Genomic DNA, 57,671 nt, shown 5'->3' with positions numbered 1-57,671 from the left:
AAGTTCTTTTTTTAACCGCAAAATTCCTTCAATATCAGAATTGAAGGAATTATTGCTTATTGAAATTTTTGGATTTCGTATTCAATCTTCATTGAGTCTAGTTCATCTACCGAAATCCGAGGAATGGATGAATTTTTTATTTTTTGTGCCACAAGACTGGCGGTTTTCTTAGCTTGTAAGCTGTCTTTGAAAACCTGTTCGCCAGGTATTGCAGGTATATAAGGCTGATCTATAAAGGTTTTCTTGTTTTTAATGATTTGATAACCATAACCTGCCTTTTGTTGAGTGATTTTGATGTCAATTGGATTATTTTTTTTCTGACACGCGATCAAACAAATCCCTGAAAAAAGCATCGATTTCCACAAAGATCTAGTCATCATCGTTTTGTGTTTCGTTTGGATGTAAAACCCAGATATCATCAAAATAGGAAGAGCCGCTGTTTCCTGTCAAAACATAACCGTAAGTTCCGAATGAGAATGCACACGCACTTTCTCTGGAAGAACCTTCGAAGGCTGACCTTTCTGTCCAGTCATCTGTAGAAGGGTTATATTCCCAAGTGGAGTTGGTAACACCACTTACAGATCCTGTAGAAACATATCCTAATCCGTTGGCTGAAAAAGCTGCAGTAGAAGATCTGTTTTGAGTATCATCATCATTGCTCGTATCTGCTTTTCTGGTCCAAGTTTCTGCCGATGGATCGAATGCCCAGAAATCTGAAACAAGACTGCTGTTGTTGGTTCCGAAGCCTACATAAGCAATCCCGTTGATTACGAACGCTGCTCCGTCTCTTCTTTTAGAATCTCCTAAGCTTACGATGCTGCTCCAGCTGGATGTTGCCTCGTCATATTTGTAGAAATCCTTCAACTCGCTTCCGTCATATCCTGTTCCTACAAAACCTTTGCTTCCTACTCCAAAAGCTAAAGCTGCGTATCGACCTGTTCCAGGGAAATCTGCAATCTGCGCCCAAGAGTTGGATGAAGGATCATATTTGTAAAAGTCACTTAACTTGTTGAGTCCATCATATCCCGTTCCTACATAACCGTAAGAGTTCGTAGCAAAAGCGACCGCAGAACTTCTTTTTGCGCCTGGGAAATCTGCTTTTTGCGTCCAGGAGTTGGCATTAGGATCGTAACTCCAAAGATCATTGTAATAATCTTCTCCATCGTAACCACCGGTTAGATATCCTATCCCATTCACCACAAAAGCAGAAGCATTGGAACGTGGTTTTCCATCCAAATCGGAAACCCTCACCCAATTTCCCACCAGTTCATCATCGTCATCATTTCGACAGCTTGATACCAAAAATAGTCCTGCCATAGCAAGAACCAAGACCGAAAGTTTCTTGTCCATTATTTTTTTGATGCAAATGAATTCCATTTTCATCTATTCTGAAAATTTTTTAGACCAACGTGGCTTTTTTGTCGGTAAACGGACTTGTTATTTCGACAAATTTGTATTGCTCCTTAAAAGCCGAAGCTATCTACAAAAGCTGTTAGAGTGTCGAAAACTAATAAAGAAAGGAAGAAAACATTTTACCTCTATATTATACTCAGTGTATGTTTACAGAAAAAAATGTACAAATATGTTTTGTTGTGTGTTTCTATTCTCTTCATATGCTCCTGCGAAAGAGAAAGCAACACTTATGAAGTAGGAAACTCCTTGGTTTCGGCACAAACCAAAGTAGCACTGATTGATACGCTGACAATCAAAATGTCAACAATAATGAAAGATTCTGTTGTGACATCCGGGAAAAGTGCAATGCTGGTTGGGAATATAAAAGACAATACATTCGGAAAAGTAACATCAGCTTCTCTTTTTGAACTGACACCTTCCAGCTATTCTCTGGCGACTACGACCAATGTGGTTTTTGATTCCATTGTTATGTATCTGACAAATAATGATTTCTATTATGGTGATACACTTAAAACTTTTAAACTGGATGTTCATCCGATGGAAAGTAGAATCAAGCTGAATAATGGTTATCTCTATAATAAAAGCAATTTTAAGTATTCTTCTACCTCAATCGGAAGTGCAGAATTTCTTCCCAGACCTAATACAGATAGTAGTTTTGTGAAAATTAAATTAGATCAGGCTTATGGTCAGAACCTCTTTAATCTATTGAAAAGCAAAGATGCCAACAGTCAGGAATATTTTCTTAATTTTTATAAAGGTCTGGCACTTGTTCCATCATCTGATAATAATGCAATGCTCCGCTTCGGAATCAATTCTTCTTATCAGGTTCAGATTAGTAAAACTACAAAAGAAAAAGTATCAAATATAGTCAGGTTATATTATCATACAGCTTCTGTAAACGGAACAGAAGAAGTAAAATATACGTTAGATATCAATCCGAGTACATCTTATTCTTACAACAAAATCCAAAGTGATTTTTCAGGCTCCGAATTAGCCAATCTGAGTCCAACTAATCCAATAGAATCTAAAAATCTCGGTAACAAAACTTATCTGATGGCAGGAATTGGTGTTTATACTAAAGTTGAGATTCCTTATCTAAAAAGTCTGAAAAGCCTCTATACCAATTATAAAATCATTAGTGCCAATCTTTCATTGAGTCCTGTTGCAGGCTATTATTCTAAAGATTTTTATAACCCGAGCCCGCTTTATTACTATCTCGGAGATAAGAAAAATAATATTTCTTCAACATTTTTACAAACTGATGGAACTACAGAAATACAAGTCAGCTTATCCGACGAAAGCGAGTTTCAAAGTGACTATGGTTATAGTTTCGATATGCTGAGTTACGTCAATACTATTTTGTCAGAAACTTCAGATTCCAATTATAATGTTCTAATTTATCCATCTTCATATCAAGATGTTCTTTCAGGGAAAGTGGTGTTTGGAAGCCAAAAGAACAGTACCAATCCGGCAAAACTTAAACTTTATATGTTAGGCTATTAATTCAGAATTTATGAATCATAATATTAAAATATTGATGTTTTTTGCTGTTATTGTTATGCAGAAAACATGGGCGCAGGAATCTTCTCCTTATTCTTATTTCGGGATTGGAACGATGAATAATGTTGATAATGCGAGAAATATTGCTTTAGGAAATACCGGCATAGCTCTAGAATCACCAGATTATATTAATTCGAAAAACCCAGCATCTATCACAACAATTGGGATGCAGAATGTGATTTTTGATGTCAGCGGTTTACTGAAGAGTAATACAATTTCCAGCAATCAAGGGACAGACAGAAGAATCAACGGAAATTTTACCAATCTTGGTCTAGCTATGAGAATTAGCAATAGATTTTCTTTAGGAGCAAGTGTTCAGCCATCTACTTCTACAGATTATAAGTTTGTTTCTACAGTCCCGGTAGAGGGAACCTCTGATACTTATCCCATTACTTACGAAGGAAGTGGCGGAATTACCAACCTTGGTGTTACTTTAGGCTATAAGATTGATAAAAATTGGAGCATTGGAGGAAAGGTAAAAAATAACTTTGGGACTATTATCCGTAAAGAAATCATTACCACAAATTCTGAACTCGAAATTAGTCGGAATATAAGATATACAGGGTTTAGCTATGGTTTGGGAACTCAATTCAATAAGTATTTTCAACAAGAAAGACTTCAGTTGACATTGGGAGCTATTGTTAATTTCAAAAGTAATTTAAATGCTAATGGAGAAACAGTTTATACCGAAAACAGAGAATATAATAGTAGTACTACAACAAAATTAAGATCAAAAGATTCTGCACTTCCTTTGGAAATGGGTGTTGGTGTAAGTATTTTGAAAAACGATAGATACAGGTTTAGTTTTGATTTTACACAGAGCAATTGGAATGAAGTTAAAAATACAGTTACAAATGAGAAATACTACAGGCAGCAAGTCTATGGTTTAGGCTTTGAACTCCTTCCACAAAGAAGAAACAGCCAGTTTCTTTCTGAGAATTTAATTTATAGTGTTGGACTCAATTATGATACAGGATATTTTAAAGTGAATAATCGTGAAATCAATAAAATGGAAGCCACAGTTGGATTAGGAATTCCGATGAACAAAATCATTTTGAATGTAGGTTATGGCTATGGGAAACGAGGTGTTTTTACCAATGCTGCAATAAAAGACAATTATCACATGCTGAATATTAGTGTAGACTTTTTGGACAAGTGGTTCACAAAAAGATATATAAATTAAAAAAAAGAGACTCGTACGAGTCTCTTTTTTTTGGTGGAGTTGGAGGTTTTCGAACCTTATATATTTTAACATAACTTAAAATATGTAAGTTCTCTATTTATCAGCATTTTAACTATATTTGTATAAACTAATATACTTAGTTTTTATGTCTAAATATAGAAGAAGTAGCACCTAAACTGGCACCTGATGAATTACACTTTTAAACTCAAGCAACCCAATGGTACAAAGGAAACTCTGATTTATTTCCGTTCATTTTTCAACAATGAAAGTAAGAATTTTATCTATTCTACTGGTGAGAAAATAAAACCAACCGAATGGGATTTTGAAGGTAGGCAACCTAATGACCTAAACGGAAGAACTAAAAGGGCAGAGATTCATCGAAGTGTTAAAATGCAGTTGGATAGATATAGTAGTTTTTTTACAGAGATTGTTAATCGATATAAGAACATAAATGAAGAACTTACCGTTGATATTCTTAAACAAAGATTTGATGAAAAATTCAAAAAAATAACAGTTAAAAGTGATTTCTTTAGAATTTATCAGGAGTTTTTAGATGAGAAGGAAAACGACTATACCGGTAATTCGATTTCAAACTCAACTCTAAAGCGTTACAAATGCAATAAGAATTTACTCGAAGATTTTGAAAGCAATAGCAAAGTAAAGATCAGCTTAGGAAAATTTGACAATAAACTTTATAACAAATTTCTAAAATATTGTATTGAAGAAAAGAAACATTCTGCAAATACATTACATAGAAATGTTGGTCTGCTCAAGACTTTTCTTCTTTGGGCTCTAAATAAAAAATATACTTACAATAACAATTTTATTGCTTTCAAGAAACCTGCGAAATTTACAACTGATGAAATAGCTTTGAATTATGAACAAGTTGAACTCATATATAATTACAATCTCAGTGAAAACAAAAGATTAGAAAAGGTTCGTGATCTTTTTGTTTTTGGTTGTACTACCGGAATGAGGTTTGGCAATTACAGTACGATTTCCAGAAGTGATGTTGACGGAAATTTCATACGGGTTATTGATTTAAAAAGTAAATCTAAAAACTTAGCAATTCCTTTAAACAGTATTTCTAAATCAATACTGGAAAAGTATGATTATAATCTGCCAAGTATTACAAATCAAAAGATGAATGAATATATCAAAGAGGTTTTTAAAAAGTTAGAGTTTACTGATGAAATAAAAAAAACTATGAAATATGGTGATGAGCTGGTAGACCAAAAAGCTGAATTTTGGACGAGAATTTCCTCGCATACTGCAAGAAGAAGTTTTATTACTATAATGAAGAACAAACGAGTTCCGGATAAGGTAATTATGAGCTACACCGGTCATACCAGCTTAGAAGTGTTTAATGCCTACTACAGACCAAGCGAAGATGATAAGATCAACTATATGAATGAGGTTTTTAAATAATCACAATTATAATTATGGATCATAAAAAACTTTACGGACGTTGGAATTTTTGGGAGGAATTTGTCGGCTATCCGATGATGCTTTATCATTTGATAAAACGAGAAAAGATTCAGGAGCGGTTTCAAAAGAGAATAGAAAAAGCCAAGCAAAAATCTTCTAAAGTTGTACTCAATGAAAAATTGAGGAATGAGTATTTGATTAGATATGAAAAGTTAGACAACTTCTTCAGTTTTCATTTCAAAGATATTGATACATCACGAAATCATAATTTTGAAGACAAGATTCGCTATTGTTTAGATCATTATAAGAAAGAATCAAACAGCCTGATAAGTTCAAGTAATTTAATGAAGTTGCAAGGCAATTTTCTAAGTGGCGCCGAAACCACGCTTTTTCTATATTTTGCTTTACAAAGCAAAACAAATAGAGAAGTTCGTTTATCAGATATTATGATTGGTGAAAATAGTTCTAAAATTTTCATCGCTTTTTTAAAAGACAAAAAATTCATCGATGAAAATCACAATCTGCTCGTGGATCAGAAATCTTCTTTCATCAGAATCCACCGATTCTTAAAAGACCATCATATTATAAATCCGGATTTTCAAGACACCACTATTATTGAGGTTATGGAAAACGAATATAATTCCAATTTTGACAAAGGAACATTTTCACGGGCAATAACTGTGAAACCTAATGATTTTGAGGAAACTATCTATTACGAATTATCTAAGCTATTTAATATCAAGCATTAAACTTTACGCAATTGAGTAGAATTGCATTATTAGTTATTCTAATCATACAATTTTGTCTGCAAATAAATATCACAGATTATGCAGACAACAAATCCATTCCAAACCATTCTCGACGAATTAGGGGAAGTGAAAGACTTACTCTATTCTCTCAAAAAAGAACCTGAAATTGAGTTGAAAAAGACACTATACTCTATCAAAGAGTGTTCAGAAATTCTAAAACTCGATTATCAAACCGTACGCTCACATATTTTAAAAGGTAACATTAAGGCGGAACAAATAGGAAGATTCTACAGAGTCAACCATTTTGATCTTATGGATGCTTTAAACGAAGTCAAGTCGCTTAAGTATAGAAGATAGATAGAGACTTTTATTTATCAAGCATTCCAATTCACCCTTCCGTATTTCCTGTACGGAATCAAACCTTTAAAATATGAGCGAAAAAATCCCATATCTAAGAGTAGGGACAACCTACTATAAAACTATTGAGAAACCATTAATCTCAGGAGATAAGATCTCAATACTAACTCGATGGAATCGTGAAACCATTATCAGCGATCACGGAAAGATATACGTCTCAAAAGTTCCTAAGTATGACGGTTTCTGTTGTATACCATCCCATTTGCAATACCAACAAATTATCCAAGGATTTTATAATGTTTACAATGAGATTCCTTACCAGCCGATCAAAGAAACACTAGAGCAAACAAGCCTAAAAGAGAAGATTCCATTTTCACTTAGATTTATGGAGCATATTTTCGCAGAACAGTTGGAATTAGGATTGGATTACATCAAGATCTTACTGCAATATCCAACACAGATACTCCCGATTCTTTGTCTTGTAAGTAAAGAAAGATCTACTGGAAAATCCACGTTCATAAAATGGCTGAAATCTATTTTTGGACTTAATATGACCTATATCAAAGGTGACTCATTCAGCAGTCAGTTCAATTCGGATTGGACATCAATGCTAATCGTTGCTATTGATGAAGTATTCTTTGATAAAAAAGAAATTACGGAACGATTAAAATATCTTTCGACGACTGATAAAGACAAGAAGGAGGCAAAAGGAAAAGATCGTGAAGAAGTGGAATTTTTTGGAAAATTCATTCTCTGTTCCAATAATGAAGATAACTTCATTCAGATCGATGAAAATGAGATCCGATTCTGGATTATTAAAGTAAGATCAATCAAAAGCGAGAACACTGAATTTCTCCACAATCTAAACAAGGAGATTCCCTATTTCCTTCGTTACCTAATCCAAAGACCTTTTCACAGCCGTAAGGAGACAAGAATGTGGTTCACTGATTCGCAGATCAGAACAAAAGCCCTTCAGAAATTGGTTTGGAAAAATAACAATAAACTGGAATCTAAGATCATCGAACTTTTATATGAGTTTTTCCAAAGTACCGAAGACAAGATTATTAACTGTATTCCGCAAGATATTTTCAATATGCTTGGTAAAATGTTCAGCAAACAATATTGGACAGTAAACGATATACGGAAACTGCTGAAAGAAATCTGGAAGCTCGAGCCTCAAAACAATTCATTAGCCTATATCAAATACGACCTAGATTATGGCTTAAGTTTTTTTCAACAGAATAAAACAGGGCGGTATTTTACAATAGAAAGGAATTTTATTCTCCAAAAATTTGATGAAATGATGAATTAATAGATAATAAAAAGAAAATCAATGTGTTATCTCTCATCAAAAGCCTCATCAAACTTTTAAACCTTGATTTTTGATGAGAGGATGATGAGAAGAATATTTCCACTTTGATGAGGTGATGAGACTTTGATGAGAGTTTAAATTATTGTTAATCAATTTTTTAAAAGGCTTTCTCATCAATTCATCAAACATTTGACAAAACTAAATCCGTCTACTTTACCCATCAAAATTCATACGCTTATTACTAAAAACATTAAAAAGTACAACAATGAACTGCAAACAATTCAACAGCATATCGTTGGAAGAAGTCCTCCTTTCTCTCGGACACCTTCCAACGAAACAAAATGAAAAAGAAGCTTGGTATATCAACCCTTTTGCCAACGAATCCCAAGCCTCTTTTAAAATCAATAAAAGTCTAAACTATTGGTATTTATTTTCAGAAGGGATCGGAGGAACGAATACCGACTTTATGAAGAAATACCTGAACGCTTCGGTCAATGAAGTTTTAGTATGGGCAGAAAATCAAAATTTTTCTTCATTTCATCAGCAAAGTATTTCAAATCAGAAAGCAGAAAATTTATCTAAACACTATGAGATCATTGAAATTAAAAACGTTCAGCATCCTGCACTTTTGGAATATTTAAGAGAAAGAAAAGTTGGAAATCAAACTCAGTTCTTAGACGAAATTCATTACCGAATGAAAGATAAAAACTATTTTGGAATTGGCTTCAAGAACTATTCTGGCGGTTATGAAATCCGCAATAAATATTCGAAAATTTGTTTGGGCAAAAAAGATATTTCAACCATAAAAAACGGATCAGAATCGCTTCGGATTTTCGAGGGCTTTTTCGATTTTCTTTCCTTTAAAAATGTAGAGAACTTTTTAGAAAAAGAACCTGTCGATTATCTCGTTTTGAATTCCGTTTCGATGATTTCTAAGATTAAAAATTCACTTGAAAATTATAAAAATATAGAGCTTTATTTTGATAATGACGAAGCAGGAAATCGTGCCGTTGAAATGATTAAAAATGAAAACAAAAACGCAGAAGATTGTCGGGTTTTATATTCAGATTTTAAAGATTTAAATGATTGGATGATTCACAAAAATCCATCACCTGAAAGGCAAGTGAAGCAAAGACGAAGGTGAGTAAAATAAATACAGGTAAAATATGGTGGTATGTTAGTGCAAAAAGTACCCAAAGTTTACAATAAGCGTACCCGCTGATTGCAAAATTGGGATTTTTGATTTCTTCCTATCGTCAGAAATGTTTTTTAAATGCAATAAAATTTACACAATGGAAAAAGACTTTTTACAAGAATTTATAAACCAAGCCACCAAAGAAAATGAAGTCAAAATTGCTCAGGAAAAGAGAAAAAAATATTTTCAGGAATTAGGTCGTAAAGGTGGTTTAAAAACCAAAGAAAATAAAAAATTGGACAAAGTTATTTCAATACGAATGACCAATGCTGAATATGAAATTCTACTTAAAAAACAAGAAAAACATCCGCTGAAATTGTCCACTTATATTCGGAATGTTTTGTTCGAAAAGGAACTTAAAATTAATGAATTCCAAACTGATGAAGTGTTGCTTCAATATGGAAATCATTTCAAAAAAATCACTAATCTTTTAAGAAATCGGGAATGGAATGTTTTTGAAAACAAGAAAGATATTTTAGTAAAAATTGAAAATCTGATCCAATTAATTCATCAATATTTATATTCTAAAAACTCAGAAAAATGAATAATTCGGCAACCACAAGAACCATTACAAAAATTGCTTTGGAATACAATGCAAACGATAAAGGAACAGCAGAAATGGTGGCTTCGAATTATCTTTTGAGTGACACTGCTGAAGGTCAATTTAACGAAATGAAGACCGTAGCTGAAAGAAATCTCAAAGTGAAGAAATGGGCATTGACGGGTTATATTTCTCAACCAGACGAGATAGGCAGAGTATTAAAAGATGAGGAATTAAAACAGATTGCGATGGAAACTCTTGCAAAAGTTGGTGTGACAAACAAAAATCAGTACCGACTGGATATTCACAATAGTACGAAACATAAGCATATTCATTTTATCGTGAACAGGATTGATATTTCGGGAAAGTGCACCGTGAAATCACACGATATCGGAAAGAGATTTGGTGAAGCTGTCAGAGAAGTTTGTAAAGAGAAAGGATTATTAACCGATGTTGAAATTGGAGTGCAAAAAAAAGCCGAGATGTTGAAAATCTTGACCGAAACTATCAGGGCAGAAGATAATTTTGATGATCTGATCTTATCAATGAAGAAAAAAGGTTACGAAGTTCAATTGTCTTCAAATGTCAAAGACGGGATTTCGGGAATGCGAATTGTGATGGAAAAAGACAAAAATTTTCAAACTGAAAGGATTTATATAGCTGGTTACAAATTGTCTGAAATTTCAAATCAATTGAAAATCTCTGAAATAAAATCTTTGTTTGAAGTTAAAACTGCGGTTAAGGAAGTACAAAAATACGCTAGCAACTTAAAGGAATTTCGGGAAAATATACAACAAAAAGGATTTTCTGTAAAGATGCAATACAATGGAGAATTTAAAGCCAATCAAAAAAATGAAATTCAAGGTATATGGATCAATAAAGTTGATAGTAATCAACAGAAAAGCGGATTCTTCTTCCTTAAAAATGTCGGATTCTCTCTGTCGGCAATAGATCCTGGTCTTGATGATCTGGTAAAATCATTAAGTCAAAATAGTGTAAATAATGATGCAAGTAATCATCTGAAATCAGACCCAAATGAAAGCTTAATAGATATTGCAGGCGAGTTAATAGGCGACTTCCTTAATCCAACCTATGTTTCTCAGGACGAAGATGAACTCTGGAAAAAGAAGCGAAAATTAAGAAGATAATTAAAAATATAAAACAATAAATATGGATAGTGAAAATAAAGAATCTAAAAGTAACGCAATGGAACTTTTAGAAAACGTGATCAAATCAAATATGGAAAATATTGAACAAAATATCAAACTTCAGTTTGCCATTGAAGATCATACGACTCTATTGAATGATTTAAAGATCTGCTTGGAAGACGGACAGTCACTCAATAATGAAACTGTGGTCTTTTTCAAATTAATGCAAGCCAAAATAACTGAATTTCTTGCCAGTATTCCTACCCAGACAGAAATGGTTCTTTCAAAAGAAACTAAAGATTATTTGGAGGGTTTAGGAAAGGATATACGATGGAAGAAGAAATTTATTTGGAGCGGAATTGGAGTTTTTGTCTTTGCGGTTTTAGTACTGATCGCCTCCATTAATTTCTCAACCAATTGGTACAAAGAAAGCATCAAAGCTAAAAGTGAACTACGCCAAGATATTTTAAATGAAATTGCTGATGAAGGAAAAAAAATCTACGATGAAAATGAGATAACAATTTTGAGAGAAAACACTCAAATAATGCAATTATGGATTAAAAATAATCCTAAAAAAGCGGAAGATTTTCTGAGGTTTAAAGATGGATATAACGCAAGTAATGAAAATCATTAAAGAATTATCAATCAGCTGGAAAATTACTTTGGAGGTGAAAATTAAGGTAAAAACCTTCGGTGAATATATTTTCTACTATTTGAATTCTTTTTGAATTGGATCCCTAAGCTTCTCTTTAGACAATTTATTAAAAAATATTTTGCGAAGTAAATATTATATCGTAATATTGCGATATAATATTTTTGGAATTATGGGAGCTACTAAAACAGAACATTTTACAGACAAACAAAATCAAATTGCAACTATTGCAAAAGCATTGGGGCATCCTGCCAGAATAGCTATTATTGAGTATTTGATGAAAGTTAATGAGTGTATTTGTGGTGACATCGTGAATGAATTACCATTAGCTCAACCAACAGTTTCCCAACATTTGAAAGAATTGAAAAATGCCGGGATCATAAAAGGTAACATTTCCGGAAACGCTATCTGCTATTGTATAGACGAAAAGACTATCGAAATTTTAAACACTTATTTTTCCGCAATAGTACAAACCGTTACCAAATCAAAATGCTGTTAGCATTTTTTTATCAAAATATATCGCAATATTGCATTTAAACTATAAAGATTCAATTATGAAATTATCAGAAGTCAAACAAATTTTGCCAACATTAGAAAATGTTGAATTCCAATTAGAGAATGGTGCTTTTGTTCCTGAACATTTTCACGTTACGGAAGTAGGAATTATCAATAAAAACTTTATTGATTGTGGCGGTGTCATCCGTTCAGAGAAGGTTGTCAATTTTCAGCTTTGGAATGCAGACGATTTTGAACATCGTTTAAAACCTAACAAATTACTCAACATTATCAAACTTTCTGAAGATAAATTAGGAATAGAAGATTTTGATATTGAAGTTGAATATCAAAGTGAGACAATCGGTAAATATGATCTGGAATTTAACGGGAAAACATTTATTCTAAAAAATAAGACTACAGCTTGTTTAGCACAGGATGCTTGTGGAATTCCATCAGAAAAAGAAAAGAAAAACTTATCTGAACTTAATGTAAATCAAAACAATTCTTGCACACCAGGTGGCGGATGTTGCTAATTCAGTTGCTATGGAAATAAAGCCTATTACCAAAGAAAATTTTCCAGAGCTGGTAGAAATCTATGGTCAGGGATTAGAAACCAATATTGCCACTTTTCAAAATGATTTGCCAATATGGGAAGATTGGGATAAAGGACACCTTAATTTTTGCAGGATCAGTATTTATGAAAATAAAGAAATGCTTGGTTGGGCTGCATTATCTCCTGTCTCCAGCAGATGTGTTTATTCGGGCGTAGCTGAAGTAAGTGTTTATGTAGCAACAATTGCAAGAGGGAAAGGGATTGGTGAAATGTTGTTGAATGAATTGATTAAACAAAGTGAGTCAAATGAAATATGGACTTTACAATCCGGGATATTTGCAGAAAACCAAAATAGCATAAGATTACACGAGAAATGTGGTTTCAGGATCATCGGCTATAGGGAAAAAATTGGAAGAAAGAATGGGGTTTGGAAAGACACTGTCTTGATGGAATGCAGGAGTAAAATTACTGGAATAGATTAGAAATAAAAATTATAAAATCAACAAAAAATGAAAATTGCATTATTCAGCGACATTCACGCTAATCTTCCTGCATTGGAAGCATTCTTTACAGATGTTGAAAAAAGAAATCCCGACAGCATTTATTGTTTGGGAGATTTAGTAGGTTACAATATCTGGCCAAACGAAGTGGTCAATGAAATCCGTAAAAGAAGAATACCAACTATTGCAGGCAACTACGATTTTGGTATTGGGAGAATGAGCAATGAATGCGGTTGCGCCTACAAAACAGACGCTGAGAAGGACAACGGAAACATTTCCATTTCTTTTACTAATTCTTTGATGAAAGACGACGAACGTGCGTACCTGCGTACACTTCCAGCACATATAAAAGTAGAATTTCAATTGAATGAAGACAAACTAAACCTGCTTTTGGTACACGGGAGTCCGAGAAAAATAAATGAATATCTTTTCGAAGACCGTGAAGAAAAAAGTATGCTCCGCATTATGGAACAGGCCGATGCCGACATTATGTGTTTCGGACATACACACATACCATATCACAGAGTTTTAAATTCGGGTATTGATGGTCAAGATCATTTTCGTCACGCAGTAAATATCGGTTCGGTTGGGAAGCCGAAAGACAATGATATCAGAGGTGGTTATGTGATGTTGACAGTTGATGAAAACAGTTCTATTTTGAACAAAGAAAGCATCAGTGTAGAATTTATCCGTTTTGACTATGACTTTGAAAAGGCAGCAAAGGCAGTGGAAGACAGCCCTCTTCCAAACGAGTATGCAGAAAATCTAAGACGTGGCTATTAATCTTCAAAAATCTAAAAAATGGAACTTTTAAAAGATTTATATTATTCTAAAGAACATACTTGGGTTCGTATTGAGAACAAAATTGCAACTGTCGGTATTACAGCATTCGCTCAAAAAGAATTGGGAGAAATCGTATACGTTGACTTGCCGAATGTTAATCATAACTTCAAACAAGACGAAGTATTTGGTTCTGTAGAAGCCATTAAAACCGTCAGCGACCTATTTATGCCTCTTTCAGGGAAAATAATTGAAACCAATGAGCAACTTTTAAAAGAGCCAACGATTGTAAATTCTAATCCATTTGATAATGGCTGGATGGTGAAAATTGAAATTGAAGACCTAAGAGAAACTGAAAATTTATTAACAGCGGAACAATACGCTCAACTCAATAATTAGACGATGCAACCAAAATTAAAATTCCTCGACCGCTTTCTTACCTTATGGATTTTTTTAGCAATGCTTTTGGGCGTTGGGTTGGGATATTTCTATCCTAATATCTCTACTGTCACAAATTCTTTGTCTGTCGGAACAACTAATATTCCTTTAGCAATAGGATTGATTTTGATGATGTATCCACCGTTGGCAAAAGTGGATTATACTCTTTTACCAATGGCTTTTAAAGACAAGAAAGTAATGTCGGTATCATTACTTCTAAATTGGATTATCAGCCCTATTTTAATGTTTGTTCTAGCTATCATTTTTCTACGAGATGAGCCGGACTATATGATTGGTCTAATTTTGATTGGTCTGGCAAGATGTATTGCAATGGTCATTGTCTGGAACGATCTGGCAAAAGGTAATCGGGAGTACGCAGCACTGCTAATCGCATTAAACAGTATTTTCCAATTGGTGTTCTATAGTTTTTATGTCTGGCTTTTCATTAATGTACTACCACAAAAACTAGGCTTAGGTAATTTCAATGTTGCTGTACCAATGAAAGACGTTGCCGAGAGTGTATTCATTTATTTAGGGATCCCATTTATTGCAGGATTTTTGAGCCGCTATTTCTTGATTAAATTGAAAGGAAAAGAGTGGTTCAATAGAAAATTCATTCCGGCTATTTCACCTATTACTTTGTATGCTTTGCTGTTTACTATAGTATTGATGTTCAGTTTGAAGGGAGACAAAATTTTAGAGCTACCAATGGACGTTGTTAAAGTTGCTATCCCATTAGTAATTTACTTTGTTCTCACATTCTTCATCAGCTTTTTCATTAGTAAGGCATTGAAGGTGCCTTACGATAAAAACGCATCGATTGCTTTTACGGCAACTGGAAACAATTTTGAACTAGCGATTGCCGTTGCTATAGCAGTTTTTGGAATCCATTCTTCACAAGCATTTGTTGGGGTCATCGGCCCTCTTGTGGAAGTACCTGTTTTAATTTTATTGGTAAGGGTTAGTTTGTGGCTGAAACAAAAATATTAGAATTCATCTTAATTGTAAACAGCTCGTAATACAGAAATAGTTATTTTTACAATTTTGATGATTTTCTAAAGTGTTTATCCATCTCATTTATCCCTTGACATAATGTAGTCCTACGATAATTTTTCGTTACAACCAAAGACACAATAATAAAATTATATTTAATACTTTTGTAAAGTGAAAGTTTTAAGACTCATATTGACATTCTATTTCATCGCATTATTGGTAATGCCTTGCAGTGATATCAATGCAAAGTCTTTATCAAATCATTCTTCCAAAACTTCGATGCAGGCGGAGGATACTCATTCTGACGAAAGTGATGATACCTGTTCTCCTTTCTGTTTTTGTAGCTGTTGCCAAATCACGGTTATTGCATTTAAGGTTGAACCTTTATTAGAAATTCCAACAAAGATTTCCTTCTATTTTTCAAAAAAGATTCTTTTTCACAAGAATAATATTGCCTATCAGGTTTATGACCACATTTGGCAACCTCCCAAAATTTAATTTTTTACCGATTTTTTGAAAGACACTGTAATTGATGCATTGTCTTCAATATTATGTTTGCTGTACTATTATTATTGATATTCGGACAGGTTCTGCCTATTATTCAACAGCAATTTCTATAAAAAGTTAAATTAAAAATTCTGTGTTAGATAAAATCATAAAATTTAGCATCAACAACAAGATTGTTATTGGCGTAATGACCTTGTTGTTGATTATATGGGGCTCGTGGAGTGCAACGAGATTGCCCATTGATGCAGTTCCTGATATTACCAATAATCAGGTTCAGATCATTACAGTTTGCCCGACATTGGCGGGACAGGAAGTAGAGCAGTTGGTAACGTTCCCAATTGAACAGAGCATTGCCAATATTCCCAATATCGAAGAAACCCGAAGTATATCAAGATTCGGTCTATCGGTTATTACCGTTGTATTTAAGGAAAATGTTGATGTCTATTTTGCACGTCAACTCATAACTGAAAAACTGAAGGAAGCTTCCGAAGAAATCCCGAAAGGCGTTGGAACGCCTGAGCTTTCGCCAGTCAGCACTGGTTTAGGGGAAGTGTACCAGTATATTCTCCATCCGAAAAAAGGTAGCGAGAAAAAGTATTCCTCCAAAGAACTGCGAACAATGCAGGATTGGATCGTAAGAAGACAGCTGAACGGAACTCCCGGTGTTGCAGAAGTCAATAGTTTTGGAGGAGAACTGAAACAGTATGAAGTAGCTGTCGATCCCAACCGTCTTAGGGCAATGGGAATCAGCATCACAGACCTTTTCACCGCTTTAGAAAAGAACAATCAGAATACAGGAGGGGCTTATATTGATAAAAAACCAAATGCCTATTTCATTCGTGGAATCGGCGTCGTAACTTCGCTTGAGGATATTAGAAATATTGCCATTGATAATAAAACTGGCAGTGTTCCCATCTTTGTCAAAGATGTTGCGGAAGTCCGTCTCGGCAGTGCAGTTCGCTATGGAGCAATGACCTATAATGGTCAGGTAGATGCTGTTGGTGGTATTGTTATGATGCTGAAAGGAGCAAACAGTAATGAAGTTGTCAATTTAATTAAGGATAAAATTCCGACGATCCAGAAGTCACTCCCAAATGATGTGATTATAGAGCCGTTCCTGGACCGTACAGATCTTGTTGGAAGAGCAATTAATACGGTTGAGAAAAATCTTATTGAAGGTGCACTCATCGTAATTTTTGTACTGGTCGTATTCTTAGGAAATTTCAGAGCAGGATTGATTGTTGCCTCTGCAATCCCACTATCACTCCTTTTTGCATTAGGGATGATGAATGTTTTCGGAGTCAGTGCCAACTTGATGAGTTTAGGCGCGATAGATTTTGGATTGATCGTTGATGGTGCCGTGATCATCGTGGAGGCTACACTCCATCATTTGGGACTTAGAAAATCTACTCAAAGACTGACACAGTCAGAGATGGATGAAGAAGTTTTCCTTTCCGCTTCTAAAATCAGAAACAGTGCTGCATTTGGGGAAATTATTATCTTGATCGTTTATATTCCTATTCTAACTTTGGTGGGTGTTGAAGGTAAGATGTTCACGCCAATGGCAAAAACAGTTGGCTTTGCAATTTTAGGAGCTTTGATACTATCGTTGACCTATATTCCTATGATGAGCGCCTTGTTCTTATCTAAAAAGATTTCGACAAAAGCAAGTTTCTCTGATAAGTTGATGGATAAACTGCAAGGTATCTACCAGCCAATATTGCAAAAAGCGGTAAAAATTAAAGGAGTGATTGTTTCAGTGACTATTGCTTTATTCGCATTGAGCCTAATTATTTTTAGCAGGATGGGAGGAGAATTCATCCCGCAATTACAGGAAGGAGATTTTGCTTTTCACTGCATATTGCCCCAGGGAAGTTCACTGTCGCAAAGTATTGAAACGTCTATGCAGGCATCCCGAATCATCAAAGGTTTTGATGAAGTGAAAATGGTAGTGGGAAAAACAGGGGCTGCCGAAGTTCCCACTGACCCAATGCCTCCGGAAGCGACTGATCTGATCATTGTTTTAAAGCCACAGGATGAGTGGAAGAGTAAAAAGTCTTATGATGAGCTGGCAGATGAAATTTCAGAAAAATTAGAATTGATTCCCGGTGTATTTTTCGAGAAGAACCAGCCTATACAAATGCGCTTTAATGAACTAATGACTGGAATCCGTCAGGATGTGGCGGTGAAAATCTTTGGTGAAAATTTGGATTCCCTTACAATTTACGCAGATCAGGTCGGTAAAGTCATTCAATCTGTTGATGGGGTTACTGCTCCACAAATTGAACGCATCAGCGGGCTACCACAGATCAATGTAGAGTATGACCGCACAAGAATGGCAAACTATGGGTTGAGTATTGAGGATGTTAACAATACTTTAAGTACAGCTTTTGCAGGTAAATCTGCTGGTCAGGTTTTTGAGAACGAAAGACGTTTTGACCTGGTTGTCAGACTCGACAGTCTTCACCGAACCAATATCGATGACGTCAATAATTTGATGATCTCAACTGGTACCGGAAACCAGATCCCACTTTCCCAGGTAGCGAATATCAGCTATAAACTAGGCCCATCTCAGATCAGCCGTGATGAAGGGAAACGTAGAATTGTGATTGGATTTAATGTGAAAGACCGTGATGTTGAAAGTGTAGTAAAAGATATTCAAACTAAGTTGGATAAGCAAGTAAAATTACCTTCAGGGTATTACTTTACTTATGGCGGTCAGTTTGAAAATCTCCAAGCCGCAAGCAAAAGACTGATGATTGCGGTTCCGGTTTCTTTACTCCTGATATTTTTTTTGTTATACTTCACATTCCGCTCATTTAAGCAGGCTGCATTAATTTTTACTGCGATACCGATGAGTGCAATTGGCGGAATTTTCGCATTATTGATAAGAGATATGCCATTTAGTATCAGCGCTGGGATTGGTTTTATCGCTTTGTTTGGCGTTGCCGTTCTTAATGGGATTGTTCTTATCGGAACCTTCAATCAATTGGAAAAAGATGGCGAAACCGATATTCTCAAACGTGTTTTTGAAGGAACCAAAACAAGACTTCGACCAGTCTTAATGACCGCAGCCGTAGCTTCATTTGGTTTTCTTCCGATGGCCATTTCAACAGGAGCCGGAGCGGAAGTTCAGAAACCGTTGGCAACAGTGGTTATAGGTGGCTTGATCACTGCGACTTTCTTGACGTTATTTGTTTTGCCAATGTTGTACATTATTTTCAATACAAAATTCAGAAAGAATCATTTTAAAATGAAATCTTTGACAACGATTGTCGTTGTAGGATTTTTACTTGTAGGGCAAACTTTAAATGCTCAAAATATAAAAACATTATCGGTGGAGCAGGCGACAGAAATGGCTTTGAGTAATAATTATTCAGTAAAAACGAAGGATCTGGATATTAAAGTTTCTGAAGCCTTAAAACCTACAGCCAATGAACTTCCAAAAATGAATTTTAGTGCGCAGCTTGGACAATACAACAGTCCGAAGTTTGACCAGTCGTTTTCCATTTCTCAAAGTATTCCTTTCCCGACTTTGTTTAAGGCAAGAAAGGAACTTATTGCTCAGGAAATCAAAGGGAAACAGATCAGCAGAGAACTAACTGTTAATGAGCTTGCAAAACAGGTCAGAACGTATTTTTATCAGATTGAATATTTACACTACAATCAGAAGAAACTAATGAAACTCGATAGTCTGTATCAGGATTTTATCAGGATTGCAACCGTCAGATTTAATGCAGGTGACATCAAGAAGATAGAAATCAGTACAGCGGAAACGCAGAAAGGTGAGATCAATCTATTATTAAATCAGAATAAAATCTATCTTGATAATGCTTACAAAAATTTGAAAACGCTTTTAAATACAGATGATCAAATCGAGATTCCGCTTAGTGAAAATTATCAGCCACTGAAATTTGAATATATATTGGACAGCACTACAATTGCCAATCATCCAACCGTCAAAGCATTCTATCAGGAAATGGAAATTGCCGAGAAAAATAAAAATGTAGAAAAATCCCAGGGCTTACCTGAATTCAGTTTGGGTTATACGAATCAATCGATCATTGGTTTTCATACCGTGAATGGGCAGGAAAAATATTACAATGCAGGGAACCGTTTTAACGTTGCCAACATTGGGATATCAATACCGTTGACGTTTGGAGCAACCAAAGCAAGAATTCAGTCCTTGGATTATCAAAAGCAAATGGCAAAATCCAATGCGAAACTTCAGCAAAAACAATTGTCCGCCCAACTTGAAAACGTATTGAACCAATACAAACAGGATATTCTGCAATATGAATATTATGTCGGTCAGGCTTTGCCAAATGCCGAAAAAATTGTGAAAGCTGGTCAGCTCGGTTATAAAACAGGAGAAATCTCCTACGTTGAATACCTTTTTGCATTGCAGACCGCAACCAATATTCAGCTCAAATATCTGGAATCAATTCAGCAGGTCAATCAGTCTGTGATCAACATTAACTCTTTAATCAATAAATAATATGAAACAACATATCATCTACATCGCCTTTGTCTTGGTTTTTTTCGTAGGCTGTGGAAAAAAGGATGCTTCAACTGAAGTGGAGGGCGAAGTGAAAACCGAACAAGCCGAAGAGCACGGCGAAGAAGCCCCACAGACTATCGCTAGCTTGACTGGAGAGCAAATGAAAGCGGTGGGCATCACTCTGGGCAAAATCGAGATGAAAGAACTGACTTCTACCATCAAAGCCAATGGAGCACTTAGAGTTCCGAACAATAATAAAGCGACCGTCACATCAATGTATGGTGGGATTATTAAAACTTTGAATGTGCAGATCGGGGATTTTGTAAGAAAAGGACAGGTAATTGCCTCCATTTCAAATCCGGAATACATTCAGTTGCAAGAGCAATACCTGACTGTGAAAAGTAGGATTGCATTTGCAGAACAGGAATACAGGAGACAGAAGGAATTATTTGATAATGATGCCGGCGCAAAGAAGAACCTTCAAAGTTCAGATGCTGAACTGAAAACCCTGAGAACACAAAGATCTTCTGTGCAGAGACAGCTTCAGATTATGGGCATCAATCCCGCCAATGTCAATAATGGAAATTTGCGATCCGGTTTAGTGATCACATCACCAATCAGTGGAACGGTCAGTACTATTTCTGCACAAATTGGAAGTTACGTTGACATCTCATCACCTGTTGCAGAAATCATAGATAACGGTTCCCTGCATCTCGATTTGCAGGTTTTTGAAAAGGATCTGCCAAAAATGAAAGTTGGGCAAATCGTCCATTTTAAATTAACAAATAATCCTGAAACCGAGTACGATGCAAAAATCTACAGCATTGGTTCATCCTTTGAAAACGACAGCAAAACAATTTCGGTTCACTGTTCTGTAACCGGAAACAAATCCGGACTGATCGACGGAATGAATATCACAGGAATTGTCAGCCTGGATAAAAGTACAACACCCGCAGTTCCAAACGAAGCCATTGTAGAAGCCGACAGCAAATATTTCATTTTTGTCAGAACAGACAAAAAAGCTGAAGAACATCACGAAGAGGCGGAAGGTGAACATTTAGATGAGAAGAAGATACCTGAGAAAGAAGAAAAAATGACAAATTTTGAAAAAATAGAAGTTGTAAAAGGTTCTTCCGATATGGGATATACTGCAATTACAACCGTTAATGAAATTTCTGCAAATGTGGAAGTTGTTATTAAAGGTGCATTTTTTGTCAATGCTAAACTGAGTAATTCCGGGGAACACGAACATTAATTTTAAAATCTACAACAATGGAACACAAACATATTTACGACAAGGAAGGAAATCAGCTTTGCTGCACACCTCAGGAAGGCAAGATCTACAATGATGCTGGAGCCAAAAAATTACTTGAGGATGACAAATGCTGTTCTACCAAGAATAACAAAGCTGAAGCGCACAGCGAGGACGACGGACACGACCACGACCATAGCACTGGTGAGAAAAATACATTTCAAATGTTTTTACCAGCAATTGTTTCTCTGGTTATTCTGTTGATAGGCATCGTACTGGATAACTTTTTTCCGCAGGAGTGGTTTCAAGGCTGGGTACGGATCGTATGGTATGCGGTGGCTTATTTGCCTGTGGGTCTACCCGTTCTAAAAGAAGCGTATGAAAGCATTGCCAAAGGTGACGTTTTTTCGGAATTTTTTCTAATGGGCATTGCTACTGTAGGCGCATTTGCAATCGGTGAATATCCGGAAGGGGTTGCTGTTATGTTATTCTACAGTGTAGGAGAGGTTTTCCAGACACTTGCTGTTTCGAGAGCAAAGAATAATATCAAAGCATTGTTGGATCAGCGTCCAGATGAGGTGACCATTCTTGAAGGTAACCAACCAAAGACCATCCCTGCCAAACAGGCGAAAATTGGAGATATTGTACAGCTAAAATCAGGAGAGAAGCTGGCTCTGGACGGAGAGTTGGTAAGTGAATCCGCATCGTTCAATACTGCTGCATTAACTGGTGAGAGTAAGCCTGATAACAAAAACAAAGGTGAGAGCGTGCTTGCCGGAATGATCAATCTACAGACTATTGCTCAGGTAAAAGTGACAACTGCTTACGAAGACAGTAAGTTGAGCAAAATTCTGGAATTGGTACAAAATGCGACGGCTCAGAAGGCACCTACTGAACTTTTTATCCGAAAATTCGCAAGGATTTATACACCCATTGTCGTCGGACTCGCAGTACTGATATGCCTACTACCATATCTGTTCGTGGAAAATTATGTTTTCCGTGACTGGCTTTACAGAGCATTAGTGTTCTTAGTTATCTCTTGTCCTTGCGCTTTGGTTATTAGCATTCCTCTAGGTTATTTCGGCGGAATTGGCGCAGCTTCAAAGAACGGTATACTGTTTAAAGGAAGTAATTTTTTAGACATTATCGCCAATATTAAAAATGTGGTAATGGACAAGACCGGAACAATGACCGAGGGCGTCTTTAAAGTTCAGGAAGTTACTTTAAAATCTGAATTTAATAAAGATGAAATTCTGAAGATGTTAAATGCTTTAGAAAGCAAGAGTACCCATCCGGTCGCTACGGCAATCCATCAATATGTCGGCGAAATCGACCATTCTATACAATTAGAAAATACAGAAGAAATTGCTGGGCGCGGATTGAAAGCCAGTATCAACGGAAAAGATCTACTTGTGGGAAATTTTAAATTGATGGATAAGTTCAATATCAAATATGATCTTGACCCTACTCAGATCGTTTATACAATAATTGCAATTGCATATGACGGAAAATTTGCAGGCTACATTACTATTGCAGACAGTATAAAAGCGGATGCACAGCTGAGCATTGATAAACTTAAAGCCTTAGGTGTAAAAACCACGATGTTAAGTGGAGACAAGAGCACTGTTGTACAATTTGTTGCAGATCAACTGGGAATTACTAACGCCTTTGGCGATCTGCTACCGGAAGATAAGGTCAACAAAGTAAAAGAGATCAAATCACAAAATGAAACAGTTGCCTTTGTAGGAGACGGCGTCAATGATGCTCCTGTTGTTGCCTTGAGTGATGTAGGTATTGCAATGGGTGGATTGGGAAGTGATGCAACCATTGAGACCGCAGATGTAGTTATCCAGGATGATAAGCCAAGCAAAATACCGATGGCAATCAATATCGGAAAGCAAACCCGCAAGATCGTTTGGCAAAACATTTTTCTAGCTTTTGCTGTAAAAGCGATTGTACTGGTATTGGGAGCTGGTGGATTAGCTACAATGTGGGAAGCCGTTTTTGCTGACGTAGGAGTTGCTCTATTAGCTATATTAAATGCTGTCAGAATTCAAAGAATGACTTTTTAATAATGCTATTTATAAGTATTTAAAAAACAGAGATGCTCTAAAAGTACATTTATAACTTCATATTTAAGGCTCAACTAGATGGTTGAGCCTTAAATATAAAAGTTATTATCCTGAAGTAATCGTTTAATCTATTAATGAGCATTTGAAGTATTTTAAAACATAAGTAAAAAAAGAGCCCACGCCGTTGTATATACTCACTGAGTATTTAGTGAGTGTTCAACACCTCACCCTGCGGGTGTACAAGCACCCTCGTTATTTTTTTCCTATCCAATGATCAATTCTATACCCGCCTTTTCTGCTTTGTATTTTATTTTGGTCTGCAATTCATAATAACTCCAGTTGCGAAGCACAAATTCCTGTTCTTTAGCAATACCTATCTTGTCTTCCTGATTTTTAAGTATCAATGTGTCTGCCTTTTGCTGGATACAGAAATCGATAAGTTTTCGGCTATAAAGGTGAAGCCGATGACTTACATATCTGCTTTCCAGATTCTCTGTCTTATACAATGCTTTCTGTTTGCGTTTAACTCCATTTCCTGAACGGGCATAGGCGATACCGTCTTGAATCCTTTTCTGACTTGCCTGGATCGCAAGCCTGCGATACAGGAACTCCTCTTTCGAGCCAATATTGATTCGCACATTGTTGGCCTTTACCACTATCGGGTGTTCCAAAGACAGGGAAGCCTCTGCAATGATTTCGGGTTTTAATTTATGTTCTTCTTTTTCAAATTCAAATACAGCAAGCCAATAGATCTTTGCGGCTTTCAGCTGGATCTGTGATGTGCAAAGCTTTATCTCTCCCCTTAAAAGACGTTCCATTATCAATCGCTTGTCGGTAAAATCTTTCCCTAAATAAGTTTTAACCGGAATAGCAAACATATTGAAGCTATATGCTTTCTTTTCGGGATCATACTTCATTTTGCTGATGCATTTGACCGGAAGCGGAATTGGAATATCTTTCTTAAAGTTTCGCAATGATTTTGTTCCCTGCCAATAGTCGGCTTTGTTTTTAGAGAAGGTCGATTGAATCGTATTGTTCAGGCTTCCCAGAATATCAGTAGGGATTTCTCCCTTGAAACGATCGAAGACCATCCGTGCAGTTGTGTGTGTTTTTGATCTTGTAAATATTCCCATTTCATCTTTATTTACATCCGCCAGCTTGTATTGTATTTCTTCTGTAAGGTAAAAGAAATCCTTAATCATTTCCTGAACATACAGATGGGAAACGATAAAATTAGCCGCTCGGAAACAGCGGTTCTGATACCGGTAGAGTTTTTCCCACATCTCTTTTTGTTCATTTGCAGGAAGATCGATCAGCAACTGAATTCTTCGGGTCAATGTCATCGTGGATTTTTCCATTTCAAAGAGGTATTTCAGAAGTGTTTTGATTTTGTAAATATTGATATGCATACAGAAATTCCCGATGTACTTCCTTTTCAGGTAATTTGAGTTCTCGGGCAATAACTGTAAATGAAGATTTCTGCTCAAACCTTCTTTTCAAAATATCGAGTTGTTGACTACTGAGTTTTTCTGACTGTTCCTTGTTATCGAAAGCTTTTTCCTGTGGCTGTTCAAAAGAACTTCTATTAAGAATTTTTCGAAGATCATTTATAGCTCTGCTTACCTCATTGCTGATGTCTTTCACACTACTTCCCATTGCTTCTGCGATTGGTTTGTGCTGAAAGCCATATACCAAGCAAAGCTCGATCAGGTGTTTTCTTTTGGGATCCAGAACGGGTAAAACTTTTTTGACTTCATCGAAATTTTTCTGATCCGACTCGTGACTGAGGAGATTCTCTTTATCAGTCAGGGGATCATAACCCAAAAGATAATCCTGATAATTCTCAAAACTTTCAAGAGAAGCCATTAAGCGGCTGAATTTATTTCTTGGAGCAGTTACATACGATATAGAATCTCTTTTCATCACAAACCGTAAAAAGCCAGTAATATGATTAGGTGTTTCAATGGTGTCACGATGCAGCCACAATTTAAGGAAGGTGTCCTGAACGATAGTATTCACCACAAAATCATCCTTAAGCACCTGCCATCCAACCCAGAAAAGAAGTCTCTTGTAACGCAGATGAATATGTTCCAAAGCGGTTGGATTGCCTTTTTTCAACAGTTCGTACAACTGAAGATCGGTCAACTTTCTAGGCAATGATTCTGTTCTTTTCATAAGCAGCTTATTTTATCTAAATTATTGCTGGAAGTAACTGCTTAGATAAATAAGGTGAATTCCTTTGCATCATTGAAAATACTTACTACATTTTTCCTAAAAGAAAAGGCGTGGAACTCAGCTTACAGCATTAGAGGCACTGGTATACCTGTGTACGATAAGTGAGCCCACGCCGAAGTCGTGGGCACATTTACTTATCTCCTCGTACACATAAAATTACCAGTTTTCTAATGGAGAATCTAAGCAATAGCTTCTATATTTCTTTGAACTATCGCAAAGTTACACTCTTGTAAATTGTATTACAAAGATAACAAAAATAATTTAATTACGGTCGAACGACCGTAGAATTTCAATAACAAAATATTTCTTTTGTTATATGATTGACATAAACGAGAAAATCTGTTCGTATATAACTAAAAATTGGTTGATTCCTTGGCTTAAAGAAAATAAGTCACAGAACTCGTTTGCTAAAAGCCACGATATTGAAGAAAGTACTGTACGGAAAATCAAGAGTGATGGTACATATAGAATTCCTGTTGAAACACTTTATAGAATTTGTAAAGCAAGAAAACTTACTCTTGAACAATTTTTCAACCTCATTAACGAATAAAATACCGACAATAGTTGCTATTTTATTATTATAAAAATCTGTATTAAGATTATCGTTTGGTTAGAATATTCGTCACGCAGTTAAAAAAAAGAAGAGGTTTATTTACAATGAAAATTGTGAAATTTAGGTTTAACTTGATTATGTCGAGATTATATAAAAAAGGATTATTAATGGTTAATATAAATTATAGCAACAAAATCCATCTCAAAAAGATGGATTTTGTTTTAATGTAGAATAAAATTTGTGCGAATTTCTTTACATAATTCGTTGAAATTAATAATTAAGCGAAATACCAAATCCCCATCCCATATCACTGTCATAATGTGTACGAATACCCACATTTTTATTGATAATATATTTTAGCTCAGTCATATATTCCATATCGGTGTTTACCATAAAACCCGCCCTCAATCTTTTTGTAATCGGAATGTCTTCACGCATCAACGACAATCGTACAATACCATCGTGATATACTTCTGCCTGAAAGTTTACTAACATTGGCAAAGTGTACATCAAACCTAAACTAATGGCTCTACGTGTATCTTTTTCATTTTTTTGTCCAAATAAATTGGTTTCGTGTTCATCCATACCCATTTTACGATATCTCCAATCAAAACCAATAAAGGGCATAAACCATTGCATTTTACCTATGTATCGTCCTAAGTGCGTTTCTACTTCATACCCGTGCATATCATTATAGCCTAAACGCCATTCTGTACCTAAACTCCATCTTGCATTCTGAAGCATTGCGTCACCATCATTCCCATTGGTAGCGAAATCATTCTGCGCCATAAAGTGTGGCATATTACTCTCTCGCTGCAACATATTATATGCTTGTTTTTTGTCAGGTAAATTCGGATTTTGATAATCGTCAACTGCAAAAACTCTATTCATCCCCGACATCATATGGTAAAGTATATGACAATGGAAAAACCAATCTCCTTCTTCATTTGCTAAAAATTCGATGATATCTGTTTCCATTGGCATTATATCCAATACATTTTTAAGTGGTGATTTTTCGCCTTTACCGTTGATTACCCTGAAATCAAAACCGTGCAGGTGCATCGGATGTCGCATCATTGAGTTATTGTAAAGGGTAATGCGTAAGATTTCTCCTTTCTTTACAGGGATTTTATCAACTTCTGATAGGATTTTGTTATCCATACTCCACACATAGCGGTTCATATTTCCTGTAAGGGTAAATTTCAATTCTTTTACTGGAGCATCTTTAGGAAGTTCCGTATTGGAAGGAGATTGTAACATTGCATAATTCAGCGTTTTGATTTCTCCCAAAGCATTTGCATTGTAACGGTTGGGATCATTTTCCATATTCATATTGTGTTGACTATGATCTTCTTTCTGCTTACTATCTCCTGTGATTTCGGGATACATTACCACATTCATATCCATTTGGTTCAAGCTCATTTTCATTCCCATATCGTCCAAATCGCCATTCATCTTCATCATATCATTCATCATTTTCATTCCCTCAAAATATTTAAGGCGAGGAAGCGGAGAAATAAGCTGTTTAATACCATTGCCCACAAAATAACTTGCAGATTGTGTTCGGTCTTCAGTAGTGGCTAGAAACTCATAGGCAACCCCATCGTTAGGAATTGTTACTACTATATCATAAGTTTCGGAAACTGCAATGATTAATCTATCTACCTCTACTGGCTCTACATCATTACCATCATTGGCTACTACAGTAATTTTACCTCCTGCATATCGCAACCAAAAATAAGAGGATGCCCCACCATTTGACACTCGTAATCTTACTTTATCTCCTGCTTTTAACGTTTTACCATCAACCTTTTTTAAATCAGTAGAATGATTTCCGTTAATTAATATTTTGTCATAATACACATCGCTTACGTCCATTGCCAGCATCCGCTTCCATTCATTCTTTACTTTTGTTTTAAAATAACCTTCTCTAATGGCTTCTGCGTAAGATTGTGTTGCATTTTTTTTAATAGCCGCCCAATCATTGGCATTATGTAACATTCTGTTAATGTTATCCGGGTTAAGGTTTGTCCACTCACTTAAAATGATGGGTACGGTAGGCAAATCATCAATTCCCTCTCTAAAAGTTTTATCATCCTCACGCTTTTTCATTACAAAACTGCCATACATACCAATCTGCTCCTGCAGACCCGAATGTGAGTGATACCAGTGCGTTCCGTGTTGGATAATCGGAAAACGATAGGTATAAGTTGAACCTGCTGGAATGGGTTTTTGAGTAAGCCAAGGCACACCATCCTCTTTATTGGGTAAAAAAACGCCATGCCAATGTAGTGATGTACTTTCTTTTAATTGATTATGTACAACAATTTCGGCTGTATCACCTTCTGTGAAAGTGAGCGTGGGCATCGGTATTTGTCCATTTACTGCTATGGCTCTTTTTTCTTCACCTGCATAATTTACTAGAGTATCTTTTACAAACAGTTCGTAACGGACTGTTTTTGGCGGTTTTGTGTTTACAATTCTTTTTACGGTTTGAGGCTTTTCTTTTGGCATAGACATATTGTTCATTTTGTCCACCATTTTCGGCTGCTCTTTTGGAGGCATCTGCATTTCATCGTTCTTTTTGTTTGATGACTGCTTTACCGTTTTAGCCTTTTCTTTTATCAATTTCATACCACACTTTGGACAGTTGCCTGGTTTTGCGGCGTGGATTTCGGGATGCATCGAGCAAGTATAAGTTGCCTGTTGCACCTTTTCGTTTTTACTCATATCCATACCTTTCATATCCTGTGCTTGTGCAAAGGTGTACATGGCAAGGATGAATATTACTAATGTTATCTTTTTCATTTTTATTTTTTTATTTTTAAAAAACTTGCATTGATTGCAACTACAACTGTACTAACCGTCATTAAAACCGCACCTGCTGCCGGACTTAATAAGATGCCTTGTTTATATAAAACACCTGCTGCCAAAGGCAACGCAATAACATTATAACCTGTTGCCCAAATTAAATTCTGTATCATTTTTCGGTAAGTGGCTTTGCCAAATAAAATGAGGCTTACTATATCTTTTGGATTGCTGTTTACTAAAACAATACCTGCGGTTTCGGCTGCTATATCGCTCCCGCTACCAACTGCAATACCAACATCGGCAACTGCTAAAGCTGGTGCATCGTTTACGCCATCGCCTGTCATTGCAACAAATTCGTCTTTGCTTTGCAGTTCTTTTATTTTTTCTAATTTTTGATGTGGCAATACTTCGGCAATAAAACTATCCATGCCTAAAGTGTCACTTACACTCTTTGCTACTTTGTTGTTATCGCCGGTAAGCAAAATGGATCTGATATTGTTTTCTCTTAAGGTCTTGATTGCTTCTGCTGATTCAGGGCGGATTTCATCTGACAAAGCAATGTAACCTGCCAACTGATTATTGACGATTAGAAACACAACTGTCTCTGTGTCGTTGGCAGTAAAGCTTTCGGGGATTGCTACATTGTTTTCTTTTAAATATCCCGGACTAACCACCAATATTTTTTTGCCCTCAACAGTTGCTTCAACGCCTTTACCTGTGATGGCATTGAAATTTTCTGTTGCAGGAATTGTGATTGATAAGTCTTTTACTTTTCGCAATATGCCTGTTGCAATTGGATGTTCTGATTTTTGTTCCAATGCTGATGCAAGGCGAATGATTTCATTTTCGTCCAACTCTTTTTGCAACGAAACGACTTTTGATACTTCAAATTTTCCTACGGTCAATGTTCCTGTTTTGTCAAAAACTACGGTGGTTATTTTTCTTGCATTTTCAAAGGCTGTCCTGTTTTTAATAAGCAATCCGCTTTTAGCTGATAAGGCTGTAGATTTTGCAACAACCAATGGAACTGCCAAACCCAAAGCATGAGGGCAACAAATAACAATTACGGTTACCATTCTTTCCATTGCAAAAGCCAATGATTGCCCTGTGAGATACCAATATAAAAATGTGGCAATGCCTGTAACCATTGCTATAATCGTAAGCCATCTTGCAGCTTTGTCTGCTAATAGCTGCGTTTGTGATTTTGATTTTTGCGCATCGTCCACCAATTTAATTACCTGTGATAAGTAAGAGTCTTTTGCTGCATGGGAAACGGTAACTTTTATAGAACCGTTGCCATTGATTGCGCCTGCAATTACTTTATCGCCTTTTACTTTTTGTACTGGTTTGCTTTCGCCGGTAAGCATACTTTCATTCAGGTAGCTTTCGCCTTCTAATATTATTCCATCGGCTGCCACTTTTTCGCCTGGCTTTACTAAAATAATATCGTTCTCTTTTAAAGTGTCGGTCTTTACATCATGCACCATGTTTGGCATAACCATGTGTGCATCTGCTGGCATCAACTGCACCAATAATTCCAATTCTTTAGATGCACCTGCAACAGATTTCATTTCTATCCAATGCCCTAATAGCATAATAAGAATAAGCGTTGCCAATTCCCAAAAGAAGTCCATGCCCTGCAAACCAAATACGATTGCTACACTGTAGATGTATGCAACCGTAATGGCGAAGCCGATTAAAAACATCATGCCGGGGTTCTTTGCTTTTACTTCGTCAACCAATCCTTTTAAGAATGGAAAGCCGCCATAGAAAAATACAACGGTTGATAATGCAAAGAGTATGTATTGCGAACCTGCAAACTGCCAATCAACTTTCATAAAATGCTGTATCATGGTTGATAGCAACATGATTGGAATGGTTAGGATGAGCACAACATAAAACCTTTTTTTAAAATCGGCAATCATCATGGCATGGTGGTTATGTCCTGCCATGCCCATTGATGGGTTTGCTCCATGCTGCATATTGCTCATGTCATGCCCTGTATGGGTGTCTTTATTTTCTGTATGTTGATGTTCCATATAAATAATTTTATTTGCAACAATCCTTTTTGCGAATATAGATTGTTTTAAGAATGGTGATTAATATTTTTTTTGTGCACTGCTTTTAATTTTCTATTGAAAGGCTGTCTGCTTTTTTGTTCATCCAATCCATTATCAAACTTTTTTGCTCTTTTGAGAGCTTTGCGTAGCTGTGCATTATTTTATATGAAGCTAAAGGCATTTCATCGTCTTTAATTTGGTTTGCTATTCCTTTCAATTTACTTATTTGCCTTCGACTACTAATACTGCCAAACTCACTAAAGTTTAATTTTTCTTTGCCATTATCAATATGCCTTTTCATCATCCACGCCATAGGCTGTATGTTGGAATACCACGTATTTTTGGTATTATTGCTATGACAATCGTAACAGGCATTTTGTAAAATGTTTTGCACATTTTCCGGAACGGTATAAACTTTTGCAAAATCGGTTTTGTCAACCTGCCCCTTATTTACATTGAGGGCAGGCTGATATAATTGTATAGCAATAAAAAAAAACAGTACTATTGCCAAAATTATCTTTATTACTTTTTTCATTTTATAAATCCTTTTTCACAGAACCGCAGGTAAGCATTTGGCTGCCATAATAAGGATTTTTGATAGTCTTAGCTTCGCTAATCCAAACCGCACCTTTACCATCATTGTACATTGGGCAGTAGTCCTGATACAATTTTTGCGTAGTTCCAAATAATGTTATAAGGTCTGAAACATCTTTACTTAATGATGCTAAATGCTCTCTTTGATGGTCTATTTTATCAGCATTATCGCTAATATGCTCTGCATTTTCTTTGGCATTTTCCGCTATTTCCATATATTCTTTATGTTTATTCGCTGGGATAGCGTTCATATCCACATTTTTTAAGGTAGTAAACAATTGCTTTCCTGCATTAGCAGCTGCTTTGTAATTATCTGCAACAAGTGCATTTTTTAAAGCCAAATAATCCTTAATTATAGGTGCGATAGTAAACTTTTGAGCTTGCTTCACGTCGGATTTTTCTGCCTCTGGAGAAGACGTATCCGTTGAAGTAACAGTTGCTACCGTATCATTGTGTGTAGGTGATTGTAACTCCGGAGTTGCAGCAATTGTTGTGCTATCATTAGCTTGCTGGTCGCTGTTTTTATTTGAAGATTGATTGCAGGAAATTGTTACCGTTGCAACTGTTACTAATGTAATGATTGAGAAAATTATATTTTTCATTTTATTTATTTTTGATATTATTGAAGAAATTTATCTTATTTATTTGTTTTCAAATTCATTTAGCTTACGCTTCATAAATTCGATTTCTTGTGCCTGTGTTTCCAGTATGTTTTTTTGTAACTGTATCAATTCGGGGTCGGTAAGTTTAGCTTTTTCAGACATCAATACTGCTGCTGCGTGATGCGGTATCATACCTTTTACAAACTCCTTATCGCCCACAAATAATTGCTCCCGAATACCAAACCAAGAAAAGATGCCAATCGCAAAGGAAACCGTTATGATTGCCCAGTTGATTTTTTTGTTTTCATACATTCCTTTCATTATCAATAGTTCTATGATCAACATTGCAGAAACCATCAGCAATGTCATATATAAATTATTGATGTTCAGGATAAGGTTCTGTAAGCCGTCAATCATAGCATACATAATGAAGTACATAGCTATGAACATAGCAACAGCCATTACAGCAAAGCGTTTGTACATTGCTAAAGAGTGATTAGTATTATGCTTTTCATTCTTATGGTTATGTTGCATTTCGTGTTGGTTTTCCATACTTTCCATAACAATAGCGTTTTATTTGTTATTAATAGTTTCCTGTACGCTTCCGCAAGTAAGCATTTTGGAGCCGTAATACGGATTTTTAATTGCTTCTTCTTTGCTTAGCCAATTTGCTCCTTTACCATTATTGTACATTGGGCAATGCTGATAATAAACAGGTGTTTCTTGTTTTGAAACTTTGGCTAATTCGTACATATTATTAGCCAGTAAAGCGAAAATTTCTCTTTGTTTGGTAACATCTTTTGCTACAGCGATTTTTTCTGCATTAGCAGTTAAATCTTTCATTACTTTCATCCAAACGGTATGTTCTTCGTTGGAAAGTTTTGTCATTTCTACTGCTTTAATTGCTTTTACCAGTTCAGAAGCTTTTGCAGATGAAGTACCTGCATCAGTTTTTACCAAAGCATCTTTCACTGAAAAATAGTTGTCAAAAACAGTTTTCAGTTGTGGTACGTTTTGGGTAGTTGCCATTTCTTTTGGGTTGTGGTTACCGTGTTCTGCTTTCATATCCATACTTGCAACTTCAACTTTTGCAACTGGTTTTAATTCTCTGTTGTATTGGCAGCATCCGGATAGCTTAGCATAAACATCATCAGGTGCTAAAAATTTTTCACTGTCGTACCCTGCTAAAGCAATACGTTTCAGAATTTCATCCTGGCTTGTTTTTTTATCATCATAGTTGAGAATAGCCATTTTGGTATCTTTATTCCATTCTACTGTGGCAACATTTTTTACATTTCCTGCTTTTTCAATGGTAGTTTTGCACATTTCGCAGTTGCCATATATTTTTACGGTTTCTGTTTTTGCATTTTTGATTTGTGCAAAACTGTTTACGGCTGATAGTAATACGGTGATTACCATCAATATTTTTGATATTGATTTCATTTTGAAAATTTTTAAATTAATAAGATATATAAAAAGGGTTGCGAAAACCGGATTTAGTTTTCGACAAGACGTAACTGTGGCTAGCAAGCCATAGTTTTATCCTATTTTAGGCGGTTGCCAAATGGAAGAGTAGCCTGAAGAATAGTAGGCTTGTTTAAAATTGAATTTTTGCTTTTTAGTTTCGGCAAAAAGGTTTGTTACTTTAAAATAGATAAGCGTAGGTAAGCTAAATGCTGGTGAAGAAGTAATACATCTACAACAACTATGCTTGCAGTTACCTGTACAATCGTTATCATTGCAATTTTCACAAGGTTTCGTCTTGCAATTATCTGTGCGTTCGATTTTGGGGATTTGGTCTTTTAAACTCGATTTATACTCAGCTTGGGTAGATTTCTTAGCACAAGCATAGCTTAAGCTTGGAATTAGAAAAAAGCCCAAACATAGTAAGATAATAAAGCTGATATGTTTACTAAAAGTTTTCAACACAACAAAATTATGAAATTATTTCTTTTTGATAGTTATAATATGATTATTTTAATTAAGTAAATGCAATAAGAGAGCTGGATTTGTTATCATTGGCAAAGTATGATGGTAATTATTTGATAATTCTTAATAAAATAGAATTTAATATAGCACCTACACTAGCACCTTTAAAAATAAAACTCTGTAAATCAGCAATTTACAGAGTTTTAAGTGGAGTTGGAGGGATTCGAACCCTCGTCCAAACAAGCAATACGCAAGCTTTCTACATGCTTATTTTGCTATTGGTTTTCGAGCCTAAGCAGAGAGCAAACACCCAACTTAAACCTTAGCTTCTAAAATTTTCGAGTCTTGACCGAAGCTTCCAAGACCTTATTTCCGCATTCCTATATCCCAGAATCCAACGTCGCAGAACAGAACATTGGTGAGACATCTTGCTTCCCTACTATCTTCGGGAAACGCTTGAATCTACTAAACTTCGATTATTAAGCTGCAAGAGCGAACTCTTCGTTGCCAGTTAAAATTTTGTAGCAAGGGATTTAAGAGATCGCGCTACGGTTCTCTGCATGCTTACTTACCCATTGGTCTTGCTGTCGAAACCAGTCAACCCCAATTTTTAAAATAAGATAACAAATTTACAAAAAAAAAACAGTCAAACAAAATCACTCGTAACTCATCACTTATAATTTATCATTCATCATTTATCATTATTTGGGCGTGCCCCTCGCCAAGTTTTCCCCACATCTCGGGTCGGGCTGTCCGTTACAATCTTTTGGGGATTTTGCAAAATCCCCAAAAGGATTTCCACTACCATCCCTCACGCGCTGCGCAAAAAACAAGAATTTTCAACGATTTAAAATTTTCCCTTCAAACAAAATAACCAATGAAAATCTGCAAAATCTCCGAAATCTGCGAGCAATAAAAATCGCTGAGCAAAACGCCTTTGCGAACCTGAAAATATTTCAATAATCAAAAAAAACTTTGCGCCCTTTGCGTTTAAAATATCAACACCTAAAAAAAATCTCAAAATAAATTTAACAAAATCCAAAACCCCAAATTCTAAAAAAATCACAAAACAGGTTAAAGTCGGTTAAACTATTCATCCAGAAAACCCTCTTTTGTATTATGGAAGCACAATAGAACTAATTTTGTCAAAAACTTCCGGCTATGAAAATAAAATTACTCTCGCTTCTCATACTTCTTTGCTCGATAAAGATTTTTTCGCAGTCAGATTATATTCTCGGAAATATCTCCAACGAAAGTGGCGACAAATTACCTTTCGCAAGTATCTATAACCTTCGTACAGACCAAGTCGTAGCCTCAGATAAAATGGGAAACTTTGCAATCGCGGCAAAACCTACCGACGAACTTAGAATTGTAAGACAAGGCTATGAAAGAAAAGTCGTTTCATTAACCTCAGAGAGTTTTTCAAAAAGTCTTGACGTTCGGCTTGTAACCATTCCCATAGAAATAGAAGAAGTAACACTGGCGTTCAAACCAACCGGAATTCTCAAAAAAGACATTGCAAGACTCAATCCTCCTGCAAAAGTGACCGCACTCAATATGGCAATGAACAATTATATGCGAACGCCTCTAAATGAGGTTACGCCAAAAACTTCAACACCATCAGCTTTTCAACAAAAAGATTTTTCCGCTGGCCAACTCAATGTTTTGGGAATTGCAGGAGCAATAAGTAGTTTGATAAAAAAAGCAGGAGAATCTCCCAAGACAACCGCCAATTATGCCGAAAAGCAAGAGTTTTACAAACGTGTGAAAGCTGTGATAGATTTAGAGTATTATACAAAATACGGTTTAGACGAATATGATTTCGATATCTTCCTCGCTTATGCTGATGAACAAAAGAGTCTATCCAAAAATTACAGGAACAATTTTAACAAAGCTGCAATAGAATTCAGTCTCAAAGAAGTTTTTGCAGAATATCTCAAGACTCATAATTTTTCCAAGAAAGTTTCCGAAGGTTAATATTTTTAACCTTTTTTCGATTTGTTAATATAAGATTCGAAACATGATTTTGCTTTGTTTAATTGTAAGCTGTTTGTTTTAAGTCAATAAAAGCAGTGTTGTTTAATTTAATTTAAACGTATTAATAGTTTTTGAGACTTGTGTTTTCTCACAAATTCCCTATCCATAGCTCTTTTAACATAATGTGGAAAACTTTTAAGGATGATTGTCAGTTTTTTGCCTTTTTTGCACCTTTCGCTATTTTATTTTTAGACTTCAATCTCTACTTTTGTGTTACCGCTTTGGGGAAAAAATGTATTTCTGTTATGTGTTAAAAAATAACAGATTACGCTTTTTTCTACTTCACAAAATAAATTTAATAATTGATAAAAACTGCTGATAATGGGAATTTTTGATAAGAGAGTAAGCTATAAACCTTTTGAATATCCGGAAGTTCTACAATTTGTAGAAGCCATCAACAAATCTTTCTGGGTTCACTCGGAAGTAGATTTTACAGCAGATGTTCAAGATTTTCATTCTCAGTTAGAGCCTCACGAAAAAAATGCAGTTAAGAACGCATTGTTAGCGATTGCACAAATCGAAGTAAACGTAAAAACGTTTTGGGGAAATCTTTATCAACACCTTCCAAAACCGGAATTGAACGGTTTGGGCGCCACTTTCGCAGAGTGCGAATTCCGTCATTCCGAAGCTTATTCCAGATTGTTGGAAGTTTTGGGCTATAATGACGAGTTCTTAGACGTTGTTAAAGTCCCAGCGGTAAAAAACAGAATCGAATATCTTGGAAAAGCTCTTCAGCATGCTAATTCCAACGATCCAAAAGCTTATATGTCGGCTCTGTTGTTGTTCAGTATTTTGGTGGAAAATGTGTCTTTGTTCAGTCAGTTTGCGATTATTTTGTCGTTCACGAGGTTTAAAGGTTATATGAAAAATGTTTCCAACATCATCGCTTGGACGTCTGTGGATGAGCAAATCCACGCCAATGCAGGGATTTATTTGATTAACAAAATCCGTGAAGAACAGCCAGGCCTTTTGACAGAAAGTGATATCGAAGCGATTTATGACTTGGTAGATGAATCAATTGAAATGGAAGGTCATATTTTGGATTGGATTTTTGAGCAAGGCGAATTGGACAAATTCTCAAAAAAGAACCTTCTTGATTTTATGAAATACAGAGTAGATGACTCATTAAAGAAAATCGGGATGAAAACCAGATATAATATTTCTGGGGAAGATTACAAACCTATGGTTTGGTTCGAGGAAGAAGTTTTTGCCAATTCTATGGATGATTTCTTCGCAAAACGTCCGGTAGATTACACCAAGCACGACAAGTCGATTACAGCAAATGATTTGTTTTAGATTTCTGCTGGAAGTCTGATGTCAGAAGAAGGGAGGTTTCGCCTTCGTCTTTTTGATTATCCAATTTTGAAAGCGACGAAGTCGCGACATATTGGTAGAGAATCAAACAGAGAGTAGATTCAAGGTGCGAAGCACCGACATAAGTAACATTATTGTCTTCAATATAAATCTAAAACTAAGTCTGTCGAGATTCCTACGGAATGACAAAAATGAATAAAAATCCTTTCAAAGTTTTAAGCTAAGAAAGGTGTGAAAAAGAAAATTTTAAGAAACATTTTAATTCTTGGAATTTTCTTTTTTATGTGAAGACCTCAATAGAGGCAAAGCGCGCCCCGGCTTGAGTGGAGCTCTTTTTTCTTTGCAAACAAGACAAGAAAAAAAGCGGGAACGGAAGACGGATAAAGGCGCCCAAACCTAAATGGCGATTAGCTTAATAGTCAAATGTTTAATAGGTGAAAATAGACGTTTGGATTTTTGCTAACTAATGAAGTGAAAATCGCTCTGTTAAAGTCAAAATAAAATAAAAAAGGAACAAATTACAAAATAATAAAGTTATGATGGACGAAAATATAGATATCTGGTGGCTCAACGAAGAGTCTGAGCAAATGCTTAATAGAGGTTACCTCTTGAAAGGGGAAACTGTGGAAGGCGCAATAGACAGAATTACAACTGCAGCGGCAAAACGCCTTTACAAACCAGAATTGCAACCGGCTTTCAAAGAGATGATTGTGAAAGGCTGGATTAGTTTTTCTTCTCCAGTTTGGGCCAATATGGGAACGCAGCGTGGTTTGCCGATATCTTGTTTCAACGTTCATATTCCTGATAATATAGAAGGGATTACTCACAAATTGGGTGAAGTCATTATGCAGACGAAAATCGGAGGTGGAACTTCTGGTTATTTTGGAGAGTTGAGAAACAGAGGAACTGCCGTTACAGATAACGGAAAATCTTCCGGAGCAGTTTCTTTTATGAAATTATACGATACAGCGATGGATGTGGTTTCTCAAGGTGGTGTGAGAAGAGGAGCTTTTGCAGCATATCTAGATATTGACCACGGAGATATTGAAGAATTTTTGAGTATCAAAGATATCGGAAGTCCAATCCAGAACCTTTTCACAGGTATTTGTGTTCCAGATTATTGGATGCAGGATATGATTGATGGTGATGTGGAGAAAAGAAAAATATGGGCGAGAGTTTTGGAAAGCCGTCAGCAAAAAGGTTTGCCTTATATTTTCTTCACAGATAACGTGAACAGAAATAAGCCACAGGTTTATAAAGATGCAGGATTGATGGTAAACGCCAGTAATCTTTGTTCAGAGATTATGTTGCCTTCTACTGCTAATGAATCTTTCATCTGCTGTCTATCTTCTATGAATCTTGAATTGTATGATGAGTGGAAAGATACAAACGCTGTAAAATTAGCAATCTATTTCCTAGACGCCGTTTTATCAGAATTCATTGAAAAAACAGAAGGGAATTATTACCTGACTTCAGCTAGAAACTTTGCGATGCGTCACAGAGCTTTAGGTTTAGGCGTTCTTGGATACCATTCTTATTTGCAGAAAAATATGATTCCTTTCGAAAGTTTCGAAGCGACTCAGTTCAATGCGAGAGCATTCCGTCATATTAAAGAACAATCTGAAATTGCTTCCAAAGAATTAGCTAATATCTACGGAGAACCAGATATGCTGAAAGGTTATGGAATGAGAAATACAACCTTAATGGCGGTGGCTCCAACAACTTCTAGTTCCGCAATCTTGGGACAAACGTCTCCTGGAATAGAACCTTTCGCTTCCAACTATTACAAAGCAGGTTTGGCAAAAGGAAACTTTATGCGTAAAAACAAATATTTGGCTAAGTTGTTAGACGAAAAAGGTCTTGATAACGAAGAAACTTGGAGAACGATTATGCTAAATCACGGTTCTGTGCAACATCTTGAAGGTTTGACAGATGATGAGAAAGCTGTCTTCAAAACATTCCGTGAGATCTCTCCAATGGAGATTGTTTCTCAGGCGGCTCAAAGACAGCAATATATTGACCAGGCGCAATCGCTTAACTTGCAGATTCCATCGACTATGCCAGTAAAAGATGTTAATTTTGTAATGATCGAGGCTTGGAAAAAAGGTGTTAAAACATTGTATTACCAAAGAAGTTCTTCGGTTTCGAAAGAATTGATGGTCAACTTTGTGACTTGCTCTGCTTGTGAAGCTTAAATAGTAAGAAATTAATAATTGATAAACCAAAACCGCAGAATTTTCTGCGGTTTTTTTGTTAACTTTAAACCTCAAACTTTAAATTTTAATTCCAATGAAATTCGGACAAGTCCCAGATCCTTCCAACATAGATTTTACTTTACCAAAAGACCATCCTCAGACCAAATTCATTCTCAATCAGAATAAAAAAGGTTTGGTTAATATTTCTATCGGCTGCGCAAAATGGAACAAGACCGACCTCAAAGGTTTTTATCCAAAAGGCACAAAAGACGAATTGACTTATTATGCCACGCAGTTCAATTCGATTGAACTGAATGCAACCTTCTACGGAATGCCAACTGCAGAACAGGTTCAGACTTGGAAAGAAAAAACACCGAAAGATTTCAAATTCTTCCCCAAGATTACCAACACCGTTTCACACTTCCGAAGATTGCTGAATATTACCGATGTCGTCACGCAATTCGCTTCGGTGGTTCTTAATTTTGATGAAAAATTAGGAATGGTTTTCCTGCAGCTTCACGATAATTTCAAACCCAAAGATTATGAACGTTTGGAAAAATTTGTTCAGGATTGGCCAAAAGAAGTTCCATTAGCCATCGAGCTGAGAAATACGGAATGGTTTGCCGACGAAGAAGTGTTCAATACAGTTTGTGAATTATTTGAAATGAATAACATAACCAATATCATTGTAGATACAGCCGGTAGAAGAGATATGCTTCATATGCGACTCACAACGCCGAATGCCTTTATCCGGTATGTTGGAGCCAATGCTGAAAGTGATTATGCGAGATTAGAAGATTGGTTGGAAAGATTGACGCAATGGAAAAAAGAAGGATTGCAAAATCTTTACTTTTTCGTTCATCAGAATATCGAAAAAGCATCGCCTTTATTGTCTTCGCATTTCATTCAGAAAATGAATGAAGAGTGGAAAACCAATATTCATGTGCCAGTAATGGCAGATGATAAGCCGACATTATTTTAAAAATAAAATTCCCTTCACTTCGAAGGAGATTTTTGTTTCTACAATTCCCCTCCCTTGGTGGGGTGGCGAAAATTCAGAGAATTGTTGACGGGGTGGTTTTTATTAAGCCAAAAACTTCAGTTCTTTATCTTTAAATTGATTGTTTTCAACCAGCTTGTTCATCGCTTTCATTGTTTTCTTGCGAAGTTTGGCAAGAGTACGCACGTTTTTGTCCTCGCTGTAATCAAAAATATCATCTTCAAAAGAAAAAACATCGCCTTTTTTGAAGCTGATATTATTTTCTTTCAGTTCTTTAAGAAGCATCAGATTGGTCATTACTCTTAGGGAGGCACTTTCGGCAGCTGCCATATGTTTCAGAGATTTTAGAAGTTCCTTTTTATATTTTTTCTTTGATTTCATATGTAGAGTTTATTGTTTTTTAATGGTCGTATGTTATCGCCTTTCTTCATTGGTGTTTTTGTTCAACCCCTACAATGGCGATTTCATTTTGAATCATGTTAATCAATGAAAGTTATAAAAAATTATTGAGAATTTCTTACTTTTGGGGAAAATAAATCTAAGAAATGCAAGACCCTATTTTCGAACTAATTGAAAAAGAAAGACAAAGACAAACACACGGAATTGAATTAATTGCATCGGAAAATTTTGTTTCCGAAAACGTGATGAAGGCAATGGGAAGTGTGCTCACTAATAAATATGCGGAAGGTTACCCTGGACGTAGATATTATGGCGGATGCGAAGTTGTAGATGAGGTAGAACAGTTGGCAATCGACAGAGCAAAAGAATTGTTCGGTGTAGATTATGTAAACGTTCAGCCACACTCTGGTTCTCAGGCCAATGCTGCAATTTATCTTTCTGTTCTTAAACCAGGTGATAAAGTGATGGGGATGGATTTGTCTATGGGAGGCCATTTGACACACGGTTCTGCGGTTAATTTCTCAGGAATCCAGTATCAGGTTTGTTCTTATGGCGTTCAAAAAGAAACAGGGTTGATTGATTACGACCAAATGAGAGAAGTGGCTCTAAGAGAAAAACCAAAGATGCTGATTGCAGGATTCTCTGCTTATTCTAGAGATTTGGATTATGCTAAATTCCGTGAAGTAGCAGATGAAATTGGAGCAACGCTTTGGGCGGATATTGCGCATCCAGCTGGTTTGGTGGCAAAAGGTTTGTTGAATAATCCATTCGAACATTGCCACGTGGTGACGACCACGACTCACAAAACATTGAGAGGGCCAAGAGGTGGAATGATTATGATGGGCAAAGACTTCGAAAATACCTATGGACACAAAACGCCAAAAGGAGAAACTAAATTGATGAGTGCTGTTTTGGATGGTGCTGTTTTTCCAGGAATTCAAGGTGGTCCATTGGAACACGTGATTGGCGCGAAAGCAGTGGCGTTTGCAGAAGCGATTGATTCTAAATTCGAAGCTTATGCTAAGCAAGTTAAAGCGAATGCTCAGGCTTTGGCAAAAGCAATGATAGATTTAGGTTTCGAAATCGTAAGCGGTGGAACGGATAATCACTTGATGCTAATCGATTTGAGAAACAAAAACGTTAACGGAAAAGAAACTGAAAAAGCTCTTGTGAAAGCGGATATCACTTGTAACAAGAATATGGTTCCTTTTGATGACAAATCGCCGTTCACAACTTCTGGGATCCGTCTTGGAACTGCTGCAATTACTACAAGAGGTCTTAAAGAAAATGATATGGCAACGATTGCAGGTTTGATTTCTGAAGTGGTAGATGATATCAAAAATGAAAATACGTTGCAGGCAGTCAAGAAAAAAGTAAATCAGTTAATGGAAGGACACGAGCTTTTCAATTATTAATAATATCAAACAGTACAATAAAAGAATGGACAATTTCGTTCATTCTTTTTTGTTTTAAATAATTATTATATTCAATCTCTCATCTCTCATCAATCAGTCTATCATCATCTATCAGTCTCTAATTAATGGAAAAAAAGTCTTACACCTTCGAAGAGATTAAACAAAAATTGGTAAACTACTGTGTTTACCAAGATCGTTGTCATTCTGAGGTCGAGCAGAAGATGAGAGATTTTCTTTTGATTCCGGAAGCTAAGGACGAAATATTCCTATATCTTATCAAAGAAAATTACCTGAATGAAGAACGTTTTACCCGAAGTTATATCCGAGGGAAATTTTACATTAAACATTGGGGAAGGACTAAAATCAAAATGAATCTCAAACAAAAGGGGATCACAGAGAAGTTAATTTCTAAATCGATGGATGAAATTGATGCAGATGATTATGAAAAAACCATAAACAAAATTTACGAAGATTACTTTTCCAAACAGAAAGGGCTGAAAGAGTATCAGAAAAAAAGCAAGACAATCAGATATTTGATATCCAAAGGCTTTGAATATGAGCTGGTATGGAATGTTATTAATAATGAATAAAATTGCATATTAAATTAATTTAATATAGCTTTTCACGATAAGAGTTTAAAATATTTCTTAAAAATTGATAAATAATTCTTAATTTCGTCCCCAAATACGATCAAATTCAATTCATGAAAAAGCTAATTATAATAGGTTTTGTTTTGTTGATAGGTGTTGCCAACGCACAATCCATAAAATATGGGGTTACAGCCAATTTTCACCAGTCATCAATCGTTAAGGTTCACGATTATTCCAAAGGAGCATTCGGAGGTGGCATAGGAATATTTGCAGACATATCCTTAGTCCCAAATGATATCTATGATTCTGCCTGGTTGTATTTTACCCCTCAGTTAGAGTTTAATACGTTGGGAGAGAATACCAAAAACCCAAAAGAAGAAAAACAAAAATACCATAATAATTACATCGGTTTACCATTATATATTAAGTACTTTTTGAGAAATAATGGTTACAAAGGGGATTTGTATTTTATAGCAGGACCGCGTTTGGAATTTCTAGTATCGGAAAAGAGATCGGGACCTCCGGCTGACTTCGAAGCGCAGGAGCAGACTATAAACAGCTTCGGTTATGGTGTTTCTGTAGGAGCGGGGATTAAGATCAATGATAAATTGGATGCTTTTATCCGCTTCGATAGGGGCTTTTCAAAAATTTATCCGGATTATACCAGAGATGCTACCTATAACAGAATGTTAGCATTGGGTATTAACTATTATATCGGCGAAACAAACTAATTTAATGAATAAAACTGTAATAGATTATCATTATCTTTGCAGAATTCCAATGAAAAAGTTATTATTTTTTTTGCTCATCATATGTCTTGTAACTTCGTGTAAACCAAAGCAGAATATGATCTACATGAGCAACAATAATTTTGAGCAGGAAGTGTCTCAGGCTCGCTATGAGGGACTTCATATTCAGGAAGGGGATATGCTCGAGATTATTGTAACAGCCTTAGACGACTTGGCGGTTAAACCATTCAACAGAACTACAATGCAGCGTACGGGAGAAGATGGCAATGCTGGCGTTAACGCTCGTTTGGGAGATAACCAGTATCAGGTTACCTCAGAGGGGTATATTGTTTTTCCTGTTTTGGGTAATATCTATTGCAAAGGGATGACCAAACAGCAGCTGAAGACAGAGTTAGATACCCGTTTAAAAGACTATTTGGTAGATCCAGTAGTTACAGTAAGACATACTAATTTTAATATCAGTGTCTTAGGAGATGTGGGCAGTCCTGGGCAGAAAACCAGTCCCACAGAGAAACTGAATGTTTTCCAGGCACTTGCCCTGGCTGGTGATATGAGAGATTCTGCTAATAGAACCAATGTAAAATTGATTCGGTATTCCGAAGAATCAGGAAAAGACATCACTTACAATCTGGATTTGTCAGAAGCTGCTGTGGTCAATTCCCCTTTCTACTATTTGCAGCAGAATGATATTTTATATATAGAACCAGATCGCAATAAGCAGATTGCTGCCAATACAACCAACCCAAACAGAGCGTTGTTTTTACAGTTGATGGGGGTGGTACTGGGATTAGTTACATTTGTCATTGCACTTGCTAAATAAGAGTTATGGAGTTAATGGATAGCCAGCCGGCTGTTAGAAAAAAGAAGATGAATATCAAAAAGGAGGTCTTCAAATATCTCCGTTATTGGTACTGGATTCTTCTTAGTATGTTGGTTTTTTATGCAGCAGCAAAAATTTATCTCAGATACACCACGCCACAATATCTTTCGAAAACGTCATTGCAATTTCCGCAATCCAAATCAAAATCGGCGGAGTCTTTAGCAGATTTAGCCAATGGTGCAGGAAGAGAAGATGAACTACAGGGAGAGGCAACGGCAATAGTATCAAAGCCTATTTTAGCTAAGGTAGTGGAACAGCTTAATCTTAATGTTAGTTTCTTTGGTGTGGGAGCCATTAAAGAAAATGAACTTTATACATCTTCACCTTTAGAGGCTAATATTATAGAGGTTCAAAATACTAAATTTTCATCTGCGTCATACATCATATCACCATCAGGCAATGGTACATACAAACTGTCGGAAGGGCCGCTAAAGAGTAATAAAGATACTTTCGGTTTCGGACAGATTATCTCGCTGCCATTTGGGAAAGTACTCATTAAAATCAAAAATGGGAAAAAATCGTTTGAGCCGATTAAAATCGTTTTTAAGAGCACGCCAAGTTTGGTATCATCACTAGAGAATCAGTTGGTTGTCGCATTGCCTCCTGATAAAGGGCAGATGATGGATTTAAGTTTCACAGGGCCTGTTCCCTCCAAATCTGAAGATATTCTTAATAGCCTTACAGAACAATATAATATCGAGGGCAGAAAAGATAGAAATCTGGAAGCTCAAAACACCCAGGATTTTATCAATGACAGATTAGAGATTATATCGCAGGATTTATCAGGCATTGAAGGAGAAAAGGAAACTTTCAAACGCAACAACGAGATTACAGACTTAGATACGCAGGCTAATTTGGCCGTCGATAATGCCAACTCTAATACAAATCAGTTGATAGCTTATGCTACGCAATTGGATTTGGTTAATTCAATTTATAGTTTGACCGCGTCGGAGCGCTTATTGCCTAGCAATATGGGACTGTCCCCTGTTACAGAGGGTTATATAGCAAGGTATAATGATATGTTGCTGACAAAAAATAAGACGCTTAAGCAGGCGACGATTCAGAATCCATCTGTTGTACAGCTCAATAGAGATATATCGGAGATGCGCGACCTGATTCGTCAGAACTTGATAGAATCCAGAGCCACTTTACAGCTTCAGATGTCACAAACAAAAGGACAGTTAAGCCAGAACCGTCATAAGATTTATATTTATCCCACACAGGAAAAAGTTTTTCGTGGGATAGAGCGTCAGCAGAACCTTAAAGAACAGCTCTACCTGTACCTACTTCAGAAGAGAGAAGAGAATGCCATTACGTTGGCAGTGACGGCACCAAAAGCAAAAGTTATTAATCCGGCCTATACAGTGGGGATAGTGAAGCCGGAAAAACAGTCCATACTTCTCGGTGCACTGTTAGCAGGTTTGCTTCTTCCTCTTGTAATATTATATGCCAAATATGCGGCAGACAATAAGATTTATACGAAAGATCAGATACAGACAGCTGTTCCGGATGCATTAGTTATTGCCGAGATTCCGGAGAGTCCTAAGGAATCAGATCTAGTGTCTGCCAATGATTTCTCCGTGTTTGCAGAGTCTTTCAGAATCCTAACATCCAATCTCAAATTTATTCTGAAATCCAAAGAAAGTAAGAGCCAGAGTGATGTCATATTGATTACATCTTCGGTCAAAGCTGAAGGGAAAACTACCGTAGCATTTAATACAGCAGTCACGTTAGCCGGTAATTCAAAGGTGCTTATCATTGGTGCGGATATTAGAAATCCACAGTTGCAACGCTTTGTAAAAGACACAAATAAAGGACTGACAGACTATTTGATCTCCGACGACACCTCTGTGGAGACCTACATTGTGCCCTCTGGACTGAATGATAATTTGGATGTTCTTTTTAGCGGAGCGATGGCACCCAATCCTAACGATTTGTTGGAGATGAAGAAATTTGACGAGATGATCAACAGTGTTAAAAATACATACCGTTATATCGTGATAGACTCTGCACCGGTAATGCTGGTAAGCGATACAATGCACTTGATCGAGATTGCTGATGCCATTCTTTATATCGTAAAGTCCAATTTTACGGATCAGCAAATGCTGGATTTTGCAGATGAATTCAAGCAGACGCATAACTTGAAAAACATCGCTTTCGTCCTTAATAATGTAAAGCCAGAAGACAGCCGTTATGGTAACAAGTATGGTTATGGATATTATAGTTCTTGATAATGTCTTCAACAAAAAACATCGCCAAAAATTCGTTATTCTTATATCTGCGCATGTTCTTGAATATGGGAGTAGGGCTATTTACTGCAGGCATAGTATTGAATACTCTTGGCGTAACAGACTTTGGTATTTATAATATTGTTGGAGGTTTTGTGTCAATGTTTGGATTTTTGAATTCCTCTATGGCAGCTTCTACTCAAAGATTTTTATCATTTGATTTGGGTAAAAATGATTTTGTCCGCCTAAAGCAAACATTCAGTACTACAGTTACTATTCATCTTATTATTGCAGCTATAATTGTTATTGCGTTAGAAACATTTGGTCTATGGTATATCAATAATAGATTAAATGTGCCAGCAGACAGAATGACAGCAGTAAATATTATTTTTCAGTTCTCAGTCTTATCATCTTTTTTCGGAATCATACAGGTACCGTACAATGCATTAATTACTGCACACGAAAAATTCAACGTATATGCATATATCAGTCTTTTGGAAATAATTTTCAAGCTATTAATACTTTATTTCCTTTTAAATATTAATCACGATAAATTGATTTTATATTCAATTCTTTTGTTCGCTTCATCATTCATAATTAGGATGATATACAGAATATATTGTAGAAAAAATTTTTTGGAAAGTCATTATTACTTTTATTTTGACAAGTTTTTTTTTAAAGAAATTTTATCATTCACAGGCTGGAACACTTTTGGAACCATTTCAGCTGTTGCTAGGGGACAAGGTAATAATTTGTTGCTTAATGCTTTTTTTGGTCCAGCTTTGAATGCAGCTTATGGCGTAAGTATGCAGTTCCAAAGTATTATAAGTAGTTTTGTGTCAAATTTTCAAGTAGCAGTAAACCCTCAAATAATAAAAACTTACGCTAACAGAGAATTTGATAAGTCTATTTTTTTGATGAAGGAAAGTGCAAAATTATCTTACTTTTTAATGCTGATAATGAGTGTTCCAATGATATATAATATTAATTATATTTTAGAAATCTGGATAAAAAAAGTTCCCCTTTATACCAATACTTTTATTTGTATATCACTTGTAGGTGTACTCTTAGATACTCTTTCCAATCCTCTAATGACAGGAGCACGAGCAAGTGGAAAAATGAAATGGTATCAAATTATAATTAGTATTACAATTTTTGTGAGTTTACCTCTTTCTTATTTAGTATTGAAGATTTATAAAAATCCCAATTTAATTTTTGTAATCATTAGTGCCTTAAATTTTCTAGCTTTGATTTTCAGAATTTTCTTCTTGAGAGTAATGATAAATCTAAATGTAAAAGATTTTTTTCAAGATGTTATATTTAAGGTTTCTTATTGCACACTTTTTGTCATTCTTGCAAACTATTTAATTTATTATTTTTATGGGACAGCCAATACGATATTAACATTAATAGGTTTTGGAAGTATAAATATATTATCTACAGTTATTATCGTAATTTTGTTTGGGATAAGTGGCCGCGAAAGAAGATTTATACTAAACTATTTCAATTTTAAATTTAAAAAAAAATGAAGATCAGAGCTTTTGCAGCATCAGATAGAAATAATTATGGGGACTTAATTTTTCCATTAATCATAAAAAAATATTTGGAAAAAAATGCTCAATATTTAGAGTTTTTAAATTACGGAATCATAAAATCAGATTTAAGCTTTTTTGGTGCATTACCAACTAAGTCCTTTAATCAACTTATTAATAATGTAAGGAGAGATAACGAAAAATCTATAATTATAATCGCTGGTGGAGAGGTTTTGGGCAGTAATTGGCTAAACATTTATAGGTTTATTAATACTTTTTATAATAAATTATATCATAATAAATACACTAGTTTTTTTTTAAAAAAAACAAACTTACTGGAACGATTAAATTTAAAAAGATTTGGCTCTAGTGTTCCTTTCATTCTCGATGGTAATTATTTTTCAAACTCTAAAATCATTTATAATAGTGTTGGAGCCTTGGCAATTGAAGAATTGCTAAAGAAGAAAGAATACATTTCATATTTTAAAAATGTTAATATTTTAAGCGTTAGAGACAAAGTTTCATATTCTTTTTTCAAGAATGCTGGTATTTCAGCCTCGTTAATTCCAGATTCTGCACTTCTAATGTCTGATTTATTTTCAAATGAATTGCAAAGTGTTTCAGATAAATGTAAATCCGTAGGTAGTAAAAAATATCTTTTTTTACAACTTGGCAATACGAAAGGACCAGATGATTTAGATTTATTTGTAGAAAATCTTAAAAATTTCTCTAAAAAACATTCTCTCGAAATTGTGCTCTGTCCAATTGGATTAGCATTAGATCATTCTGATAATATTTTACTAAAAAAAATAGTTGAAGAATATCCTAATGTTTTCAAATATTATGAACCACAAACCATTTTTGAAATAATGTATTTATTAAAAAATGCTAGACTATATTTGGGGACAAGCCTCCACGGATTTATTACATCACAAAGTTTCAATGTTCCTTTCTTTATATTTCCTCAGAAAATCCAAAAATTAAAATTCTACATTGACACTTGGTTTGATAATGCCGCAGAAAAGTATGGGGGTTTTGAAGATTTTTCTAAAGTGGAAAGATTGTATTTGAATTATAATTTCGAATTGGAAAAACAGAATACAGACAAGCATAAAGAACTAATTGAAAAAAACCTATCAAGTTTTATATTGTAATGGATAAGGTAGCCTGTATTATTGTAACATACAATGCTTCTCGATGGATTTATAATTGTCTCAAATCTATTGATGAGAAAAACATTGAATTAGAAATCATTGTCATTGATAATAATTCTAATGATAATACGATAACAATCATCAAGGAAAACTTTCCTTTAGTAAAGATTTTGGCACAATCTGAAAATCTTGGTTTTGCAGCAGCAAATAATCTTGGTTTTAAAATAGCAGAAGAAAACCGTGCGCAGTATATTTATTTGCTTAATCAGGATACAGTTAGTTATCCCGATAGTATATATCAACTTGTACAGTTTTCAGGTAATTTTGATTCAAAATTAGGTTTTGTCTCTCCTATACATTTGAATGATTCTGGAAAAAAATTAGATTATGCTTTCGAGACTTATATCAATTCTTATACTTGTAGATCACTAATTTCAGATTATTTAACGAACAACATAAAAAAATGTTATCAAATTGATTTTGTAAATGCGGCCGCTTGGCTTATCAAAGTTGAGACGATTAGAAATCTCGGAGGTTTGTTTTCCTCTGCATTTTATCATTATGGTGAGGATGTTAATTTTGTTCAAAGATTATCTTATAATGGGTACAAAAATTATATACTAACTGATGTTTTTGTAAATCATTGTAGAGCAGAACGTCAAGGGAAAATAAATAGTGCTTTTGTTCGAAAAGAAGCTATAATTCGTGCTAAAACTGAACTTTACAATATTAATAAAAGTCTAAGATCTTCAATATTTGAGGTTTTTAAAATTGCAATTAAGAACCTTTTGAGAAGACATTTTATTAATTCTTTATTATTGTTGATAATGCCGATTAAAGATTTACAAAAAATAAGAGAAATAAGAAAATCATATAAAACTTCAAAAATTTTATAAGGAGAATAATGAAAAAAGTATCTATAATTATAGTAACATATAATGCGGAAAAGTACATTTATGATTGTATAAGTTCAATACGTGAGTCTACCATTGATATTCATATTATCGTTATCGATAATGGTTCGCAAGATAAAACTTTAGATATTATAAGAACTAATTTCACAAATGTTGAAATTGTCGATTCCAAGAAAAATTTAGGATTTGGAGCTGCTAATAATATTGGATATGAAGTCGCGGTGGCAAGAAGCTCAGATTATATATATTTACTTAATCAAGATACAATTAGTTATCCAGAAACATTAGGTAGAATGATTGAGATTTTAGATAGTAATAAGAATATTGGAGTTGCATCGCCTATGCATTTAAATGATGATGGAAAAAAGCTAGATAAAAAATTTGAAGAGTATATTTCTGCTGGATCTTGTCCAGAATATATTTCTGATATTTCTTTGAACCAAGTATCTCCATTTTATGAAATTGGTTTTGTAAATGCAGCAGCTTGGTTAATCAGCGTAGAAACAGTTAAAAAAATGGGAGGTTTATTTTCTTCAGCATTTTTTCACTACGGAGAAGATTCTAATTTTTTATCTAGATTGAGATATTTTAAAAAGATATGTGTGATTATTCCGAATATTTACGTTCATCATCTTAGAGAGAAACGATCGGGAAAGATGAGTGCAACTTTTGAGAAAAGAAAACTTTCGATAAAAAAAGTTGAGATAATGACAAATATAAATAGAGATTATAAATCTGCCGTTAAAATTTTATATAAATATGCCGGACAACAGATTTTTTACGGCAATTTAAATGGAGGATTCGAATTATTATTATATCCAATAACTCGAAGAGCTGAAATTTTAAAGTATAGAAGTTCTTATACAAGTAGTAAAATACTTTAGAAATAGATAGTCAGTGCTTTTGCAACTAATCTAAACAATTTTTAAAAATGATTACAATCATTATTCCATTTTACAATAGATTTTCTCAGTTATATAATACCTTGCTTTCTGTTAAAAATCAGTCTTTACAAGATTGGGAGTGTCTGCTCGTAGATGATGGCTCAGATAAAGAGGAGTTATTCAGAATAAACGAATCTATTTTGGATGATAAAAGATTCAGAATAATCAAAAGACCGGATGATCGGCTTAAAGGAGCCAACGCTTGTAGAAATATTGGAATAGAAAATGCCAAAGGTGAGTATGTTGCACTTTTAGATTCTGATGATCTGTGGCCCGAGAACTACCTTACAGATTATTTAAAATTTGTAAAATCAGTACCAGAGTTTAGTGGTGCTTTTGCAAAATGCCTAATACGAAACGGAGAGAAAGAATGGATTTCGGATTCCAGAAATTTGTTAGAAAATGAGAGTGGTTTTGATTTTTTATTAGATGATAAAGCTATTGCCCAAACATCAACATTTTTTATGAAAACATCTAAAGCTAAAGATGTCAAATTCGATGAATCGTTATTACGCCATCAAGATTGGGATTTTTTTATACGTTTTGGTGAAAGGTTTAATTGGCAATATAATCCTGAACAATATGTAATAGTGATTTGGGAAAAAGGTACGAAAAGAACTATTCATTTCCCCTCATGTATTAAAGTTTACAATAATTTTAAGACACAGATTTCAAATTTAGATAATAGTAACAGATATCTTTTCTCAATGTATGAGAAGGCACTGCAATATAATGTTGATAGAGAAATTAAAGATTTTTATTTGGAACAGCTTAAAATCAATAATTATAAAGTTAAGACTAAAAGAGAATTACTAATGGTAAAATATCCGTTAGTTTATCAGTTTCTCAGAAATTTTGTAAAAAAGTAGCAAATGAAAATAATTAGACTAAGCACTTTTTTAGATTTTGGAGGAATAGAAACTAAGATGGTTAATCTGTCGCATTACAATGACATCGAAAATGAATGGATTTTTGTAGCAATTGGTAAAGGAGGAGTTGCCGAAGAACGAATTTTAAATAACAATAAAAGAACAGCAATCCTCAATTTAAATCATAAGATCCCTTCTTTGAAAACAATATGGAGACTCTATAAATATTTGAAGAAAGAAAAACCGGATGTTTTACATACGTCAGGAGCTGAAGCTAATTTTTTTGGTTATTTTGCTGGTAGAATGGCGGGTGTTCCGAAGATCATCGTTGAAGAAATTGGCATTCCCAATCAGTCTTCTGTTGCAAAAAAAATCTTTAGTTTTATTTTTAGAAATGCAGATTATGCAGTGGGCGAGTCCAAAGCAGTTGTGGATCATTTTGTTACAACTTACAAACTTGATCCCGACAAAGCAAAAGTGGTGTCAAATTTCGGTTTATTTCAATATGATCTTTCCAAATTGATTGTCCAAAAAGAGGAGTCTATATTTAATATTGTGATGATTTCCCGTTTAGAAAAGGTCAAAAATATAGAAGGCGTAATGAATGTGGTAGCTAGACTGTGCGATACAACTTCGAGAAACATTAGACTTTCAATTGCCGGTTCTGGTGTTCTTGAAAAGGAATTAAAGAAAAAAGTGGAAGAAATGAAAATCCAGAACCACGTTCATTTTTTAGGATTTATCAGTGATCCTTACCCTCATTTATGCAATGCGGATCTATATGTGCTAAATTCACATTCCGAAGGATTTTCAAACTCATTGGTAGAGGCTATGTACAGTGGCACGCCAGTACTAAGTACGACTGTTGGTGCAGCGTCAGACATTATAGAGGATTCTAAAAATGGTTTTTTGACTTCGGTTAATGATGAGGAAGAACTGTATTTAAAACTGCTGAAAATTGTAGATATCCCTAAAGAAGTGATGTCCAAAATCGGTAGCAATGGCCAAAAATCAATTATAGAAAAGTATTCGTTAAATAATCATATCGAACAACTAATGTCTATATATCATTAGTTTAAATTAAATATTCCATGATTAGAGTTTTACATATTATGTCAACAGTTATGGGCGGTGGCGTAGAACGCCGACGTCTTTCGTTGGCGAAAGCTTTCAAAGGAAGCAACTTTCAGATGAAACTCGTGGGGACGTTCAAAAGTGGTGCGATTGCAGAGCAGATTGAAGAAAACGGCGTCGAAATTATAGAGATCGGAGATTTTAATGGACCTTTCGATTGGCAGAAACATCGGAAAATCCAGAAAATTATTGATGATTTCCAACCGCATATCATCCACGGCGCAGTCTATGAAGGCGTTACGATGGCAGCCATTAATGGTTTTATCAAAAAGGTTCCTGTGGTGATTCTGGAAGAAACTTCAGATCCGCAAAACAGAAGTGCAAAAGCAGATTTTCTGTTGCGCATTTTTTCCTGGACAGCAGACAGATTTATCGCCATTGCACCCAATGTCGCAGACTATCTGATAAATACCGCAAAGATTGATTCGAAAAAAGTAATTACGATTAACAATGGGGTAGAAATTCCCAGAGAAGTATCATCCGAAGAAATTAAAAACCTTCGAAACCAATACCATATTAAACCGACCGATTTTGTAATTGGAACGGTGGGAAGGCTCTTTGATGATCATAAAAAAATAACGGATATCATCGCCGCCATAAAAATGGTAAAAAATGTTGAGAATCTGAAACTCCTGATTGTGGGGAGCGGTAGAGATGAAGAACTAATCAAACAAAAAGCAATAGATCTGGGCGTGCAGGATAAAGTCATTTTTACGGGCTACCAGTTTGATACAGCCCCCTTTTATAAACTGATGAATGTATTCTGTATAGCATCACAAAGAGAAGGTTTTGGTTTGGTCGCTGCGGAAGCGATGCTGCATCATCTTCCGGTGATTGCTACCAAAGTAGGAGGCTTGCAGAATGTGGTCGTTCAAGATGAGACAGGTATTCTGATAAACCCAAATCAGCCAAAAGATATTGCTTCAGCAATCAATAAATTGTACAATGACCCACAGCTCTTAGATTCGTTTGCTGATAAAGGTTTTAAAAGAGCTATGGATAATTATACGGAAGAACGATATGTTAAGGATGTTTTTAATTTATATTCAGAATTATTGAAAAGTAAAAATATTGTTCAATGAAAAACCTCCTCTTCATCACCTGGGACGGACCGCAGACTTCTTATATGGAAGGGTTGTTTATGCCTATTTTTCAGGAAATTGCAAAGCAGGGAGATTATAAATTCCACGTGATACAATTTACTTGGGCGGATCATCAAAAAATCGCACATACCCAAGCAGCAGCAGATAAAATGGGAATCACCTATACGGCCTGGCCTGTTCTTAGAAAACCTAATGTTTCTATAGGAAGTCTTTTGACGGTGCTTACCTCAGCTGGCAAAATAAAAAAATACATCAGGGAAAATAACATTCACATCCTAATGCCGAGAAGTACTTTCCCCGCGATGATCGTCAATCAGTTTAACTCCTCTTTTGCTTCGCGTGCTTTCTTCCCCTTTAGGGGACTAAGGAGTTCTGGTTCATTATCCTTTAGGGGATTTAGGGGTAAACTCATTTTTGATGCAGACGGTTTACCCATCGAAGAACGGATTGATTTTGCAGGACTCAAAAAAGAATCGTTTCAATACAAATTGATGAAGTCGGCAGAGACTACAATGCTGAAGTCTGCAGATGCCGTCATCACCAGATCGCAGAAAGCAATAGACATCCATATCGCCCATATCGGGGAATCCTATCGATCAAAATTTTCTGTGGTTTTTAACGGTAGAGACAAAAATGGATTTACTTATCAGCCAACATTAAGAGAAAAAGTAAGGCAAGAATTGGGCTTGAAAGACGAATTGCTGTTTGTGTATGCCGGATCTTTGGGACCGCAATACTGCCTGAATGAAATGCTGGAAATATTCCAGGCATACGCCAAAAAGCATTTGGCAAAGTTCCTCATCCTAACAGGGAATACAGAATTTGCGGAACAAAATATTCTCTCAGAGCTGAAACCGTACGTTATCATAAAATCGATGCCTGCGGAAAAGGTGTCGTTTTACCTCAACGGCGGTGATGTAGCTTTTGGACTCAGAAAACCCACATTCAGTATGCAGGGGGTAGCACCCATAAAATTAGGCGAGTATCTGCTCTGCGGACTGCCCGTGATTGCCAGCAAAGGCATTGGCGATACGGAGAGGATTTTAGAGAATTTTGAAGAATGCTACCTTTACGATCATTCAATGGGTTTGTTGCCACAGATAGAACGTATCAAAAATTTTGTAGAAAAAGCTATATTTGCCAAGAGAAACAATATCGCTCAAAAAGCACAGCATTATTTTTCTTTAGAAGCTGCAGCAGAATCCTACATCAAAACAATCAAAATGTAACCACCAACCATCATCAACTATCAACCACCAACCATCAACCATCCCCATCCCCCATCAATGAAAATCCTTTACCTTACCAAATACACAAGGCTGGCAGGAAGCAGCAGAATGCGCAGCTATCAGTATTTTCCTTATTTGGAAAAGGCGGGGATGCAGGTGACCGTAAAACCCTTCTTTGACGATGCGTACCTGAAAGATTTTTATGCAGGAAAAAAAAATATCAGTGCTGTTTCAAAGTCCTATGTTAAAAGGTTATGGGTGCTTTTTTCAGTTTTCAACTATGACAGAGTAGTTATCGAGAAAGAGATTTTTCCTTTTCTGCCTGCTTTGGCGGAATGGATGTTAAAAATGTTGGGTATCAAATACATTGTAGACTATGATGATGCCATTTTTCATAATTATGACCAAAGTGCAAATCCCATTATTAAAAAGTTTCTGGAGAATAAAATTGCCAATGTGATGCGTTTCAGCGGAACGGTGGTGGCAGGAAATCAATATCTGGCAGATTATGCAGCCCGTTCTGAAGCAAAAAACATAGAAATTATTCCAACCGTCATCGATCTGGAACGGTATCCGCAAAAAAATAACGACATACAGCTTCCTCCCTTTAGGGTCGGGGAAAGAAGCGCTTCCGAAGATGACAAAAAATGTATTGTGGGATGGATCGGGACGAAAACAACCTTCGAAAAACATCTTTTACCCTGCAAAAATTGGATCAAAGCCTTGCAAATTCAAGAGCCGAATATCCGGTTCCATATTGTTGGGATCACAGAGGATATGGATCTCGGAAAGAATGTACAATATATCCGGTGGACGGAAGAGACAGAAGTTGCCGAGATTCTGAAAATGGATATTGGGCTGATGCCACTGCAGGATTCCAAATGGGAAAAGGGCAAATGTGCCTATAAACTCATTCAGTATGCCGCCTGCGGAATTCCGGGAGTAGCATCGGATGTGGGAATGAATAAAGATGTTTGTATTGATAATGAAACAGGAAAAATTGCTTATACAGATCAAGATTGGAAAAATCACATTATATTTCTGAAAAATAATAGCACTAAGAGAAAAGAAATGGGAAACCACGCAAGACAATTGGTGGAAAAAAAATATTGCATACAGGTCACGGCAGATAAATGGTGTAAAATATTAAGTAAATGATTTTAGATATCCTATACATACCCCTATTTGTTTTGCTGGCAATTCAGTTTCCAAAATTACTATTGGAAGATAAAGAACTTGTCTATCTGCCGATTCTGAAGAAATTAGCTTTATTTCATTTTGTTTTAGGAATCGCGTATTTTTTCACCACCAACAATGGAGGTGGAGACGCTTGGGGCTATTGGATAGCTGCAAAAAATATGAATTATCTGCAGTTTATAAAAGATGTTAACGGGGGCGAGGGAACAGAGTTTATGAGAGCCTTCAATTTTATTCCGGCCAATATGATGGGGATGTCTTTCTTGTCCAACACGATGTTTTACAGTTTGTTGGGCTTCATGGGGATGACCTATTTTTTCCTGATAGCCGCACGTACCATTCCTTACAACAAGATGATAAGGGGTTATATATTGT

At 35.5% G+C, this 57,671-nt stretch carries 50 protein-coding genes, 1 other RNA gene and 1 pseudogene; 40 read left to right on the top strand and 12 right to left on the bottom strand.

Annotation, left to right across the window (positions count from 1 at the left end):
* Positions 1 to 56 precede the first annotated feature (56 nt).
* On the bottom strand, positions 57 to 353 hold the full coding sequence (locus V7P73_RS00260) for a DUF4907 domain-containing protein (protein ID WP_333850363.1): 297 nt from the start codon (positions 351 to 353) through the stop codon (positions 57 to 59).
* A gap of 16 nt (positions 354 to 369) precedes the next feature.
* Positions 370 to 1,383 carry a Kelch repeat-containing protein gene (locus V7P73_RS00255; RefSeq protein WP_333850362.1) on the bottom strand — a complete coding sequence of 338 codons (1,014 nt, stop codon included), beginning with the start codon at positions 1,381 to 1,383 and terminating at the stop codon, positions 370 to 372.
* A 189-nt stretch (positions 1,384 to 1,572) separates the two neighbouring features.
* Between V7P73_RS00255 and V7P73_RS00250 the strand changes: the two genes are divergently transcribed.
* From V7P73_RS00250 to V7P73_RS00155, 20 genes are all read left to right on the top strand, one after another.
* Positions 1,573 to 2,916 carry a DUF4270 family protein gene (locus tag V7P73_RS00250; RefSeq protein WP_333850361.1) on the top strand — a complete coding sequence of 448 codons (1,344 nt, stop codon included), beginning with the start codon at positions 1,573 to 1,575 and terminating at the stop codon, positions 2,914 to 2,916.
* A gap of 10 nt (positions 2,917 to 2,926) precedes the next feature.
* Complete coding sequence (locus V7P73_RS00245) at positions 2,927 to 4,156, top strand: hypothetical protein (protein ID WP_333850359.1); 1,230 nt, start codon at positions 2,927 to 2,929, stop codon at positions 4,154 to 4,156.
* Positions 4,157 to 4,342: 186 nt separating this feature from the next.
* Complete coding sequence (locus V7P73_RS00240) at positions 4,343 to 5,584, top strand: tyrosine-type recombinase/integrase (protein WP_056013289.1); 1,242 nt, start codon at positions 4,343 to 4,345, stop codon at positions 5,582 to 5,584.
* Positions 5,585 to 5,598: 14 nt separating this feature from the next.
* A complete protein-coding gene (locus tag V7P73_RS00235; RefSeq protein WP_333850353.1) occupies positions 5,599 to 6,333 on the top strand; it encodes a hypothetical protein in 735 nt (244 codons plus the stop codon).
* A gap of 78 nt (positions 6,334 to 6,411) precedes the next feature.
* The gene (locus V7P73_RS00230) at positions 6,412 to 6,690 is read left to right on the top strand and encodes a helix-turn-helix domain-containing protein (RefSeq protein ID WP_056220634.1); all 279 of its coding nucleotides are present in this window, start codon (positions 6,412 to 6,414) and stop codon (positions 6,688 to 6,690) included.
* Between the two features lie 73 nt (positions 6,691 to 6,763).
* Positions 6,764 to 8,002 carry a primase-helicase family protein gene (locus V7P73_RS00225; protein WP_056220638.1) on the top strand — a complete coding sequence of 413 codons (1,239 nt, stop codon included), beginning with the start codon at positions 6,764 to 6,766 and terminating at the stop codon, positions 8,000 to 8,002.
* A 265-nt stretch (positions 8,003 to 8,267) separates the two neighbouring features.
* The gene (locus V7P73_RS00220) at positions 8,268 to 9,146 is read left to right on the top strand and encodes a toprim domain-containing protein (protein WP_333850350.1); all 879 of its coding nucleotides are present in this window, start codon (positions 8,268 to 8,270) and stop codon (positions 9,144 to 9,146) included.
* A gap of 148 nt (positions 9,147 to 9,294) precedes the next feature.
* The gene (locus tag V7P73_RS00215) at positions 9,295 to 9,741 is read left to right on the top strand and encodes a plasmid mobilization protein (RefSeq protein ID WP_056220643.1); all 447 of its coding nucleotides are present in this window, start codon (positions 9,295 to 9,297) and stop codon (positions 9,739 to 9,741) included.
* Positions 9,738 to 10,886, top strand: a complete 1,149-nt coding sequence (locus V7P73_RS00210; protein ID WP_082474552.1) for a relaxase/mobilization nuclease domain-containing protein — start codon at positions 9,738 to 9,740, stop codon at positions 10,884 to 10,886. The genes V7P73_RS00215 and V7P73_RS00210 overlap by 4 nt, the downstream gene beginning before the upstream one ends.
* 22 nt (positions 10,887 to 10,908) lie before the next feature.
* Positions 10,909 to 11,520, top strand: a complete 612-nt coding sequence (locus V7P73_RS00205) for a hypothetical protein (protein WP_333850346.1) — start codon at positions 10,909 to 10,911, stop codon at positions 11,518 to 11,520.
* 190 nt (positions 11,521 to 11,710) lie between these two features.
* Positions 11,711 to 12,037 carry an ArsR/SmtB family transcription factor gene (locus V7P73_RS00200; protein ID WP_002981116.1) on the top strand — a complete coding sequence of 109 codons (327 nt, stop codon included), beginning with the start codon at positions 11,711 to 11,713 and terminating at the stop codon, positions 12,035 to 12,037.
* 55 nt (positions 12,038 to 12,092) lie between these two features.
* On the top strand, positions 12,093 to 12,566 hold the full coding sequence (locus V7P73_RS00195) for a DUF6428 family protein (RefSeq protein WP_333850336.1): 474 nt from the start codon (positions 12,093 to 12,095) through the stop codon (positions 12,564 to 12,566).
* 10 nt (positions 12,567 to 12,576) lie between these two features.
* Complete coding sequence (locus tag V7P73_RS00190) at positions 12,577 to 13,068, top strand: GNAT family N-acetyltransferase (RefSeq protein ID WP_056013483.1); 492 nt, start codon at positions 12,577 to 12,579, stop codon at positions 13,066 to 13,068.
* A gap of 27 nt (positions 13,069 to 13,095) precedes the next feature.
* The gene (locus tag V7P73_RS00185) at positions 13,096 to 13,869 is read left to right on the top strand and encodes a metallophosphoesterase family protein (RefSeq protein WP_333850332.1); all 774 of its coding nucleotides are present in this window, start codon (positions 13,096 to 13,098) and stop codon (positions 13,867 to 13,869) included.
* Between the two features lie 18 nt (positions 13,870 to 13,887).
* Positions 13,888 to 14,265 carry a glycine cleavage system protein GcvH gene (gcvH, locus tag V7P73_RS00180; RefSeq protein ID WP_056013310.1) on the top strand — a complete coding sequence of 126 codons (378 nt, stop codon included), beginning with the start codon at positions 13,888 to 13,890 and terminating at the stop codon, positions 14,263 to 14,265.
* A 3-nt stretch (positions 14,266 to 14,268) separates the two neighbouring features.
* A complete protein-coding gene (gene arsB, locus V7P73_RS00175; RefSeq protein WP_056013313.1) occupies positions 14,269 to 15,294 on the top strand; it encodes an ACR3 family arsenite efflux transporter in 1,026 nt (341 codons plus the stop codon).
* Between the two features lie 174 nt (positions 15,295 to 15,468).
* On the top strand, positions 15,469 to 15,795 hold the full coding sequence (locus tag V7P73_RS00170) for a DUF6660 family protein (protein WP_082474554.1): 327 nt from the start codon (positions 15,469 to 15,471) through the stop codon (positions 15,793 to 15,795).
* Positions 15,796 to 15,937: 142 nt separating this feature from the next.
* Positions 15,938 to 20,302, top strand: coding sequence for a CusA/CzcA family heavy metal efflux RND transporter (locus V7P73_RS00165; RefSeq protein ID WP_082474556.1), 4,365 nt, complete (start codon positions 15,938 to 15,940; stop codon positions 20,300 to 20,302).
* Position 20,303: 1 nt separating this feature from the next.
* Positions 20,304 to 21,560, top strand: coding sequence for an efflux RND transporter periplasmic adaptor subunit (locus V7P73_RS00160; RefSeq protein ID WP_056220648.1), 1,257 nt, complete (start codon positions 20,304 to 20,306; stop codon positions 21,558 to 21,560).
* Between the two features lie 17 nt (positions 21,561 to 21,577).
* The gene (locus V7P73_RS00155) at positions 21,578 to 23,629 is read left to right on the top strand and encodes a heavy metal translocating P-type ATPase (protein ID WP_333850322.1); all 2,052 of its coding nucleotides are present in this window, start codon (positions 21,578 to 21,580) and stop codon (positions 23,627 to 23,629) included.
* Positions 23,630 to 23,892: 263 nt separating this feature from the next.
* On the opposite strand, the gene V7P73_RS00150 is transcribed toward V7P73_RS00155, so the two are convergent.
* Both V7P73_RS00150 and V7P73_RS00145 read right to left on the bottom strand, forming a co-directional pair.
* A complete protein-coding gene (locus V7P73_RS00150) occupies positions 23,893 to 24,987 on the bottom strand; it encodes a hypothetical protein (protein WP_333850320.1) in 1,095 nt (364 codons plus the stop codon).
* Position 24,988: 1 nt separating this feature from the next.
* Positions 24,989 to 25,804, bottom strand: a complete 816-nt coding sequence (locus V7P73_RS00145) for an RNA polymerase sigma factor (RefSeq protein ID WP_333850319.1) — start codon at positions 25,802 to 25,804, stop codon at positions 24,989 to 24,991.
* A gap of 376 nt (positions 25,805 to 26,180) precedes the next feature.
* Here V7P73_RS00145 and V7P73_RS00140 point away from each other — a divergent pair, with 376 nt between their 5' ends.
* The gene (locus tag V7P73_RS00140) at positions 26,181 to 26,414 is read left to right on the top strand and encodes a helix-turn-helix domain-containing protein (RefSeq protein WP_056012977.1); all 234 of its coding nucleotides are present in this window, start codon (positions 26,181 to 26,183) and stop codon (positions 26,412 to 26,414) included.
* Between the two features lie 273 nt (positions 26,415 to 26,687).
* On the opposite strand, the gene V7P73_RS00135 is transcribed toward V7P73_RS00140, so the two are convergent.
* From V7P73_RS00135 to ssrA, 7 genes are all read right to left on the bottom strand, one after another.
* Positions 26,688 to 29,189 (bottom strand): multicopper oxidase domain-containing protein, encoded by a 2,502-nt coding sequence (locus V7P73_RS00135; protein ID WP_442896946.1) that lies wholly within the window; start codon positions 29,187 to 29,189, stop codon positions 26,688 to 26,690.
* Positions 29,190 to 29,227: 38 nt separating this feature from the next.
* Positions 29,228 to 31,267, bottom strand: coding sequence for a copper-translocating P-type ATPase (locus tag V7P73_RS00130; protein ID WP_333850313.1), 2,040 nt, complete (start codon positions 31,265 to 31,267; stop codon positions 29,228 to 29,230).
* Between the two features lie 85 nt (positions 31,268 to 31,352).
* A complete protein-coding gene (locus V7P73_RS00125; RefSeq protein WP_056028932.1) occupies positions 31,353 to 31,823 on the bottom strand; it encodes a heme-binding domain-containing protein in 471 nt (156 codons plus the stop codon).
* Position 31,824: 1 nt separating this feature from the next.
* A complete protein-coding gene (locus tag V7P73_RS00120) occupies positions 31,825 to 32,484 on the bottom strand; it encodes a DUF3347 domain-containing protein (RefSeq protein ID WP_333850311.1) in 660 nt (219 codons plus the stop codon).
* A gap of 39 nt (positions 32,485 to 32,523) precedes the next feature.
* Positions 32,524 to 32,967 carry a DUF305 domain-containing protein gene (locus V7P73_RS00115; protein ID WP_333850310.1) on the bottom strand — a complete coding sequence of 148 codons (444 nt, stop codon included), beginning with the start codon at positions 32,965 to 32,967 and terminating at the stop codon, positions 32,524 to 32,526.
* A gap of 90 nt (positions 32,968 to 33,057) precedes the next feature.
* On the bottom strand, positions 33,058 to 33,927 hold the full coding sequence (locus tag V7P73_RS00110) for a DUF3347 domain-containing protein (RefSeq protein WP_333850309.1): 870 nt from the start codon (positions 33,925 to 33,927) through the stop codon (positions 33,058 to 33,060).
* Positions 33,928 to 34,618: 691 nt separating this feature from the next.
* Positions 34,619 to 35,018, bottom strand: a transfer-messenger RNA (tmRNA) gene (gene ssrA, locus V7P73_RS00105).
* Positions 35,019 to 35,574: 556 nt separating this feature from the next.
* Here ssrA and V7P73_RS00100 point away from each other — a divergent pair.
* The 4 genes and pseudogenes from V7P73_RS00100 to V7P73_RS00085 all read left to right on the top strand — a co-directional run bounded on the left by V7P73_RS00100 (position 35,575) and on the right by V7P73_RS00085 (position 40,941).
* The gene (locus V7P73_RS00100; protein WP_333850308.1) at positions 35,575 to 36,390 is read left to right on the top strand and encodes a hypothetical protein; all 816 of its coding nucleotides are present in this window, start codon (positions 35,575 to 35,577) and stop codon (positions 36,388 to 36,390) included.
* 381 nt (positions 36,391 to 36,771) lie between these two features.
* The gene (locus V7P73_RS00095) at positions 36,772 to 37,746 is read left to right on the top strand and encodes a ribonucleotide-diphosphate reductase subunit beta (RefSeq protein WP_333850307.1); all 975 of its coding nucleotides are present in this window, start codon (positions 36,772 to 36,774) and stop codon (positions 37,744 to 37,746) included.
* Positions 37,747 to 38,297: 551 nt separating this feature from the next.
* Positions 38,298 to 39,959: pseudogene (locus V7P73_RS00090) on the top strand (ribonucleoside-diphosphate reductase subunit alpha); the annotation flags it as partial.
* 94 nt (positions 39,960 to 40,053) lie between these two features.
* Positions 40,054 to 40,941 (top strand): DUF72 domain-containing protein, encoded by an 888-nt coding sequence (locus V7P73_RS00085; protein ID WP_333850306.1) that lies wholly within the window; start codon positions 40,054 to 40,056, stop codon positions 40,939 to 40,941.
* 102 nt (positions 40,942 to 41,043) lie between these two features.
* On the opposite strand, the gene V7P73_RS00080 is transcribed toward V7P73_RS00085, so the two are convergent.
* Positions 41,044 to 41,340 carry a hypothetical protein gene (locus V7P73_RS00080; RefSeq protein ID WP_333850305.1) on the bottom strand — a complete coding sequence of 99 codons (297 nt, stop codon included), beginning with the start codon at positions 41,338 to 41,340 and terminating at the stop codon, positions 41,044 to 41,046.
* A 164-nt stretch (positions 41,341 to 41,504) separates the two neighbouring features.
* On the opposite strand from V7P73_RS00080, the gene glyA reads away from it, so the two are divergent.
* From glyA to V7P73_RS00005, 15 genes are all read left to right on the top strand, one after another.
* A complete protein-coding gene (gene glyA, locus V7P73_RS00075) occupies positions 41,505 to 42,773 on the top strand; it encodes a serine hydroxymethyltransferase (protein ID WP_333850303.1) in 1,269 nt (422 codons plus the stop codon).
* Between the two features lie 125 nt (positions 42,774 to 42,898).
* The gene (locus V7P73_RS00070; protein ID WP_333850301.1) at positions 42,899 to 43,363 is read left to right on the top strand and encodes a regulatory protein RecX; all 465 of its coding nucleotides are present in this window, start codon (positions 42,899 to 42,901) and stop codon (positions 43,361 to 43,363) included.
* 113 nt (positions 43,364 to 43,476) lie between these two features.
* Entirely contained in the window at positions 43,477 to 44,094 is a 618-nt protein-coding gene (locus tag V7P73_RS00065; protein ID WP_333850299.1) for a porin family protein, read from the top strand.
* Positions 44,095 to 44,098: 4 nt separating this feature from the next.
* Positions 44,099 to 44,932: a polysaccharide biosynthesis/export family protein gene (locus tag V7P73_RS00060; RefSeq protein WP_333850297.1), complete on the top strand. Its 834-nt coding sequence runs from the start codon at positions 44,099 to 44,101 to the stop codon at positions 44,930 to 44,932.
* Between the two features lie 5 nt (positions 44,933 to 44,937).
* Complete coding sequence (locus V7P73_RS00055; protein ID WP_333850296.1) at positions 44,938 to 47,223, top strand: GumC family protein; 2,286 nt, start codon at positions 44,938 to 44,940, stop codon at positions 47,221 to 47,223.
* A gap of 65 nt (positions 47,224 to 47,288) precedes the next feature.
* Complete coding sequence (locus V7P73_RS00050; protein ID WP_333850295.1) at positions 47,289 to 48,749, top strand: MATE family efflux transporter; 1,461 nt, start codon at positions 47,289 to 47,291, stop codon at positions 48,747 to 48,749.
* The gene (locus V7P73_RS00045) at positions 48,746 to 49,906 is read left to right on the top strand and encodes a polysaccharide pyruvyl transferase family protein (protein WP_333850294.1); all 1,161 of its coding nucleotides are present in this window, start codon (positions 48,746 to 48,748) and stop codon (positions 49,904 to 49,906) included. The genes V7P73_RS00050 and V7P73_RS00045 overlap by 4 nt, the downstream gene beginning before the upstream one ends.
* On the top strand, positions 49,906 to 50,802 hold the full coding sequence (locus V7P73_RS00040; RefSeq protein ID WP_333850293.1) for a glycosyltransferase family 2 protein: 897 nt from the start codon (positions 49,906 to 49,908) through the stop codon (positions 50,800 to 50,802). The genes V7P73_RS00045 and V7P73_RS00040 overlap by 1 nt, the downstream gene beginning before the upstream one ends.
* A gap of 8 nt (positions 50,803 to 50,810) precedes the next feature.
* Entirely contained in the window at positions 50,811 to 51,704 is an 894-nt protein-coding gene (locus V7P73_RS00035) for a glycosyltransferase family 2 protein (RefSeq protein WP_333850292.1), read from the top strand.
* A 47-nt stretch (positions 51,705 to 51,751) separates the two neighbouring features.
* The gene (locus tag V7P73_RS00030; RefSeq protein ID WP_333850290.1) at positions 51,752 to 52,633 is read left to right on the top strand and encodes a glycosyltransferase family 2 protein; all 882 of its coding nucleotides are present in this window, start codon (positions 51,752 to 51,754) and stop codon (positions 52,631 to 52,633) included.
* Between the two features lie 3 nt (positions 52,634 to 52,636).
* Positions 52,637 to 53,707 (top strand): glycosyltransferase, encoded by a 1,071-nt coding sequence (locus V7P73_RS00025; protein ID WP_333850288.1) that lies wholly within the window; start codon positions 52,637 to 52,639, stop codon positions 53,705 to 53,707.
* A 17-nt stretch (positions 53,708 to 53,724) separates the two neighbouring features.
* The gene (locus tag V7P73_RS00020) at positions 53,725 to 54,849 is read left to right on the top strand and encodes a glycosyltransferase family 4 protein (protein ID WP_333850285.1); all 1,125 of its coding nucleotides are present in this window, start codon (positions 53,725 to 53,727) and stop codon (positions 54,847 to 54,849) included.
* Entirely contained in the window at positions 54,846 to 56,099 is a 1,254-nt protein-coding gene (locus V7P73_RS00015; protein ID WP_333850284.1) for a glycosyltransferase, read from the top strand. Before V7P73_RS00020 ends, V7P73_RS00015 begins: the two co-directional genes overlap by 4 nt.
* 57 nt (positions 56,100 to 56,156) lie before the next feature.
* Positions 56,157 to 57,257 carry a glycosyltransferase family 4 protein gene (locus V7P73_RS00010; protein ID WP_333850282.1) on the top strand — a complete coding sequence of 367 codons (1,101 nt, stop codon included), beginning with the start codon at positions 56,157 to 56,159 and terminating at the stop codon, positions 57,255 to 57,257.
* The coding region (locus tag V7P73_RS00005) for a hypothetical protein (RefSeq protein WP_333850280.1) at positions 57,254 to 57,671 on the top strand (418 nt) is incomplete at its 3' end. The genes V7P73_RS00010 and V7P73_RS00005, both read left to right, overlap by 4 nt.

The sequence above is a fragment of the Epilithonimonas sp. genome (assembly GCF_036780765.1).
In the GTDB taxonomy this organism is placed as follows: Bacteria; Bacteroidota; Bacteroidia; order Flavobacteriales; family Weeksellaceae; genus Epilithonimonas.
Note: the sequence above shows the minus strand (reverse complement) of the source record. Positions and strands in the feature narration are given on the sequence as shown.

What these genes read in the sequence shown, in the direction of transcription:
- V7P73_RS00155 (WP_333850322.1), top strand. Translation starts at nt 21,578, where the DNA reads ATGGAACACAAACATATTTACGACAAGGAAGGAAATCAGCTTTGCTGC.
- V7P73_RS00240 (WP_056013289.1), top strand. Translation starts at nt 4,343, where the DNA reads ATGAATTACACTTTTAAACTCAAGCAACCCAATGGTACAAAGGAAACT.
- arsB (WP_056013313.1), top strand. Translation starts at nt 14,269, where the DNA reads ATGCAACCAAAATTAAAATTCCTCGACCGCTTTCTTACCTTATGGATT.
- V7P73_RS00110 (WP_333850309.1), bottom strand. Translation starts at nt 33,927, where the DNA reads ATGAAATCAATATCAAAAATATTGATGGTAATCACCGTATTACTATCA.
- V7P73_RS00030 (WP_333850290.1), top strand. Translation starts at nt 51,752, where the DNA reads ATGATTACAATCATTATTCCATTTTACAATAGATTTTCTCAGTTATAT.
- V7P73_RS00255 (WP_333850362.1), bottom strand. Translation starts at nt 1,383, where the DNA reads ATGAAAATGGAATTCATTTGCATCAAAAAAATAATGGACAAGAAACTT.
- V7P73_RS00080 (WP_333850305.1), bottom strand. Translation starts at nt 41,340, where the DNA reads ATGAAATCAAAGAAAAAATATAAAAAGGAACTTCTAAAATCTCTGAAA.
- V7P73_RS00150 (WP_333850320.1), bottom strand. Translation starts at nt 24,987, where the DNA reads ATGGAAAAATCCACGATGACATTGACCCGAAGAATTCAGTTGCTGATC.
- V7P73_RS00010 (WP_333850282.1), top strand. Translation starts at nt 56,157, where the DNA reads ATGAAAATCCTTTACCTTACCAAATACACAAGGCTGGCAGGAAGCAGC.
- gcvH (WP_056013310.1), top strand. Translation starts at nt 13,888, where the DNA reads ATGGAACTTTTAAAAGATTTATATTATTCTAAAGAACATACTTGGGTT.
- V7P73_RS00210 (WP_082474552.1), top strand. Translation starts at nt 9,738, where the DNA reads ATGAATAATTCGGCAACCACAAGAACCATTACAAAAATTGCTTTGGAA.
- V7P73_RS00120 (WP_333850311.1), bottom strand. Translation starts at nt 32,484, where the DNA reads ATGAAAAATATAATTTTCTCAATCATTACATTAGTAACAGTTGCAACG.
- V7P73_RS00065 (WP_333850299.1), top strand. Translation starts at nt 43,477, where the DNA reads ATGAAAAAGCTAATTATAATAGGTTTTGTTTTGTTGATAGGTGTTGCC.
- V7P73_RS00215 (WP_056220643.1), top strand. Translation starts at nt 9,295, where the DNA reads ATGGAAAAAGACTTTTTACAAGAATTTATAAACCAAGCCACCAAAGAA.
- V7P73_RS00225 (WP_056220638.1), top strand. Translation starts at nt 6,764, where the DNA reads ATGAGCGAAAAAATCCCATATCTAAGAGTAGGGACAACCTACTATAAA.
- V7P73_RS00020 (WP_333850285.1), top strand. Translation starts at nt 53,725, where the DNA reads ATGATTAGAGTTTTACATATTATGTCAACAGTTATGGGCGGTGGCGTA.
- V7P73_RS00185 (WP_333850332.1), top strand. Translation starts at nt 13,096, where the DNA reads ATGAAAATTGCATTATTCAGCGACATTCACGCTAATCTTCCTGCATTG.
- V7P73_RS00160 (WP_056220648.1), top strand. Translation starts at nt 20,304, where the DNA reads ATGAAACAACATATCATCTACATCGCCTTTGTCTTGGTTTTTTTCGTA.
- V7P73_RS00245 (WP_333850359.1), top strand. Translation starts at nt 2,927, where the DNA reads ATGAATCATAATATTAAAATATTGATGTTTTTTGCTGTTATTGTTATG.
- V7P73_RS00260 (WP_333850363.1), bottom strand. Translation starts at nt 353, where the DNA reads ATGCTTTTTTCAGGGATTTGTTTGATCGCGTGTCAGAAAAAAAATAAT.
- V7P73_RS00115 (WP_333850310.1), bottom strand. Translation starts at nt 32,967, where the DNA reads ATGTACAAACGCTTTGCTGTAATGGCTGTTGCTATGTTCATAGCTATG.
- V7P73_RS00125 (WP_056028932.1), bottom strand. Translation starts at nt 31,823, where the DNA reads ATGAAAAAAGTAATAAAGATAATTTTGGCAATAGTACTGTTTTTTTTT.
- V7P73_RS00230 (WP_056220634.1), top strand. Translation starts at nt 6,412, where the DNA reads ATGCAGACAACAAATCCATTCCAAACCATTCTCGACGAATTAGGGGAA.
- V7P73_RS00135 (WP_442896946.1), bottom strand. Translation starts at nt 29,189, where the DNA reads ATGTACACCTTTGCACAAGCACAGGATATGAAAGGTATGGATATGAGT.
- V7P73_RS00190 (WP_056013483.1), top strand. Translation starts at nt 12,577, where the DNA reads ATGGAAATAAAGCCTATTACCAAAGAAAATTTTCCAGAGCTGGTAGAA.
- glyA (WP_333850303.1), top strand. Translation starts at nt 41,505, where the DNA reads ATGCAAGACCCTATTTTCGAACTAATTGAAAAAGAAAGACAAAGACAA.
- V7P73_RS00045 (WP_333850294.1), top strand. Translation starts at nt 48,746, where the DNA reads ATGAAGATCAGAGCTTTTGCAGCATCAGATAGAAATAATTATGGGGAC.
- V7P73_RS00055 (WP_333850296.1), top strand. Translation starts at nt 44,938, where the DNA reads ATGGAGTTAATGGATAGCCAGCCGGCTGTTAGAAAAAAGAAGATGAAT.
- V7P73_RS00200 (WP_002981116.1), top strand. Translation starts at nt 11,711, where the DNA reads ATGGGAGCTACTAAAACAGAACATTTTACAGACAAACAAAATCAAATT.
- V7P73_RS00040 (WP_333850293.1), top strand. Translation starts at nt 49,906, where the DNA reads ATGGATAAGGTAGCCTGTATTATTGTAACATACAATGCTTCTCGATGG.
- V7P73_RS00140 (WP_056012977.1), top strand. Translation starts at nt 26,181, where the DNA reads ATGATTGACATAAACGAGAAAATCTGTTCGTATATAACTAAAAATTGG.
- V7P73_RS00070 (WP_333850301.1), top strand. Translation starts at nt 42,899, where the DNA reads ATGGAAAAAAAGTCTTACACCTTCGAAGAGATTAAACAAAAATTGGTA.
- V7P73_RS00145 (WP_333850319.1), bottom strand. Translation starts at nt 25,804, where the DNA reads ATGAAAAGAACAGAATCATTGCCTAGAAAGTTGACCGATCTTCAGTTG.
- V7P73_RS00050 (WP_333850295.1), top strand. Translation starts at nt 47,289, where the DNA reads ATGGGAGTAGGGCTATTTACTGCAGGCATAGTATTGAATACTCTTGGC.
- V7P73_RS00095 (WP_333850307.1), top strand. Translation starts at nt 36,772, where the DNA reads ATGGGAATTTTTGATAAGAGAGTAAGCTATAAACCTTTTGAATATCCG.
- V7P73_RS00195 (WP_333850336.1), top strand. Translation starts at nt 12,093, where the DNA reads ATGAAATTATCAGAAGTCAAACAAATTTTGCCAACATTAGAAAATGTT.
- V7P73_RS00130 (WP_333850313.1), bottom strand. Translation starts at nt 31,267, where the DNA reads ATGGAACATCAACATACAGAAAATAAAGACACCCATACAGGGCATGAC.
- V7P73_RS00085 (WP_333850306.1), top strand. Translation starts at nt 40,054, where the DNA reads ATGAAATTCGGACAAGTCCCAGATCCTTCCAACATAGATTTTACTTTA.
- V7P73_RS00015 (WP_333850284.1), top strand. Translation starts at nt 54,846, where the DNA reads ATGAAAAACCTCCTCTTCATCACCTGGGACGGACCGCAGACTTCTTAT.
- V7P73_RS00220 (WP_333850350.1), top strand. Translation starts at nt 8,268, where the DNA reads ATGAACTGCAAACAATTCAACAGCATATCGTTGGAAGAAGTCCTCCTT.
- V7P73_RS00205 (WP_333850346.1), top strand. Translation starts at nt 10,909, where the DNA reads ATGGATAGTGAAAATAAAGAATCTAAAAGTAACGCAATGGAACTTTTA.
- V7P73_RS00060 (WP_333850297.1), top strand. Translation starts at nt 44,099, where the DNA reads ATGAATAAAACTGTAATAGATTATCATTATCTTTGCAGAATTCCAATG.
- V7P73_RS00025 (WP_333850288.1), top strand. Translation starts at nt 52,637, where the DNA reads ATGAAAATAATTAGACTAAGCACTTTTTTAGATTTTGGAGGAATAGAA.
- V7P73_RS00100 (WP_333850308.1), top strand. Translation starts at nt 35,575, where the DNA reads ATGAAAATAAAATTACTCTCGCTTCTCATACTTCTTTGCTCGATAAAG.
- V7P73_RS00235 (WP_333850353.1), top strand. Translation starts at nt 5,599, where the DNA reads ATGGATCATAAAAAACTTTACGGACGTTGGAATTTTTGGGAGGAATTT.
- V7P73_RS00250 (WP_333850361.1), top strand. Translation starts at nt 1,573, where the DNA reads ATGTACAAATATGTTTTGTTGTGTGTTTCTATTCTCTTCATATGCTCC.
- V7P73_RS00035 (WP_333850292.1), top strand. Translation starts at nt 50,811, where the DNA reads ATGAAAAAAGTATCTATAATTATAGTAACATATAATGCGGAAAAGTAC.